65 protein-coding genes, 1 tRNA gene and 1 pseudogene (2 of these 67 only partly in view) are annotated in these 54358 nt (G+C 63.6%); 55 read left to right on the top strand and 12 right to left on the bottom strand.

Going from position 1 to position 54358, the window contains the following annotated elements:
- Together NP80_RS12660 and NP80_RS12665 are read left to right on the top strand one after the other, a co-directional pair.
- Positions 1 to 25: the 3' portion of a thioredoxin family protein gene (locus NP80_RS12660; protein WP_006407224.1), read on the top strand. Its footprint begins 356 nt before the window's first position; the window shows 25 of its 381 coding nt (coding positions 357-381); its start codon lies off the left edge, out of view; its stop codon occupies positions 23 to 25.
- A gap of 204 nt (positions 26 to 229) precedes the next feature.
- Positions 230 to 2827, top strand: a complete 2598-nt coding sequence (locus tag NP80_RS12665; RefSeq protein WP_006401840.1) for a DNA topoisomerase III — start codon at positions 230 to 232, stop codon at positions 2825 to 2827.
- Between the two features lie 144 nt (positions 2828 to 2971).
- On the opposite strand, the gene NP80_RS12670 is transcribed toward NP80_RS12665, so the two are convergent.
- On the bottom strand, positions 2972 to 4021 hold the full coding sequence (locus NP80_RS12670) for a LysR family transcriptional regulator (RefSeq protein ID WP_006401839.1): 1050 nt from the start codon (positions 4019 to 4021) through the stop codon (positions 2972 to 2974).
- A gap of 423 nt (positions 4022 to 4444) precedes the next feature.
- Here NP80_RS12670 and NP80_RS12675 point away from each other — a divergent pair, with 423 nt between their 5' ends.
- Positions 4445 to 5458, top strand: coding sequence for a D-2-hydroxyacid dehydrogenase family protein (locus NP80_RS12675; RefSeq protein ID WP_006401838.1), 1014 nt, complete (start codon positions 4445 to 4447; stop codon positions 5456 to 5458).
- Positions 5459 to 5477: 19 nt separating this feature from the next.
- Here the strand turns inward: NP80_RS12675 and NP80_RS12680 are convergent, their stop codons facing one another.
- A complete protein-coding gene (locus NP80_RS12680; protein WP_006407226.1) occupies positions 5478 to 6344 on the bottom strand; it encodes a patatin-like phospholipase family protein in 867 nt (288 codons plus the stop codon).
- A gap of 8 nt (positions 6345 to 6352) precedes the next feature.
- Positions 6353 to 6757: a PaaI family thioesterase gene (locus NP80_RS12685; RefSeq protein WP_012467421.1), complete on the bottom strand. Its 405-nt coding sequence runs from the start codon at positions 6755 to 6757 to the stop codon at positions 6353 to 6355.
- A 190-nt stretch (positions 6758 to 6947) separates the two neighbouring features.
- Between NP80_RS12685 and NP80_RS12690 the strand changes: the two genes are divergently transcribed.
- The 7 genes from NP80_RS12690 (at position 6948) to NP80_RS12715 (ending at position 12327) form a co-directional block, all read left to right on the top strand.
- Positions 6948 to 7023 (top strand) — tRNA-Lys (locus tag NP80_RS12690).
- Positions 7024 to 7206: 183 nt separating this feature from the next.
- Positions 7207 to 7731, top strand: coding sequence for a PAAR domain-containing protein (locus tag NP80_RS12695; RefSeq protein ID WP_035947409.1), 525 nt, complete (start codon positions 7207 to 7209; stop codon positions 7729 to 7731).
- Positions 7732 to 7738: 7 nt separating this feature from the next.
- Positions 7739 to 8446, top strand: coding sequence for a VRR-NUC domain-containing protein (locus NP80_RS12700; protein WP_170935258.1), 708 nt, complete (start codon positions 7739 to 7741; stop codon positions 8444 to 8446).
- A gap of 17 nt (positions 8447 to 8463) precedes the next feature.
- Positions 8464 to 9567 (top strand): type VI immunity family protein, encoded by a 1104-nt coding sequence (locus tag NP80_RS12705; RefSeq protein ID WP_035947412.1) that lies wholly within the window; start codon positions 8464 to 8466, stop codon positions 9565 to 9567.
- 15 nt (positions 9568 to 9582) lie between these two features.
- Positions 9583 to 10332, top strand: coding sequence for a hypothetical protein (locus NP80_RS29510; RefSeq protein WP_140401745.1), 750 nt, complete (start codon positions 9583 to 9585; stop codon positions 10330 to 10332).
- 115 nt (positions 10333 to 10447) lie between these two features.
- The gene (locus tag NP80_RS12710; RefSeq protein WP_006410817.1) at positions 10448 to 11089 is read left to right on the top strand and encodes a hypothetical protein; all 642 of its coding nucleotides are present in this window, start codon (positions 10448 to 10450) and stop codon (positions 11087 to 11089) included.
- Between the two features lie 494 nt (positions 11090 to 11583).
- Entirely contained in the window at positions 11584 to 12327 is a 744-nt protein-coding gene (locus NP80_RS12715) for a YoaK family protein (protein WP_006410815.1), read from the top strand.
- A gap of 470 nt (positions 12328 to 12797) precedes the next feature.
- On the opposite strand, the gene NP80_RS12720 is transcribed toward NP80_RS12715, so the two are convergent.
- From NP80_RS12720 to NP80_RS12735, 4 genes are all read right to left on the bottom strand, one after another.
- Positions 12798 to 13022 (bottom strand): hypothetical protein, encoded by a 225-nt coding sequence (locus NP80_RS12720; protein ID WP_106918417.1) that lies wholly within the window; start codon positions 13020 to 13022, stop codon positions 12798 to 12800.
- A gap of 243 nt (positions 13023 to 13265) precedes the next feature.
- Complete coding sequence (locus NP80_RS12725) at positions 13266 to 13511, bottom strand: hypothetical protein (RefSeq protein ID WP_035947247.1); 246 nt, start codon at positions 13509 to 13511, stop codon at positions 13266 to 13268.
- Positions 13512 to 13703: 192 nt separating this feature from the next.
- Positions 13704 to 14753 carry a phage portal protein gene (locus tag NP80_RS12730; protein WP_006401829.1) on the bottom strand — a complete coding sequence of 350 codons (1050 nt, stop codon included), beginning with the start codon at positions 14751 to 14753 and terminating at the stop codon, positions 13704 to 13706.
- The gene (locus tag NP80_RS12735) at positions 14753 to 16504 is read right to left on the bottom strand and encodes a terminase ATPase subunit family protein (RefSeq protein WP_006401828.1); all 1752 of its coding nucleotides are present in this window, start codon (positions 16502 to 16504) and stop codon (positions 14753 to 14755) included. Before NP80_RS12735 ends, NP80_RS12730 begins: the two co-directional genes overlap by 1 nt.
- A gap of 149 nt (positions 16505 to 16653) precedes the next feature.
- On the opposite strand from NP80_RS12735, the gene NP80_RS12740 reads away from it, so the two are divergent.
- From NP80_RS12740 to NP80_RS12825, 18 genes are all read left to right on the top strand, one after another.
- Positions 16654 to 17475, top strand: a complete 822-nt coding sequence (locus tag NP80_RS12740) for a GPO family capsid scaffolding protein (protein WP_006410532.1) — start codon at positions 16654 to 16656, stop codon at positions 17473 to 17475.
- Positions 17476 to 17512: 37 nt separating this feature from the next.
- Positions 17513 to 18532, top strand: coding sequence for a phage major capsid protein, P2 family (locus NP80_RS12745; RefSeq protein ID WP_006401826.1), 1020 nt, complete (start codon positions 17513 to 17515; stop codon positions 18530 to 18532).
- A complete protein-coding gene (locus NP80_RS12750; protein WP_006401825.1) occupies positions 18529 to 19215 on the top strand; it encodes a phage terminase small subunit in 687 nt (228 codons plus the stop codon). Before NP80_RS12745 ends, NP80_RS12750 begins: the two co-directional genes overlap by 4 nt.
- Positions 19216 to 19319: 104 nt before the next feature.
- Entirely contained in the window at positions 19320 to 19796 is a 477-nt protein-coding gene (locus tag NP80_RS12755) for a head completion/stabilization protein (RefSeq protein ID WP_006401824.1), read from the top strand.
- Positions 19796 to 20038, top strand: a complete 243-nt coding sequence (locus NP80_RS12760; RefSeq protein WP_006401823.1) for a hypothetical protein — start codon at positions 19796 to 19798, stop codon at positions 20036 to 20038. The genes NP80_RS12755 and NP80_RS12760 overlap by 1 nt, the downstream gene beginning before the upstream one ends.
- Complete coding sequence (locus NP80_RS12765; RefSeq protein WP_006401822.1) at positions 20038 to 20250, top strand: tail protein X; 213 nt, start codon at positions 20038 to 20040, stop codon at positions 20248 to 20250. Before NP80_RS12760 ends, NP80_RS12765 begins: the two co-directional genes overlap by 1 nt.
- 2 nt (positions 20251 to 20252) lie before the next feature.
- Positions 20253 to 20627, top strand: coding sequence for a putative holin (locus tag NP80_RS12770; protein ID WP_006401821.1), 375 nt, complete (start codon positions 20253 to 20255; stop codon positions 20625 to 20627).
- The gene (locus tag NP80_RS12775) at positions 20627 to 20947 is read left to right on the top strand and encodes a phage holin family protein (RefSeq protein ID WP_006401820.1); all 321 of its coding nucleotides are present in this window, start codon (positions 20627 to 20629) and stop codon (positions 20945 to 20947) included. Before NP80_RS12770 ends, NP80_RS12775 begins: the two co-directional genes overlap by 1 nt.
- A complete protein-coding gene (locus NP80_RS12780; RefSeq protein WP_006401819.1) occupies positions 20940 to 21740 on the top strand; it encodes an N-acetylmuramidase domain-containing protein in 801 nt (266 codons plus the stop codon). Before NP80_RS12775 ends, NP80_RS12780 begins: the two co-directional genes overlap by 8 nt.
- Entirely contained in the window at positions 21737 to 22228 is a 492-nt protein-coding gene (locus tag NP80_RS12785) for a hypothetical protein (protein WP_006401818.1), read from the top strand. Before NP80_RS12780 ends, NP80_RS12785 begins: the two co-directional genes overlap by 4 nt.
- Positions 22225 to 22635, top strand: coding sequence for a phage tail protein (locus NP80_RS12790; protein ID WP_006401817.1), 411 nt, complete (start codon positions 22225 to 22227; stop codon positions 22633 to 22635). Before NP80_RS12785 ends, NP80_RS12790 begins: the two co-directional genes overlap by 4 nt.
- Positions 22635 to 23084 carry a phage virion morphogenesis protein gene (locus NP80_RS12795; protein WP_006401816.1) on the top strand — a complete coding sequence of 150 codons (450 nt, stop codon included), beginning with the start codon at positions 22635 to 22637 and terminating at the stop codon, positions 23082 to 23084. The genes NP80_RS12790 and NP80_RS12795 overlap by 1 nt, the downstream gene beginning before the upstream one ends.
- Before the next feature lie 416 nt (positions 23085 to 23500).
- The gene (locus NP80_RS12800) at positions 23501 to 24205 is read left to right on the top strand and encodes a phage baseplate assembly protein V (protein WP_006401814.1); all 705 of its coding nucleotides are present in this window, start codon (positions 23501 to 23503) and stop codon (positions 24203 to 24205) included.
- Complete coding sequence (locus NP80_RS12805) at positions 24202 to 24579, top strand: GPW/gp25 family protein (RefSeq protein WP_006401813.1); 378 nt, start codon at positions 24202 to 24204, stop codon at positions 24577 to 24579. The genes NP80_RS12800 and NP80_RS12805 overlap by 4 nt, the downstream gene beginning before the upstream one ends.
- The gene (locus tag NP80_RS12810; protein ID WP_006401812.1) at positions 24576 to 25481 is read left to right on the top strand and encodes a baseplate J/gp47 family protein; all 906 of its coding nucleotides are present in this window, start codon (positions 24576 to 24578) and stop codon (positions 25479 to 25481) included. The genes NP80_RS12805 and NP80_RS12810 overlap by 4 nt, the downstream gene beginning before the upstream one ends.
- On the top strand, positions 25474 to 26028 hold the full coding sequence (locus tag NP80_RS12815; RefSeq protein WP_006401811.1) for a phage tail protein I: 555 nt from the start codon (positions 25474 to 25476) through the stop codon (positions 26026 to 26028). Before NP80_RS12810 ends, NP80_RS12815 begins: the two co-directional genes overlap by 8 nt.
- Positions 26029 to 26030: 2 nt before the next feature.
- Positions 26031 to 27641 (top strand): phage tail protein, encoded by a 1611-nt coding sequence (locus NP80_RS12820; RefSeq protein ID WP_006401810.1) that lies wholly within the window; start codon positions 26031 to 26033, stop codon positions 27639 to 27641.
- Positions 27642 to 27651: 10 nt separating this feature from the next.
- Entirely contained in the window at positions 27652 to 28488 is an 837-nt protein-coding gene (locus tag NP80_RS12825; RefSeq protein ID WP_006401809.1) for a tail fiber assembly protein, read from the top strand.
- A 43-nt stretch (positions 28489 to 28531) separates the two neighbouring features.
- Here the strand turns inward: NP80_RS12825 and NP80_RS31775 are convergent, their stop codons facing one another.
- Positions 28532 to 28837 (bottom strand): hypothetical protein, encoded by a 306-nt coding sequence (locus NP80_RS31775; protein ID WP_006401808.1) that lies wholly within the window; start codon positions 28835 to 28837, stop codon positions 28532 to 28534.
- 309 nt (positions 28838 to 29146) lie between these two features.
- Between NP80_RS31775 and NP80_RS30820 the strand changes: the two genes are divergently transcribed.
- The 10 genes and pseudogenes from NP80_RS30820 to NP80_RS12870 all read left to right on the top strand — a co-directional run bounded on the left by NP80_RS30820 (position 29147) and on the right by NP80_RS12870 (position 37079).
- A complete protein-coding gene (locus NP80_RS30820; RefSeq protein ID WP_106918433.1) occupies positions 29147 to 29239 on the top strand; it encodes a hypothetical protein in 93 nt (30 codons plus the stop codon).
- Positions 29217 to 29515 (top strand): annotated as a pseudogene (locus NP80_RS31910) (site-specific DNA-methyltransferase); the annotation flags it as partial. The gene NP80_RS30820 and the pseudogene NP80_RS31910, both read left to right, overlap by 23 nt.
- Positions 29516 to 29711: 196 nt before the next feature.
- Positions 29712 to 30884 carry a phage tail sheath protein gene (locus tag NP80_RS12830; protein WP_006401806.1) on the top strand — a complete coding sequence of 391 codons (1173 nt, stop codon included), beginning with the start codon at positions 29712 to 29714 and terminating at the stop codon, positions 30882 to 30884.
- Positions 30885 to 30913: 29 nt separating this feature from the next.
- On the top strand, positions 30914 to 31423 hold the full coding sequence (locus NP80_RS12835) for a phage major tail tube protein (RefSeq protein ID WP_006401805.1): 510 nt from the start codon (positions 30914 to 30916) through the stop codon (positions 31421 to 31423).
- A 33-nt stretch (positions 31424 to 31456) separates the two neighbouring features.
- A complete protein-coding gene (locus NP80_RS12840; RefSeq protein ID WP_006401804.1) occupies positions 31457 to 31768 on the top strand; it encodes a phage tail assembly protein in 312 nt (103 codons plus the stop codon).
- Positions 31768 to 31887 carry a GpE family phage tail protein gene (locus NP80_RS29530; protein WP_035947244.1) on the top strand — a complete coding sequence of 40 codons (120 nt, stop codon included), beginning with the start codon at positions 31768 to 31770 and terminating at the stop codon, positions 31885 to 31887. Before NP80_RS12840 ends, NP80_RS29530 begins: the two co-directional genes overlap by 1 nt.
- Entirely contained in the window at positions 31884 to 34646 is a 2763-nt protein-coding gene (locus NP80_RS12850) for a phage tail tape measure protein (protein ID WP_006401802.1), read from the top strand. The genes NP80_RS29530 and NP80_RS12850 overlap by 4 nt, the downstream gene beginning before the upstream one ends.
- Positions 34647 to 34658: 12 nt before the next feature.
- Entirely contained in the window at positions 34659 to 35087 is a 429-nt protein-coding gene (locus NP80_RS12855) for a phage tail protein (RefSeq protein WP_006401801.1), read from the top strand.
- Positions 35084 to 36232: a phage late control D family protein gene (locus NP80_RS12860; protein ID WP_006401800.1), complete on the top strand. Its 1149-nt coding sequence runs from the start codon at positions 35084 to 35086 to the stop codon at positions 36230 to 36232. The genes NP80_RS12855 and NP80_RS12860 overlap by 4 nt, the downstream gene beginning before the upstream one ends.
- A gap of 466 nt (positions 36233 to 36698) precedes the next feature.
- Positions 36699 to 37079 (top strand): helix-turn-helix domain-containing protein, encoded by a 381-nt coding sequence (locus tag NP80_RS12870; protein WP_035947236.1) that lies wholly within the window; start codon positions 36699 to 36701, stop codon positions 37077 to 37079.
- Between the two features lie 5 nt (positions 37080 to 37084).
- Here NP80_RS12870 and NP80_RS12875 read toward each other — a convergent pair whose 3' ends face one another.
- Positions 37085 to 37576, bottom strand: coding sequence for a helix-turn-helix domain-containing protein (locus NP80_RS12875; RefSeq protein ID WP_006401797.1), 492 nt, complete (start codon positions 37574 to 37576; stop codon positions 37085 to 37087).
- A 75-nt stretch (positions 37577 to 37651) separates the two neighbouring features.
- On the opposite strand from NP80_RS12875, the gene NP80_RS12880 reads away from it, so the two are divergent.
- The 12 genes from NP80_RS12880 to NP80_RS12930 all read left to right on the top strand — a co-directional run bounded on the left by NP80_RS12880 (position 37652) and on the right by NP80_RS12930 (position 44697).
- Positions 37652 to 37879 carry a hypothetical protein gene (locus NP80_RS12880; RefSeq protein WP_226823103.1) on the top strand — a complete coding sequence of 76 codons (228 nt, stop codon included), beginning with the start codon at positions 37652 to 37654 and terminating at the stop codon, positions 37877 to 37879.
- Between the two features lie 15 nt (positions 37880 to 37894).
- On the top strand, positions 37895 to 38089 hold the full coding sequence (locus NP80_RS12885; protein WP_006401795.1) for a hypothetical protein: 195 nt from the start codon (positions 37895 to 37897) through the stop codon (positions 38087 to 38089).
- A 25-nt stretch (positions 38090 to 38114) separates the two neighbouring features.
- A complete protein-coding gene (locus NP80_RS29535) occupies positions 38115 to 38306 on the top strand; it encodes a hypothetical protein (RefSeq protein WP_006401794.1) in 192 nt (63 codons plus the stop codon).
- Positions 38307 to 38333: 27 nt separating this feature from the next.
- A complete protein-coding gene (locus NP80_RS12895; RefSeq protein WP_006401793.1) occupies positions 38334 to 38582 on the top strand; it encodes an Ogr/Delta-like zinc finger protein in 249 nt (82 codons plus the stop codon).
- Between the two features lie 88 nt (positions 38583 to 38670).
- On the top strand, positions 38671 to 38865 hold the full coding sequence (locus NP80_RS12900; RefSeq protein WP_006401792.1) for a hypothetical protein: 195 nt from the start codon (positions 38671 to 38673) through the stop codon (positions 38863 to 38865).
- Between the two features lie 3 nt (positions 38866 to 38868).
- Positions 38869 to 39072, top strand: coding sequence for a hypothetical protein (locus NP80_RS12905; RefSeq protein ID WP_006401791.1), 204 nt, complete (start codon positions 38869 to 38871; stop codon positions 39070 to 39072).
- Positions 39073 to 39115: 43 nt separating this feature from the next.
- Positions 39116 to 39310, top strand: coding sequence for a hypothetical protein (locus tag NP80_RS12910; protein WP_006401790.1), 195 nt, complete (start codon positions 39116 to 39118; stop codon positions 39308 to 39310).
- Between the two features lie 4 nt (positions 39311 to 39314).
- Positions 39315 to 39674 (top strand): hypothetical protein, encoded by a 360-nt coding sequence (locus NP80_RS12915; RefSeq protein WP_006401789.1) that lies wholly within the window; start codon positions 39315 to 39317, stop codon positions 39672 to 39674.
- Positions 39671 to 39931, top strand: coding sequence for a hypothetical protein (locus tag NP80_RS12920; protein ID WP_006401788.1), 261 nt, complete (start codon positions 39671 to 39673; stop codon positions 39929 to 39931). Before NP80_RS12915 ends, NP80_RS12920 begins: the two co-directional genes overlap by 4 nt.
- Positions 39932 to 39933: 2 nt before the next feature.
- On the top strand, positions 39934 to 42729 hold the full coding sequence (locus NP80_RS12925; RefSeq protein ID WP_006410529.1) for a toprim domain-containing protein: 2796 nt from the start codon (positions 39934 to 39936) through the stop codon (positions 42727 to 42729).
- A 447-nt stretch (positions 42730 to 43176) separates the two neighbouring features.
- Complete coding sequence (locus tag NP80_RS31535) at positions 43177 to 43617, top strand: DUF4224 domain-containing protein (RefSeq protein ID WP_174328803.1); 441 nt, start codon at positions 43177 to 43179, stop codon at positions 43615 to 43617.
- Positions 43618 to 44697 (top strand): tyrosine-type recombinase/integrase, encoded by a 1080-nt coding sequence (locus NP80_RS12930; RefSeq protein ID WP_080596224.1) that lies wholly within the window; start codon positions 43618 to 43620, stop codon positions 44695 to 44697.
- A 314-nt stretch (positions 44698 to 45011) separates the two neighbouring features.
- Here the strand turns inward: NP80_RS12930 and NP80_RS12935 are convergent, their stop codons facing one another.
- Positions 45012 to 46124: a glycosyltransferase family 9 protein gene (locus NP80_RS12935; protein ID WP_226823105.1), complete on the bottom strand. Its 1113-nt coding sequence runs from the start codon at positions 46122 to 46124 to the stop codon at positions 45012 to 45014.
- A 217-nt stretch (positions 46125 to 46341) separates the two neighbouring features.
- On the opposite strand from NP80_RS12935, the gene NP80_RS12940 reads away from it, so the two are divergent.
- The 3 genes from NP80_RS12940 (at position 46342) to NP80_RS12950 (ending at position 49990) form a co-directional block, all read left to right on the top strand.
- Positions 46342 to 47856 (top strand): O-antigen ligase family protein, encoded by a 1515-nt coding sequence (locus tag NP80_RS12940; RefSeq protein ID WP_006410535.1) that lies wholly within the window; start codon positions 46342 to 46344, stop codon positions 47854 to 47856.
- Positions 47843 to 48667: a glycosyltransferase family 2 protein gene (locus NP80_RS12945; protein WP_006401782.1), complete on the top strand. Its 825-nt coding sequence runs from the start codon at positions 47843 to 47845 to the stop codon at positions 48665 to 48667. The genes NP80_RS12940 and NP80_RS12945 overlap by 14 nt, the downstream gene beginning before the upstream one ends.
- A 414-nt stretch (positions 48668 to 49081) precedes the next feature.
- A complete protein-coding gene (locus NP80_RS12950) occupies positions 49082 to 49990 on the top strand; it encodes a DUF3592 domain-containing protein (RefSeq protein WP_006407229.1) in 909 nt (302 codons plus the stop codon).
- Between the two features lie 66 nt (positions 49991 to 50056).
- On the opposite strand, the gene phnY is transcribed toward NP80_RS12950, so the two are convergent.
- Positions 50057 to 51511 carry a phosphonoacetaldehyde dehydrogenase gene (gene phnY, locus NP80_RS12955; RefSeq protein ID WP_045593739.1) on the bottom strand — a complete coding sequence of 485 codons (1455 nt, stop codon included), beginning with the start codon at positions 51509 to 51511 and terminating at the stop codon, positions 50057 to 50059.
- A 24-nt stretch (positions 51512 to 51535) separates the two neighbouring features.
- Positions 51536 to 52774 (bottom strand): phosphonoacetate hydrolase, encoded by a 1239-nt coding sequence (gene phnA, locus NP80_RS12960; RefSeq protein WP_035947067.1) that lies wholly within the window; start codon positions 52772 to 52774, stop codon positions 51536 to 51538.
- Between the two features lie 209 nt (positions 52775 to 52983).
- On the opposite strand from phnA, the gene NP80_RS12965 reads away from it, so the two are divergent.
- Together NP80_RS12965 and NP80_RS12970 are read left to right on the top strand one after the other, a co-directional pair.
- On the top strand, positions 52984 to 54039 hold the full coding sequence (locus tag NP80_RS12965; RefSeq protein WP_006407232.1) for a putative 2-aminoethylphosphonate ABC transporter substrate-binding protein: 1056 nt from the start codon (positions 52984 to 52986) through the stop codon (positions 54037 to 54039).
- Positions 54040 to 54130: 91 nt separating this feature from the next.
- Positions 54131 to 54358, top strand: the start of a protein-coding gene (locus tag NP80_RS12970) for a putative 2-aminoethylphosphonate ABC transporter ATP-binding protein (RefSeq protein ID WP_006407233.1). It continues 864 nt past the right edge of the window; 228 of the gene's 1092 nt are visible here — the first part of the coding sequence; it begins with the start codon at positions 54131 to 54133; its stop codon lies beyond the right edge, outside the window.

Below are 54358 nucleotides of genomic sequence, written 5' to 3' on the forward strand. Positions count from 1 at the left end.
CAACGTGCTGACGGTCGAGGCCTGAGCGCGCCCGGCCGCGCGCATTTTTTCACGAGTCGGCGTTCGCGCGTTTGGCCTCGCGCCGTACCGGGCGCTTGCCGCCGCTGCGCCCCCCCTCTATGATGGGCCGCTTTTTACACGTCCGGCCGCCGTCGCGGCGGCGTGTGCTATAAAGCCGTCGTAAAAGGGACCCACACCGGCGAACCCGGTCTACCAACACACATCTGTCATGTCCAAAGCACTGATCATTGCGGAAAAGCCTTCTGTCGCGAACGACATCGCGCGCGCTTTGGGCGGCTTTACCAAGCATGACGAATACTTCGAAAGCGACGAATACGTGCTTTCGTCCGCTGTCGGCCACCTGCTGGAAATCGCCGCTCCGGAAGAGTACGAGGTCAAGCGCGGGAAATGGAGCTTCGCGCATCTGCCCGTCATCCCCCCGCATTTCGACCTCAACCCGATCGCAAAAAGCGAGTCGCGCCTGAAAGTGCTGACGAAGCTGATGAAGCGCAAGGACGTCGATCGCCTGATCAACGCATGCGACGCGGGGCGCGAGGGCGAGCTGATTTTCCGCCTGATCGTGCAGCACGCGAAGGCGAAGCAGCCGGTCCAGCGCCTGTGGCTGCAGTCGATGACGCCGCAGGCGATCCGCGACGGTTTCGCGCACCTGCGCAGCGACGCCGACATGCAGCCGCTCGCCGACGCCGCGCGCTGCCGCTCCGAAGCCGACTGGCTCGTCGGCATCAACGGCACGCGGGCGATGACGGCCTTCAACAGCAAGGGCGGCGGCTTCTTCCTGACGACCGTCGGGCGCGTGCAGACGCCGACCTTGTCGATCGTCGTCGAACGCGAAGAGAAAATCCGCCGTTTCGTCCCGCGCGACTACTGGGAAGTGAAGGCGGAATTCGCGTGCGCGGCCGGCTTCTACGAAGGCAAGTGGTTCGACCCGAAATTCAAGCGCGACGAGTTCGATCCCGAGAAGCGCGATTCGCGGCTCTGGAGCCTGCCGGCTGCCGAGACGATCGTCGCCGCGTGTCGCGACCAGGTCGGCACGGTCAGCGAGGAATCGAAGCCGTCGACGCAGCTGTCGCCGCTGCTGTTCGACCTGACGAGCCTGCAGCGCGAAGCGAACAGCCGTTTCGGCTTCTCCGCGAAGAACACGCTGGGCCTCGCGCAGGCGCTGTATGAAAAGCACAAGGTGCTGACCTACCCGCGTACCGACGCGCGCGCCCTGCCGGAGGACTATATCGGCACGGTGAAGTCGACGCTCGAGATGCTCAAGGAGAGCCACAACTACCTGCCGCACGCGAAGCAGGTGCTCGACAAGGGCTGGGTCAAGCCGAACAAGCGGATCTTCGACAACTCGAAGATCAGCGATCACTTCGCGATCATCCCGACGCTGCAGGCGCCGAAATCGCTGTCCGAGCCCGAGCAGAAGCTGTACGACATGGTCGTGAAGCGCTTCCTCGCCGTGTTCTTCCCGGCCGCCGAATACCGCGTGACGACACGCATCACCGAAGTCGCCGGCCATCACTTCAAGACCGAAGGCAAGGTGCTCGTCGAGCCGGGCTGGCTGCAGGTCTACGGCCGCGACGCCGAAGGCGCCGACGCGAACCTCGTGCAGGTGCAGAAGGACGAGAAGGTGAAGACGGACGAGATCGCCGCCGTCGCGCTCGTCACGAAGCCGCCCGCACGCTACTCGGAAGCGACGCTGCTGTCGGCGATGGAAGGCGCCGGCAAGCTCGTCGAGGACGACGAACTGCGCGAGGCCATGGCCGCGAAGGGCCTCGGTACGCCGGCCACGCGGGCGGCGATCATCGAAGGCCTGCTCGGCGAGAAATATCTCGTGCGCGAAGGCCGCGAACTGATCCCGACCGCGAAGGCATTCCAGCTGATGACGCTGCTGCGCGGGCTCGGCGTGAAGGAACTGACCGCACCCGAGCTCACGGGCGAATGGGAATACAAGCTGTCGCAGATGGAGCGCGGCAACCTCGGACGCGACGCATTCATGCAGGAAATCGCGCGCATGACGCAGCAGATCGTCAAGCGCGCGAAGGAATACGATTCCGACACGATTCCCGGCGATTACGCGACGCTCGAAACGCCCTGCCCGAACTGCGGCGGCCAGGTGAAGGAGAACTACCGGCGCTTCGCGTGCACGAAGTGCGACTTCTCGATCTCGAAGATTCCGGGCAGCCGGCAGTTCGAGATCGCCGAAGTCGAGGAGCTGCTGCAGAAGAAGGAGATCGGTCCGCTGTCGGGCTTCCGCAGCAAGATGGGCCGTCCGTTCTCGGCGATCCTGAAGCTGACGTTCGACGACGAAATCAAGAACTACAAGCTCGAGTTCGATTTCGGGCAGGATCAGGGCGGCGACGAAGGCGAAGCGCCCGACTTCTCCGCGCAGGAGCCGGTCGGCACGTGCCCGAAGTGCAAGGGCCGCGTGTTCGAGCACGGGATGAGCTACGTCTGCGAGCACTCGGTCGCGAACCCGAAGACGTGCGACTTCCGCTCCGGCAAGGTGATCCTGCAGCAGGAAATCACGCGCGAGCAGATGGCCAAGCTGCTTGCGGACGGCCGCACCGATCTGCTGCCGAACTTCAAGTCGTCGCGCACGGGCCGCAACTTCAAGGCGTACCTCGTGAAGCAGCCGGACGGCAAGATCGGCTTCGAGTTCGAGAAGAAGGAGCCGAAGGCGGCCGCCGCGAAGAAGACGGCGAAATCGGCGACGAAGGACGCGGAGACCGTCACCGAAGGCGCCGACGAGAAGCCGGCGCCGGCACGCAAGACCGCCGCACGCAAGACGACGACGCGCAAGACGGGCTCGTAACGAGCGCCGCCGCGAGTCGCGCGCGTCGCGGCGGCTCGCCAGCCCGCCAGCCCGTCGGCCCGTCGGGCAAACAAAAAACGCGGATCGATCGCTCGATCCGCGTTTTCTTTTTGGCGCCTCCGTTCGGGCGCCCGCGCGTCGCCGTTACAGCGGCGACGGCGCCGAGACGCGCTGACGGCCTGCGCGCGGCAGCCGCGGCGACAGGTTCGGATCCGCCGGTTCCGGCTGCTCCGCACGCGTTTCGACGCCGATCGGCGGGAGCGTCGCGCCCTGCGCGGCCCACTGCTCGCCCATCGTCGCGTCGGTCGACTTGCTGAAGTACTCGACGAGGTGATCGATGAACGTGCGCACCTTCGCCGGCAGATGGCGCCGGCTCGGATAGGCGATGTTGATCTCGACCTGCGGCAGCTTGAAATCGGGCAGCAGCCGCACCAGCGCACCGCGCGCGATGTCGCCGCCGATCAGGTAGCTCGGCAGGATCGCGACGCCCATCCCGAGCAGCGCGAACTGCCGCAGCATCGCGGTGTTGTTCGCGACGATCACGTTGGTCGGACGCACGCGCACTTCGCCGTCCGGCCCCGTAAACACGCGCTCGTCGCCCCAGTATTCGGTCGGCAGACTCAGGCTCGGATGCTCGGCGAGCTGCTCCGGATGCGTCGGCACGCCGTGCTTTTCCAGATAGCTCGGCGTCGCGCATACCGTCATGCAGCCCGTGGTCAGACGCCGCGTGACGATGCTCGCGCTGCGCATCTGTCGCGTCACGACGATGCCGACGTCGAAGCCTTCCTCGACGAGGTCGACCTGCCGATCGACGAGCGTCAGATCCGGCACCACTTTCGGGAACTGCTCGGTGTACGACTGCAGCACCGGTGCGAGGTTATGCAGGCCGAACACGACGGGCGCGACGATGCGCAGCGTGCCGACCGGCTCGTGATTGCGCGCGACGACCATCTGCTCGACGTCCTCGAGTTCGTCCAGAATCTGGCGCGCACGCTCCAGATAGACCTGCCCCGATTCCGTCAGCGAAAGGCTGCGCGTCGTGCGATTCAGCAGCCGCGTGCCGAGCCGGCCTTCGAGATCGGCGACATGGCGCGTCGCGACCGCGTTCGAGATATCCATTGCACTCGCGGCCCGCGCGAAACTGCCGAGATCCGCAACCTTGACGAACACGCGCATCGACTGCAAATGATCCATAAACGACTCCTGCCGCTGTTACAACTTCAAAAAGTTGAAGCAAATGCGTAATTCTCCTACGACAGCGGAAAAGATGCAGAGTTGCCTATCGCGTCCGCGAATCGAGATAAAAACCATCAAACATCCTTGGTGTGCGCGGATAATTGATCCAATTATTCTGATTGGAGCAACAATTGGGTGAATCTCGTCCGCCAGGCGGCCGAATCAGGAAGGACGTATTTGATGCGACACAACATCGCACCCCGGCGGTCGACGTTGCGCGGCGCCGGGACGGCTGCGGCCGATTGCGGCGGAGCGTAACAACCTGTTAAAAAGGCCCCACGGGCGCGGCCGGCGTAGCATCATGTCGGCCCCGGCCGCGCGGGACAGGCGCGCTGTGCGCCGCCGCTGCCGGATTCAACGCGCAACACCACCCCGCTCACCATGAAAATTGCCATCCTCGACGACTACCAGGACGCCGTCCGCAAGCTGAACTGCTTCGAGATGCTCGCCGACCACGACGTGAAGGTCTTCAACAACACGGTGCGCGGGCTGGGGCAACTCGCGAGCCGCCTCGCGGAAGTCGAGGCGCTCGTGCTGATTCGCGAACGCACACCGATCTCGTCGCAACTGCTTGCCAAATTGCCGAATCTGCGCATGATCAGCCAGACCGGCCGTATTTCGAGCCATATCGATCTCGACGCGTGTACCGACCGCGGGATCGCGGTGCTCGAAGGCACCGGCTCGCCGATCGCGCCGGCCGAACTGACGTGGGCGCTCGTGATGGCTGCGCAGCGCCGCATTCCGCAATACGTCGCGAACCTGAAGCAGGGCGCGTGGCAGCAGTCGGGGCTGAAGACGTCGGCGCTGCCGCCGAACTTCGGTCTCGGCCAGGTGCTGCGCGGGCAGACGCTCGGCATCTGGGGTTACGGCAAGATCGGCCGGCTCGTTGCCGGCTACGGCAAGGCGTTCGGGATGAACGTGATGATCTGGGGCCGCGAACATTCGCTCGAGGCCGCGCGCGCGGACGGCTACACCGCCGCCGAGAGCCGCGAAGCGCTGTTCGAGCAGAGCGACGTGCTGTCGCTGCACCTGCGGCTGCATGACGACACGCGCGGGATCGTCAAGCAGGAAGACTTGATGCGGATGAAGCCGACGTCGCTGCTCGTCAACACGAGCCGCGCGGAACTGCTCGAGGAAAACGCGCTCGTCAACGCGCTGTCGCACAACCGGCCGGGGATGGTCGCGATCGACGTGTACGAAAGCGAGCCGATCCTGCAGGGCTACAGCTTGCTGCGGATGGAAAACGTGATCTGCACGCCGCACATCGGCTACGTCGAACGCGAAAGCTACGAGCTGTATTTCAGTGCCGCGTTCAAGAACATCCTCGCGTTCGACCAGGGCGACACGTCGAGCGTCGTCAACCCGGAAGCGCTGCTGCCGGTCCGCAAGCGCTGATCACACGCCGCGCGCCGCTTCACGCGGCGACGCGGCCGTCCGTCATCGCGCCGACGCGCGCGAGAAAATGTTCACCGTCGCGGCGCCCGAGATCGTATGCGTGCTGCATCTGCGACGGGCTCGTGTAATCCCAGCTGGAAATCGGCACCTTCGTCGACGGCTGCACGTACAGCCGACGCTGATCGCCGTGCGCGACCGTAAACATCTGCGGACGCGGATACCGCCGCGTGACGAGCACCAGCACGTCGCCCGGCGAGGCGTCGAGCGCGCCGACCGGCACGTTGTCCACCATCCCGCCGTCGAGCACCGGCCGGCCGCCGCGCCGCAGCACCGGCGTAAACGGCGGCGTACACGACGACTGCAGGATCAGGTCGGCCAGCTCGTCGACGTGCGCGCAATCCTGCGCGCGCACGAATTCGGGACGAAAGCCCAGTGTGCGGCCGAGCGTCGGATGCAGCGTCTTGCGCAGGTACTTTTCGATGTTGTACGCGACGAGGCCCGCGGCCACGGCGCTGCGCGCGCCGAGCCAGCGCGGCACGTGCGACACGCCGATACGGATCTCCGGCGCGCTCGCGAGCTGCGCGAACGGCTCGCCGTAGATGTCGAGCAGCGCCTGCCGGTAGATCCGGTAGTGCGGAAACATCGGCTCGCGGCCGAACAGATTGCGCCAGTACACGTTCTTCCGGTTCTCGCGCAGCGCCTCTTCGTAATAGCGCATCACCCACGCGGCATCGCGCGTGTACAGCATGCAGGCCGTCGCCGCGCCGGCCGAAATGCCGGCGATCACGCGCGGGCGCAGGCCGAGCGCCGGCTGCGCGACGTCCCAGAAACCGGCCTGCCACCAGCAGCGATTGCCGCCGCCCGCGAAAACGATCTGGTCGAACATTGCGCCGCTCAGCTCGTCAGCGCGTAGGTCGACGTCGCGTGGACGGCCATCTTGCCGTCCTCGTCGAACAGTTCGACTTCGCCGAACACGAGGTTGCGGCCCATTCGCAGCACGCGCGCGGTCACAAGCACGTCGCCCTTGCGCACCGGACGCATGAAGTTCGTGTTCAGCGAGACGGTCGTCATCGGCCGGAACTCGCCGAGCGCGGCCGAGATGGCGACGACCATCGCGGTGTCGGCGGCGGCCGTGAATACCTGACCGCAGATCACGCCGCCCGAATGGCGGAATTCGCCGGAAAACGGCAGGCGCAGCGTGACGCTGTCGTCGCCGATCGATACGGGGACCAGATCGAGCGAGCGGACCCACGGGGCCAGCAGGCGATCGAGCAATTCGCGGACTGCGTTCTCGTCCATCTTCGAATGTCCAGAAAACGTTGCGCGACCGCCGCGCAACAGGTTGGACGTCATCATACCGGGAGCGCGGAAACTGCGATGGCTCGTTATCCCGCCGTCAGGTCGCGTTGTCGTGACGAAATATTTTCGCGAAATATGCAGAAAGGGCTTGCCATGTCCCGAAAAGCCATGCATAATTTCGCTTCTGTCGGGGGCGTTAGCTCAGTTGGTAGAGCAGCGGACTCTTAATCCGTAGGTCGAGTGTTCGAGTCACTCACGCCCCACCAAAGAATTCAAGGGTTTAGCAGCGATGCTAAGCCCTTTTTTCTTTTCAGTGCCCGTTGATATTAGACAGTGTCTAATATCAAGTGCCATCTTCCCTCGCCTCAGCCTGTCAAGCCTGACAGGATCGTTTCCGTCCCGTACTGCGTGCTACATTCTTCAGCGGATTACTTTTCGCAAAGTTCAGCATGGGATTCGCATTCATTCGAGAAGGCGACACGACGTCTCACGGCGGCCGCGTGCTCGCATGTGATCCGACCAATACGGTCGACGGTAAAGCATTGGCCCTGCTCGGCGACATGGTGTCGTGTCCGCGTTGCGGCGGTGTCTTCCCGATCGTGAAGGTAAAGACCGAACTGCACATGACATTCAACGGCCGGCCGGTAGCGTCAGACGGCGACATGACGGCGTGCGGCGCGACGCTCATCGCGAGTCAGAGCAACGCTACGGCATCGCCTACGGAGGGCGCAGGACACCCAATTGGCGGCGGCCATAGCGTAGTGGCCCAACAGGCAAGCGCTGACCAGTCGGGCCCACACCGCGGGCGTTTTCAGGTCCTGGACGACGACACTGGGAAGCCCGTCGCTAATCACCCGTATACCGTGACCGGCAGCGATGGCAGCACCATTACGGGAACGACCGACGAAGACGGGTATACGGACTGGCTCGAGACTGCCCGCGCCGCGTCCCTTTCTTTCAAGCGCTCGACCTGAATTCGGTATGACAGACTACGCACAGGGGGGCGGATCCGGCTCGACGGCTCCGGGCAGCGGAAAAACAAACCCAGTACGCGTTCGACGAAATGCGCTCGACGCTAAGGACCGGCAAGCGCTCTGCGCCGTCATCTGCAGGTGCAATGCGATGCCGGCCATAGGCGTTGATGGACAGAAGCTAAAGCAGCAGTGTGTCAGCGGGAGGCTAAAGGCGGCGGACGCGATCGGGAGTCATCAGAGCCCATACAAGGCCGAAATCAACTACGACATGTCATGTGATCCGCCGGCTCCGATCATGGATTCGCGGATCGGCACTAAAGCGCACGATTATTTACCGGGCTGGATTCAGAAATACTGGCCGGGCGGTCTGGAAAGCTACACGCCAGGCGTGGGCAATATTCGCCGGCCCGATGTCGTGATCGTCAACGATCCGTCACTGCCGCCGACGCAGGACAACCTGAAATCTGTTGTGGAAATCAAGTTTCCGCCGGATCGCGTGGACCCGAAGCAGCAAGACGCATACGAACGCATCGCCGGCGACCCTTCAAAAGTCGCTACGATGGGGCCCAATGACTGCGGATGCTCCGACGATCAGCCGAACGAGACCGAATCCTCGCAATCCGCCCTGTCGCAACTCGGGAAATTGATCGGGCAAGGTCTGAAGGGAAGCCTCGGTGGCCCGATGCCGCCACCTATGCCTTTGCCCATCCCCTAAATCGCAACCACACGATGATGAGCAACGATAACGAACGACGGATTCAGGAGCTGGCCCAGGCCGGCATGATGCCGTTCGCGATTCTCGAACCGCGTTACCCTCACGATGGTATCGGCGCCGCTCTGGTTGTGCGCGCGTCCCTGTACTTCAAAGGTGGGTACACCCGTGACAAACGCGACGCGCTTGCATGGGTCTTCGATCGGTATGTCGAGATCGCCCGTCAGGCGAGCGCCCCCAACACTGACCATCCATTGAGGTGGCTCTGGTTCAATGGTAAGAAGGCGCTTCCCCTTGCGAAAGCACCCGCGCTGTCAGCACTCGCATCCAGTGTCGGCGCAAACGAAGGTTTCGATGCAACTTTCGTCGGCGGCGAGACAGCGCGTGATGCATCTTTCTACGAATTCACAACTTTCTGCCTGGAACAGTTCCAGGCTGAACTCGGCACTCGGGGTCTCGACGTTCTAGTTTTCACGTTCCCGGCCCCTTTCGTCCGGACGAACCCGACTCCCTTCATACGACTCTTCCGCGATGCGGCCGCCGCTGTGGACGCGATCCACGGCCATGCCGGACTCGCGGTAAATCTGTCACCGACGAGCCGAACTGAAAACGAAAGCAGCGAATATCTTATGGCGCAGCAGCTCGGGCCCGGTGTCGACGTAGGTAGTCCAATTGCTATGAAAGTGCGTGACCTTACGGACAGAATCAAGACTGTCGACTGGCTCACCCTGATCGATAAGCCAATGCTGGCAAAGGTTGGCGGCATCGCCACGCTGCAATCCGCACTACCGACAGACTGGTACGACTTAACGCCGTGCGCGCAAGGACTGTTGATCCGCGCGGGCACAATCCCCGAAGCCGGCGTGCAGGGAGCGACCGGCGCCCTGGCGCCACCACCGGCTTATGTCGTAGTCAACGCTGCTTTGCGCGCGATCGTTGCAGATACGGTTTCGATTCTTCAACGTGGCACGGCAAATGGAGACGCACCGGTCTACAACACGCAGACCAGCAGTAACGCATGGCTCCGGCGATTCGACGTCTCTGAGAACGAATTGCTGAACGCCAAAGCGGCCGTGCTCGATACGCCGAAACTCCCCCCCCAGAGTCTAGTCACAAAGCAATAAGCTGCGAGGCACAACATGGACCTTACTGCGCTTACCGGTTCCCTAGGAGCAATCCACGCTGCACTTGCGACCATAACGGCAATTGTGGGAATTGCAATGTCACGCAATACTTTCCGGTCCGGCAATCAACTTTTCTCCCAAACTCGCACGAAGCGCCTATATGAAATCATGAAGCTGAAGGACCAGGGTTGGCGCGCGATCTCGTCCGGCGCGTTGCAGCTTGCGGTCAAGGAGGCATTCGGCATGCGACTGAGCGGGGACGAAATTCGATTCATATTTGAACGGGATGACGCACTCTCGCTGTTCCGATCACGAGAATATGCCGGCAGTTTTGTAAAGTTCTGTCCTATTGAAGCACGTTACAAAGACAATCGGTATAAATGGCTTCAGCGATGGACGTTCAGAGGAAATTTTCAAGTTTTACTAGCATCATCGGTCACTGTCTATTTCCTTACATTTGTCCCCGCCCACAAGTTGGGGACGGTCAGCACTCCGGCAGCAGTGGTCCTGATGATCGTCGGAACAATACTCACGTTTACACTGATGTTTTTTGCGCGTGAAGCAAAGGCAGCAGGGACTCTGATAAACGTCGATAGTGAATATCCGCGGCCTTCGTATGGCCACAAGCTAGCGATTACGAAACGCGCCAACAAACTCTCGGACAGCACTCAAAAGACTGATGTAGCGCAGGATCGGAAAGCGTCGCCCAGCTTTCGACGAATCAATCCTGCAGCGAAACGAGATGAGCCTGCCGCGATCGCATAGGAAACCCGCGCGCCGCACCCTACCATGCAGCTCGCCCCGCGCTACATCGCAAAGAAGGCAGGCGATCCATCTGCCGCCTTTCGCGACTTCGATGACATCCTGATGAACCTGCCGCATGCTGCTTCTGCAAATTGACGATGCAACTCGCGACGCCCATCCCTTCCTGCGGCGTGATGATCACTGTTGGTACTGCGGCGATTACACCGCGCGCGGAGGACTCGCGTGCAGCCCGATCGACGAGCTGGTTGCCGACTTCCAGAAATCGGTCTCGCGGCAAGGACGTCCCGAGTATCGGGACAAGACGCGTGCGATTCAGACGGTCGGACGGACGTTTCGCAATGCATTCGTTCCGAACGCGTTTCGACAATGCACCTTCGTGCCTGTCCCGCCATCCAAGCCCCGAACGGCCCCGGAATACGACGACCGAATGGTGCTCGCGCTCGGCCACATGGCGGCGCTTGTTCAAGACGAATTGCTTATTCTCGCCGACGTACGCGAGTTGGTGCTGCACCGTGAAAGTTACGTCGCGTCGCACCTGACTCCGGCGCAACGCATGCGCCCGGAGGACTTGATTCCGCTCTACGAGATCAATGAAACGATTGCGGTGCCCCAGCCGAAGCACATTATCGTTGTCGACGACATCCTGACCACGGGTAGCCACTTCGTCGCGATGAAAACCATTCTCCAGGCGCGCTATCCGAATGCATGGATAGGCGGTTTGTTCATAGGGAGACGCCCAGAAGCGCCCGATTTTTGATAGTGGCGCACCGGGCCCGCATAATCACGGCGCGTAAAATTGCACAGGGAAATCGGCCGCCTCACTCCTCTGCTCGCCCGCTACGGGCGGGCCGCAACGGTCAATGCACACGTGCATAAAAACCGCTCGATTTTGCGGGCGGGTGGGGCGGGGTCACAACTGCGCGCGTGCGTCGCGATCGGCTTCCTGCGGTGAGTGCGCGCTCCGGCGACCTTTTGCCGATTCACCAAAGATTTTCCGGGAAGCAATGGGAAGAATGCTGGTGTTCGATCACGAAGAAACAGCGAGATTGCAAGGAGCGAGGTCAGCGGCGGAACCCAGGCAGGGTAAGCCGGATCACGGTTCCCACAAGCATGCAGCCACCGGCTAAGGCAGGTTTAAGGCGCTTCACTATCGAAACCACCCCGTTCCCCATATGGGGAGACCGTGTTACGATCTTGCCAATCACTGGGACGCTCTGAAAGCTCAGTCGCCGCCGATTTCTCGGGGTGGTCATGCCGATCAATTACCTCCGCGAATTTACAACGCCCGAGCGCAACGACGCGACGAATCGCCGCCTCGGAAGATCGCTTGCGTTCGTCGCGGGTGCGACCAACGCCGGTGGATTTTTCGCTGTTGGCCAGTACACATCGCATATGTCTGGCATCGTGTCATCGCTGACCGATAGCGTCGTGCTGGGCGACATTAAGGTCGTCGTGGCAGGGTGCTGCTCTTTGCTCTCTTTCCTCGTTGGCGCCGCCACGTCCGCTATCTTGATCAATTGGGGCCGCCGTAAGCGTTTGAGCAGCCAATACGCGATGCCGCTGATGCTTGAAGCTACACTGCTGCTCTTCTTCGGCCTTCTTGGCTCAAGACTTGAAACGCGCCATGTGCTCTTTGTACCTGCAACCGTCTGCCTCCTCTGCTATGTGATGGGGCTGCAGAACGCCATGATTACAAAGATCTCGAAGGCGGAGATACGTACGACACACGTCACTGGTCTTGTGACAGATATCGGGATTGAGCTTGGTAAGCTATGTTATTGGAACACTCGAGCAAGCTGCCGGGATCTCGTTCGCGCGGACCGACAAAAACTAAATCTTCTCGGATCTCTATTGCTGGCATTCGTAACGGGTGGACTAGCAGGAGCATTCGGTTTCCGCAACGTCGGCTTCGCCTCAATTGTTCCTCTTGCAATTGTCCTCATTGCGCTTGCTGTTGTGCCAGTTCTCGATGACATGCGCGCCTTGCGAAGTTAGCCGAGATGCTGGGTGATATGGATCGGATGCGCCCCTTGGTCTTGCCGAGGGACATTGGTATGGGTCTCGTCGTCCTCTGCGTTGAGTCAGCTCACCACGGCGACGAGGTCTACTAAGAACGGTTTTCTCAGTGACGGTCGTGCACTCGTGCGTCAGCCCTTCCCTATCTTGAGGATCCGAAGCGCATGCTCGCGATGTGGCGCAAGCATAAACGAGATGTGCACCACAATTCCGAGACATGCCAGTGTCGCAAGAGGCGCGTGGCTTCGGCTGCGATAAATGTGCCGCCTATCGCCATTGTCGCAACACGGTTCCCATGGCCGTGAACGCAGTTGGCGCGCAAGCCGAAATCCGGACAAGCGCCCGCTCTCCGTCGTGAAGGGGCGCGATCCATGTCGGGCTTCGCCATCCCGCTTTCGCGGCGTAGTGCGCGATTTGATATGCAAGCATCTGTCGGGCGACGCCGATGTTCAGTGCGTCTGTTGGTGCATATGTCGCTCAATCGCGGCCATGGCGAGTTCGAGGACGTGACTGGCGGCTAGCTCAACGGCCGTGCCGGCACGCAGGTATTGGCGAATCGGAACCACTTGTAGCTGATGACTGCCATCATTGTTGTCCACGATGAAAATATTGGCCATCCCCGTGTCCGGCACCGCCACAATCTGAATTGTCGTGCGAGATACGGTCACTTGCATACTTACTGTTGACATGCTAGTCGTCCGGTTTAGGCCGACGATAGTATGCCCCTTGGTAGCCCATTGAATTTTCGTGTAAACCACTTTTCCAGCTGCGCGGTGACAAAATTGTGGGGCCTATGAGCGCTTTTTATGTCTGAAGCAACTGGCGAGAGTCATCGTGGCGAGCCGAACGTCAAAAAATGACGTATTGCAGCGCAAGATTCATACTGCGCACTGCAGCGCGTACACTGGTTGCGGCCGCTATAATCCATCCTTGCGCAGGCGGTCCAGCTCCCCAAGTGCTGTGGTGATGACTTCAAGGATATGTCGTACAACCTGTTCGCTGGACATCCCGGCGTCGAGGTACTCCCGCACACTCATCGCTCTCGGCTGCTGCGAACTACCATCGCTGTTGACCATGTAAATCTTGGCGGTGGCTTGTTCCGCCAGTAGGACGACCTGAACAGTTTTACCGCTGACAACTGTCTGCATGCACACGGTTGTCATCGCTCCCTCCTGGTGAAACCGACTTTACGCTCGGAACAGCATGCTGTTATAACTATGACAAAAGGCCCGGCGTATTATCAATCTTTTGGAGTACCACCTCGAGACCGGCGCGACCTAAGATTATTTTTCTGCCCCTGTCTCTTCAGTAGGAGTGGGGCAAGCGCCCCACTCCTAATATCGGCCACGCAAAAGCTATAGGACCGGCGTGTGCCGGCGAAAGCGGACGACCTCGACGCCGAGCCAGTCGTTCACCTCCTGCAGCCGCGCTTTTAGCGGCTCGATCTCGAGTTCGTTGAACACCTCCGCCGCCTTACGAACGTCACCGAACCCTCCAGCGTTCGACGGGATGATGCCCATCAGCTGCGGCGGCACCCGGTGCGCCGCGAGCTGATCTTCTACCGTCACCTTCTTGATGTTCCAGAATTCGTCCTTCGCCGCAACCTCGCCGATCGGCAGCAACTGAATGCCGTCCTTCTTACCCTTAGGCGCGTACATAAACAGGTTCCGGAAGTTGCCCGGCCCCTTCGCGTTCTTCAGCGCCGCGCGCAGATTGTCGACGTCCTCCTGCTTCTCGGCCGCGTCGGTCATGTACAGGATGAAGCCGGCGTGGCTGCCGTTCTTGTAGTAGCGCCGCCGAAAGAGGGTCGCGCTCTCATTTAGCCACGTCGAATTCAGCGCCGAGAGGTATTCGGGCAGCCCGTAAATCTCCTGATTCAGGTCGGGCTCGTACAGGTGATAGACGGCGCCTGCCGGAAACGCGTGCGGCTCGCGCACGTTCGTCACGAACCAATACTGGCCCGGCTCGACCCCGACCCGCGTGTATTTCGCGAGCGAGCATTTCAACGCCATCGGCTGCCCCAGCCGATTTGTGCGCAGTTCGAGGTAGCTGTTCGCGAAGACCAGATACTCGAGTACGAACCGGCTGAAGTCTGCGCGCGACAGCAGCGGATGCTCGACGTACGACTGCACGAGGATGTTGCGCTTCACGTAGATAGCCGAGCTGTGATGCGGCGCGGCGCGGAACGAGCGCGCGAGACCGTCCAGCGGAAGCGGCGGCTCATACCAGTTCCCCATCTGCATGCACTCGGCGTAGTCGAGCAGCTCGCGTCGGTCGAGCACGGCAACCGGGTCGCCGAACGAGAACACTTCCGCGTGCGTAGCCGGCGCTGACTGCGTGTCGACCGTCAGCTCGCTGCGGTCGTGTGCGCGGCGCGCGGCGCCGCGTCGATACTTGCGTGACATCAGAAAATCTCCATGAATCCGGTGTTGGTACCTGTCGCCCCCTCGAGCGGCTCGTTCGCGAGCGCGTGCATGCACGCCCAGGCGAGGTCGCCGTGGCTCGCCTCTTCTGAGCGGCTCGCCTTGTACGTGACCTGCAGGCCGCTGGGCGTGAGCGTCTTCTTGATTGCCATGAATGACGCAGCGAGATCCTTCCAGCCCGAGTCAAATTCGAACCGGCCCTTGCGGATCACGTTCTGCGCCTTCATTACGAGCGCGGTCTTGATCTCCACCGAGTAGTGGAACGGCGTCGCGGCCGGGAAGAACTTCGTGACGAGCTGGTAGACGCCCTGCCCGATCCCGGTCGTATCGATGCCGATGTAGGTGACCCGGTAGCGCCGGGTCAGCGCCTCGATCTGACCGGCCTGCGCCTCAAAGTCGAGGCCGTGCCACTGGAACCGCTCGAGCACGCGGAACTTTCCGCCCGGATACTTCGGCGGCGCCACGACGACACAGCCAGCGCTGTCGCCCGTGTGCGAGGGGTCATAGCCGATCCAGACGTCCTCGTCGCCGAATGGGCGCAGATACAGCGGCTTGAAGTCGTCCCACACTTCCCACGTATCGACCATGCAGGGCTGCAGCGCCGACAGCGGAAACACCGACAGCGAGTCGTCGATGAACTGACACAGCAGCAGGTTCGCGTATTCGTCGGCGCTGTATTCGAGTTTCAGGCGCTCGAGGTCGAACAGGTTGCAGCCACCGCGCACGGCGTCCTCGACGGTCACGATCTGCCGCCATTGGCCGTCGCCGCACGCGCGCCCCGCCGCGAGAGAGGCATTCGAGATGTCGACCGACACGCGCTGATCCTTCGGGCGGCCGCGGTTGAACAGCGCGCCGGACCAGAACGGATATGCGTCGTGTGCGAGGCTCGACGGCGTCGAAAAATACGTCTGGCGCCACTGCGAGTGGATCGCCATGCCCGACGCGACCTTGCGCAGGTCCTGAAAGCGCGGCACCCAGAAGTACTCGTCGAAATACAGGTTGCCGTGGTAGCTCTGCGCGGTGCGCGCGTTCGTGCCGAGGAAGTACAGCGTTGCGCCATTCGGTAGCACGATTGGGTCGCCCTTCAGCTCAACGCCCACCGTATCTTTCGCGAACTGGACGATGTACTGACGGAACACGTGCGCCTGCGCCTTGCTGGCCGACAGGAAGATCTGATTGCGGCCGGTGTTCAGCGCGTCGAGCAATGCCTCACGCGCGAAGTACCAGGTCGCGCCGATCTGCCGGCTCTTCAGGATGTTGCGGATTCGTTCCTTGAATCCCGCGCGATACCACGTGCGCTGATAGTCGAAGATCGATTCGAGGAATGCATCGTTCAGCTTCTCGATCTGCTCGTCGGTGAACGCGTTGCGCTCGTCCGCGCTGCGCGACCGTCTCGTCCCGCCCGCGCTCCCGCATTGGCTCACCTTCGCGTCGTTCGCCGGGCGCGTGCGCAGCCGGTCGAGCTGACGCGTCAGCAGGTCAATCTCTTTGAAGTCGCGCCCTTCTTTCTTCTCCTTCACGACGAGCCGAATCAGCTGCGCCTCCATCGACAGCGCGACGCGATCGACCGGCTCGGTCTCGTCCCATCTATCGCGCCGCTTCCAGCTGTACAGCGTGGCCGGCTTCTCACCGAGCATGTCGGCGATGCGCGCGATGCGATAGCCCTGCCAGTAGAGATCACGTGCGCGTCGGCGTGGATCAACGTCAGATGAATCAGTGAGAAGTGCAGTCATGCGGCAAGGCTACCGACGCGCGCGCGCGAGCCCTACTGTCAGCGGTTGTACTAGTTGCGCACACAACCGCTGTTCATTGCGACGCCATCGCGAACTGCCGACACTGGAATCCCTGAATACAGCACCCTGCCCTCTTAGAGGTTTCGCACATGGCACAGGACACGAAGAAGACGAAGTTTTTCCGGATCGCGACCGAAGGCGCGACCACGGACGGTCGCACGATCGATCGCGCGATGCTCGAACAAATGGCCCGCTCGTACGATCCCGCGGTGTACGGCGCGCGCATCAACATGGAACACATTCGCGGGCTTTATCCCGATGGCGCGTTTCGCTCGTATGGCGACGTGATTGCGCTGAAGGCCGAAGAGCAGGACGGCAAGATGCGTCTGCTCGCGCAGCTCTCGCCGACCAAGGATCTGATCGCGATGACCACCGAGCAGCGGCAGAAGGTCTACACGTCGATGGAGGTCGACCCCGACTTCGCGGGCACCGGCGAGGCATATCTGGTTGGTCTGGCCGTCACGGACAACCCGGCGAGCCTCGGCACCGAGATGCTCGCTTTCAGCGCGAAGAACCGTGCGTTCGACACGCGCAAGCTGCGCCCGGAAAACCTCTTCAGCGCCGCGGTGGAAGCCGACATCGAGCTTGAGGACGACGCCCCGACGCGCGCAGGCGACGCCGCGCGTTCGCTGTTCTCCAAGGTCCGCAGCCTGCTCAATCGCAAGGAAGCGTCCGACGATCAGCGCTTCTCCGATCTCTCGCAGTCGGTCGTGGCGGTCGCCGAAAGCCAGAGCCAGGTGCTCGATCAGGTCGAGCGGTTCAGCAACGAGCTGGCCGATGTGAAGCGCGCGCTGAAAGACGCTGAAGCGCGCCATTCCGATCTGGTGCAGAAGCTCTCGCGCACCGATAGCGATCGGCAGCAACGGCCGACGTCGACGGGCGGCGACAACGCCGTGCTGACCGACTGCTGATCGACCTCACCACCCATTTTCGTAAAACGGAGAATCCATGCGGAACGACACCCGCGCGCTATATAACCGCTACGTCGAGCGTATTGAACAACTGAACGGCATCAGCGATGCGACGAAGAAGTTTTCCGTCGTGCCCAGCGTGCAGCAAACGCTCGAAACGAAAATTCAGGAATCGAGCGCATTCCTCTCTCGGATCAACATCCACGGCGTCGAGGAAATGGAAGGCGACAAGATCGGCCTCGGTGTGTCCGGCCCGATCGCGAGCCGCACCGATACGACCAAGCGCGCGCGTGAGACACGCGACGTCTCGGCGCTCGACAACCAGAAGTACCGCTGCGAGAAGACGAACTACGACACCCATATTCGCTACCAACAGCTCGACGCGTGGGCGAAGTTTCCGGACTTCCAGGCGCGTGTGCGCGATTCGATCATTGTGCGCCAGGCGCTCGACCGCATCATGATCGGCTGGAACGGCGAGCGCGTCGCAGCCGACACCGATCTCGTGGCGAATCCGCTGCTGCAGGACGTGAACATCGGCTGGCTGCAGCAGTATCGGAACAACGCGAAGGAACGCGTGTTCTCCGGTGCCAAGGTCGGCAAGGGCGAGGAATTCAAGAACCTCGACGCCGTCGTCACGCTCGCGCGCAACGAGTTCCTCGACCCGTGGTACGCGGAAGACCCGAATCTCGTCGTGATCTGTGGGCGCGAGCTGCTGCAGGACAAGTATTTCCCGCTCATCAACCAGGCGCAGCCGTCGACCGAAACGCTCGCGACCGACATCGTCGTGTCGCAGAAGCGACTCGGCAACCTGCCGGCCGTCACCGTCCCGTACTTTCCGGCTCACGCGCTGATGGTCACGCGACTGGACAACCTGTCGATTTACTGGCAAATCAGCGCGCGCCGGCGCTCGCTGAAGGAAGTTCCCGAGCGCGATCGCGTCGAAAACTACGAAAGCTCGAACGATGCGTACGTGATCGAGCAGTACGGCGCCGGCTGCGTGGTCGAAAACATCCAGCTCGTCGACGACGCACCGGCTGCTGCGCAGGGTGGTGCATGACGAACCCGTTCCGCCAACACTTCCAGCGCACTGTCGCGGCGAAGGCCGCGCGCGGCACGCCGGCGGGCGTCGGCGGGCTGCGCGACGACTCGGCGTACACGCTGATGCTGGCGCAGCTCGACGAGCATCGCCGCGCGCTGAAGGCCGTCGAGTCGCTCGAGCGCAAGGCCGATCTGAAGCGGCAATTCCTGCCGACGTACGACGCCTGGGTCGCGGGCGTGCTGGAGGGTGCCGCCGGCGCGCAGGACGACGTGCTAATGACGATCATGGTCTGGCGCGTCGACGTCGGTGACTTCCGCGGTGCGCTGGAGATCGGCGCGTACGCGCTGCGGCACGGCCTGCCTCTGCCGGACCAGTACAAGCGCAGCACACCGTGCCTGCTCGTCGAGGAATTCGCCGAGGCCGCGCTGCGCGCGCATCGCGCAGGCGCGCCGATCCAGGTCGAGCCGCTGCTCGAAATCGAGCAGCTGACGACGGGCGCCGACATGCCCGATGAAGTGCGCGCGAAGCTGCACAAAGCGATCGGCTACGGGCTCACCGCCGCCGAGCCGGCGCGTGCCCTGGACCACCTGCGCCGCGCGCTGCAGCTCTTCGCGAACGTCGGCGTGAAGAAGGACATCGAGCGGCTCGAGCGCGAACTGAAGAACTCTGCCAGCGGGGGCCAGCGCGGCCCCGACGGCTGATACCAAGCGTACCCCGCGCACCAGGCGGCACGGGGCCGTAGCCGGCACTGTCCGCGCGAAAGCCCCGTCCACCGCCTCACCTTTTCAACATGACGAGCCCGACCATGTCCTTTGTCTCGACCCCGCCGCTGGCGCAGCCGCCGCGAACCTCTGCGCCGCCGATTGCGAACGACGCGTTCTACCCGGACGTGTCGCTCGAACACGCACGCGACACCATGCGCCTCGACGGATCCGTGACCGATACCCGTTTGCGGCACGAGCTGCTCGCGGCAATCGCCAGCGTCAATGACGAATTGCGCGCGGCGCGCGCGGCGTGGCGCGATGCCGGCTTCGCGCGGCTCGCCGATGTACCGGCCCACCAGCTCGACGGCGAAAGCGTGCTGCTGCAGCACTACCGGCGCGCCGTGTACTGCCTAGCAAAGGCGACGCTCATCGAGCGGTACCGCGATTACGACACGACCGGCGACGGTGCACGCCGCGCCGACGAGCTGGAGCCTCAGAGCGACGAACTACGCCGCGATGCGCGCTGGGCGATCAGCGACATCGTCGGCCGGCCGCGCGTGACCGTGGAGCTCATCTGATGCGAGCAACGTACCGAATCCGTCGCCTGCCGCAGGACCGCGTCATTGATGACCGACACGTCGCGGCACCGTTTCAAGTTCAACGCCGCATCGCGGGACTCTTCTGGCGCGAAATCGCTCTGTGCTCCGACCTCGACACTGCGTCGTTGATGCTGCAGGCCGCAGTACGCGCGCGTCGGCTGGCGTCATTGAAACCGCGGCTCGTCGCCCATTACGGTGCGGATGGTCAGGAGCTGTCCTGATGTGGGTGCGCGCGCTCCAGGGCGAAACCGTCGACGCACTGTGCTGGCGCGTGCTCGGCCGCACGCGCGGTGTCGTCGAGGCGGTGCTCGAGCTGAACCGGGATCTCGCGCAGTACGGCCCGATCCTGCCTCACGGGCTGCTCGTCGAGCTACCCGACGAACCACCGCAAGCGGCGCAATCCGGCGCCGAGCGGCTCCAGTTATGGGACTGAGAATGGCTGAACCTATTTCCACGTCGTCCGCGACGACCGCGGCGCTCGGTGTCGCGACGCTGTCGCTGTTTCCCGGCGTCGACGCCAATGTCGTCATGGGTGCCTTCGCCGGCTCGCTGCTATTCGTGATGACCGCGGCCGACCCGTCGATCCCGAAACGCGTCGCGTTCTTCGTGATCTCGTTCGTGGCGGGGTGCCTGACCGCGGACCTGTTCGCAGCCGGGCTCGACGCCGTGCTTCCCGCGCGAATCGAAGTTCACGCCGGCATCGGCGCACTGATCGCCTCGGCACTCGTCGTGAAGCTGCTGCTGTGGCTGATCGCGCAGGCCGACGCGCCCGATCGGTTGCTGAACGTGTTCAAGGGGAGGGAAAAGTGATGCTCACGGCCGTCTACGTGCTGCTGTGCGCCGCGCTCGCGCTGCGTCTCGTGATTTTTCGCCGCGGCACGAGCGCCCACCGACCTCTCGCGTCGTGTCTCGCCTACGCACTCGCGGTTGCCGCCGGCGCCGCGCCCATTCGCGCCGCGTTCGGCATGCTGCCGCCGGCGAATGTGGCTGACACCGTCCTCGTCGGCGTCTTGTGCCTGGCCGTGTACGGCGTGCGCGGCAACGTCGTCGAGCTGTTCCACCGCGGCAATCCGCGCGACTCGCTGATCGCGCGTGTGCTGCAGTTCAAACCGTGGGGGCGCCATGTATAAAACCCTGCGCCTGGGCGACCGCGGCGCCGACGTCGCCTACCTGCAGCGCCAGCTCATCGCGGCCGGCGCGCGCATCGACGCCGACGCACTCTACGGCAGCGCGACGCGCGGCGCCGTGGTGGCGTTCCAGGCGTCGCACGGCCTGGTCGCCGACGGCATCGCGGGCCCGAAGACGTGGGCGGCACTGGCAGCCGGCCGGCGCGATCCGCGGCACCTGACTGATGCGGATCTGCAGCGCGCGGCCGATCGGCTGAAGGTCGATCTCGCGGCCGTGCGCGCAGTCAACGAAGTCGAGTCGCGCGGCGCCGGCTTTTTGCCGGACGGCCGTCCTGTGATCCTGTTCGAGCGGCACATCATGTATCGGCAGCTCGCGGCCGCGGGCCTGGACGCCGACGCGCTCGCGGCGAAGTATCCGGGCGTCGTCAACCCGAAGCCCGGCGGCTACGCCGGCGGCACGGCGGAATACGCGCGCCTGGCGACCGCGTCGCAGATTTCCGCAGCGTGCGCACTCGAAGCGGCGAGCTGGGGCGGGTTCCAAATCATGGGCTTTCACTGGAACCTGCTCGGCTATCCGGACGTGTTCTCGTTCGTCGAGGCGATGAAGGTCAGCGAAGCCGAGCACCTCGAGGCGTTCGTGCGCTTCATCCTCGCCGACAAAGCGCTGCTCGCCGCGTTGCGCAGCCGGAAATGGGCCAAGTTCGCCGAGCTGTACAACGGCCGCGATTACGCCGATCACCTGTACGACGTGAAGCTCGAACGGGCCTTCGAGCGCTACAGCCGGGCAGTCGCATGACGGGCGGCGCTCGCACTCTCGTCGCCGGCGCGATCGCGCTCGCCGCGGCGGGTGTCGTCATCGCGGTCCAGCATGCGCTCCTGGTCAGCGCCGGCCAGCACGCCGACGATCTCGCGCGCGACTTGCGCGAGCGAACAGCCGAGCGCGACGCGGCGCGTCGCGACGTGAAGATCGTCACGCGGTACGTCGGCCGTGTCCGGATCGTCCGCGAAAAGGGCGACACCATCGTCAAGGAGGTACCCGTTTATGTGGATCGCGAAGCTGATCGCGCCTGTGTTGTTCCTCTCGGGTTTGTGCGCGTGCACGACGCAGCCGCCGCCAATGTGCCGGTGGGACATCCCGGAAGCACTGATGCGGCCGCCGCGGGCGTTGCACTCTCTACCGTCGCCGCGACCGTCGCCGATAACTACACCACCTGCCACGAAAACGCCGAACAGCTGATCGCTCTGCAGGCGCGAGTGCGTGACGCCGAGAAGGAGGCGCCGTGAACAAACCGAACAGCCTGCGCGCAGCGCTGACGGCCGCCCTGCCCGAGTTCGCGCGCGATCCGGACCGGCTGCACATCTTCATCGAACACGGGTCGATTGCCGTCACCGCAGCGAATTCACTGTCGTTCGAGTATGCGTACACGCTCGACATCGTCGTGACGGATTACGCCGGACACTCGGATCACCTGATGGTGCCGATCATCGCGTGGCTGAAGGTTCACCAGCCGGAGCTGCTGCTGAACCGCGACCTCTGCCGCGATGGGTTCAAGTTCCAGGCCGAGTTGCTGGACAATGGGAAGTCCGATGTCGAAATCCTGCTGAAGCTTACGGAGCGCGTCGGTGTCACCGAGCGGCCGGACGGATTCGAGATCCGCCACTTTGGCGAGCCGCCGATCGCGGGAACGTGATGGCGGATCGTCTCTCGCGCGCTGAGGAATGGGCGTCCGGCCTGCTGGGCCAGCTCACGAGTGCGCAGCGTGCGCGCCTAGCGAAGGAACTCGCGGCCGAACTGCGCCGGCGCCAGTCGCGACGCATCGCAGAAGCCCGCAACCCGGACGGCAGCAGATACGCGCCGCGCAAGCCGCAGGCGCGGCGCAAGAAGGGCCGCATCCGGCGCGCGATGTTCCAGAAGTTGCGCACCGCCCGCTTCCTGAAAACTGCTTCGAGCGCTGACGCGTCGGTGCTGCATTTCACGCGCGACGTCGAGCGCATCGCACGCGTGCATCAGGAGGGCCTGCGCGATCAGGTGCAGCGCGACGGCCCAATCGCTCAGTATCCGGCACGCGAGCTGCTGGGTCTCGCGGACGCCGACATCATGCGAATCGCCGACGTCGTCCTCGATTTTTTGTCGCGGTAGATTTCGCTCGGTCGTGCAGCGTCGGACCTGATTGCGATCTGCCAAAAAACATGTTTCATTCGGTCAGCTTCGCGACCGTGATCGCATACTTTCAGACTACTCCTATGTGCCTGCACGATTCGATAAAGAGGGACTTACTGCATATCAGAAATGCAATTCAGATTCTTCGCGCGTCACGAAACCAGTTTGCGTCAGAAACCCGGATTGCTGAACCAAAGTACTGGCGCGAGAGGCTTTACGCCATTCGTGACTTGGCCGAACGCCACAATTTTCGAACACTGCAGCTCGAAGCAGACGAACTGATACTTGAGACTGAAGAGCTCGAACATTAGGCTGACAAATGTCAATGGTTGTCACAGGCTCCCACACAACATGTTGTGCATGCCCCCTGGGCGCGCGCGCGGCATCCTTGCCGCATGGATGATTTTGCTGACCTGAATCGCCGCCTCGAAAGCCTGTTGCGCGAGGGCACCGTGATCGACGTCGACCACGGTGCCCGCCGCGTGCGCGTTGAATCGGGCGGGCTACAAACCGACTGGATTCGTTGGCTGGTGCAGCGAACCGGCAACAGTATCGTGTGGGACCCACCGTCGATCGGCGAACCCGGACTGCTGCTGTGTCCGTCGGGTGAGCCGACCACCGGTCTGTTCCTGCCTGGCGTGTACTGCGACGGTCACGACGCACCCAGCTCGAATCCGCACGAACACGTGCGCATGTACGGCGACGGCGCACGTATCGCATACGACTTCGCGGCTCACGCGCTCACCGCCACGCTGCCCGCCGGCGCGACTGTGCATGTCGTCGCGCCGGGCAGCGTCACGGTCGAAACCAACAGCGCAACCGTCAAGGCAAAGACTGTCACCCTCGACGCCGACGATACGACCGTGACGGGCGCGTTGCTTGTGAAGGGACCACTCACATTCGAATCCGGCGCGACAGGCAAGAATGGAGGCGGCACGGGCTCGCGCGCCGTGATCGAGATCGAGGGCAGCGCCCACTTCACCGGCGTCGTATCAGCAGACGTCGACGTGCAGTCGCAAAATGTGAGCCTCGTGAAGCACCCGCACCAGGCGCAAGGCGAATTCGCGCAGACCTCGAAACCGCTCGCGGGTGGCGCATGATGGGCATGAACGCACGCACTGGCCGCGCGATCGCCGGCCAGGCCCACATTGAGCAATCCGCCGCGGACATCCTGTTCACGCCGCTCGGCACACGCGTCATGCGGCGCGACTACGGTTCGCTCCTGCCCGCGCTGATCGACGGGCCGGTCAATCCGCTGATGCGCATGCGGGTGATGGCGGCGTCGGTCATGGCGCTGGCACGCTGGGAGCCGCGAATTCAGGTCAATCAGGTGGATTTCGCCGCCACCGGCGGCGACGGCGGTGCCGTGCTCGAGTTGCATGGCGAGCGCACCGACGGCCCGCGCGCCGGCACGCCGTTCTCCATGCGCCTGCCGACGACGAGTGGCCGCATTGCAAGTCGAGGTGTGGCATGAGAACGACGCCGATCGACCTGTCACAGCTCCCGGCGCCGGACATCGTCGAAGAGCTGGACTACGAGACTATCTTCGCCGAGAAGAAGGCCCGGCTCATTTCCCTGTACCCGAAGGAACAGCAGGACGAGATCGCGGCCGCGCTCGAGCTCGAATCCGAGCCGATGGTCAAGCTGCTGCAGGAAGGTGCCTACGAAAAGATGCTGCTGCTCGCGCTGGTGAACGAGAAGGCGCGTGGCTTGCTGCTCGCGTACGCGAAGGGCACGACGCTGGAGCATCTCGGCGCCCTGTTCGATGTCGAGCGTCTGCTGATCTCGGCCGGCGACCCGGACAACGGCATCGATCCGGTCTACGAGGACGATGACAGCCTGCGCGAGCGCATCCAGCTCGCGCCGCGCGGCTTTTCGGTGGCCGGCCCCGACGATGCGTACGTGTTCCACGCACGCGCGGCGGATGGGCGTGTGAAGGCGGCGACCGCGTACAGCCCATCGCCGTGCGTGATGGTCGTCACGATCCTATCGCGCGAAGGCGACGGCACCGCCAGCGAGGAACTGCTCGACATCGTCCGGAAGAACCTCGAAAAGAAGCGCCCGCAGGCCGACGAGGTCATTGTCCAGAGCGCGAAGATCGTGCCGTACGCGATCCGCGCGACGCTGCGCTTCTTCAACGGACCGGACCGCGCCGTTGCGATCGCTGCGTCGCGGAAGAACGCCCAGCAGTTCGCCGATGCAATGCACCGTCCTGGTTCCGAGATCACGGTGGACGGTCTGTATGCATCAATGCGTGTGGCCGGCGTCCAAAAGGTGCTGCTCGACACACCGGCCAACGGCGTGCCGATCGCGATCGACGAGGCGCCGTACTGCACCGGTATCGAGCTGGTCGACGGCGGGGTAGCTGATGAATAAACCGACCCGTTCACTGTTGCCGCCGAATGCGACGGCGCTCGAGCGACGCCTCGCCGAAGCTAATGCGGACCTGCTCGACATCCCGGTCGAGCTCGACACGCTAATGGACCCGGACCGGATCCCGCTGCGCTTTCTGCCGTGGCTCGCGTGGCACATGGGCGTAGACACGTGGCGCGACGAATGGCCCGAGCAGGTGAAGCGCGCGCGCGTGAAATCTGCAATCCGCATCGCCCGCAAAAAGGGTACGGCCGATGCCGTGCGCGACGTCTGCGCGTCGTTCGGCGCGAACGTCGTGATGCGCGAATGGTTCGAGATGACGCCGCGCGGCGTGCCGGGCACGTTCGAGGTCGTGATGACGGTAGGCAGTCGTGAAGGCGTGCCGGCCACCGCGCAGTACGTCGCCGACATTCGCGCCGAAGTCGATCGGGCGAAGCGGGGAACCGCGCACTACATCTTCAAGCAAGGCTACAGCGCGATCGGCACGCAGCAGGTCGGCGCGGGCGCACGCGCCGCGGTCTATCGCCGGCTGTCCCTCTCGGAAACCTGAACATGGCTGGAAACCTCATCAACATTACCGACGCCGGACGCGCGGCGCTCGTCGCAGCTAGCAATACCGGCACGGTTGCCCGCCGCGTGACCGAAGTCGGTCTCGGCACCGCGGCATTCACCTTCGACAAGGGCATGAAAACCATGCCGACCGAGCGCAAACGCGTGACCACGTTCGGCGGCGAAAACGTCGCGCCCGATACAGTGCACGTCGTCATCCAGGACGACACCGACGATCAGTATTCGCTGTTCGCGTACGGTCTGTACCTCGACAATGGTGTGCTCTTCGGTGTCTACGTTCAGGACACGCCCATTCTGGAAAAGTCGCCGGCGGCGATGATGCTGCTTGCGAGCGACATCGTGTTCAAGTCGATCGACGCGTCGCAGCTCCAGTTCGGCCCCGCCACGTTCCTGAACCCGCCGGCGACGACGGACCGCAAGGGCGTCGTCGAGCTTGCGACGACGGAAGAGGTTGCCGCTGGCACCGACGCGACGCGCGCCGTGACGCCGGCTACGCTCAAGCCACGGCTCGACGCGAAGGCCAATCTTTCCGGCGCTGACTTCACGGGCCGCATCAGCACGCGGGACGTCCTGCATCTCGCGTCGGCGCCGGGCGGCACCGGCGCGATTCTCAGCGCCGGCAACGGCGATGGTGCATCCGCCTCGACGACCAACGTCGCGTTGCGTTCGTGGTATGGCATCGGGTTCGCGCCAACGATCGACGGCATGCCCGTACCGCGAACAGAGTTTTCTCACTGGTTCGATACGCGCACCGGCAATACCGGCTTTCGCGGCACGCTCGACGTCGGCGGCCTCATCACGGCTCAAACGCCTCCATCGGGCGACGCATCGAAGCGCGTGCCAACGACCGAATGGGTTGTCGCAGCGATCGCGTCGGCCGGCATCGGCACGATCGTGTTCGAGCCGCGCACCAGCGTGCGCGCCGGCTTTCTGAAATTGAACGGCGCGCTCGTCAACCGCAGCGACTATCCCGCGCTGTGGGCGTACGCACAGGCGAGCGGCGCGCTCGTCGCCGAGTCGGCGTGGGGGCAGAACAATTGGGGATGTTTCTCGACGGGCGACGGCGCGACGACGTTCCGTCTGCCCGAGCTGCGCGGCGAATTCTTGCGCTGCTGGGACGACGGCCGCGGCGCGGATTCTGCGCGCGGGATTGGCACTTTCCAGAGCTTCCAGAACGCATGGCATGCGCACGGGGCATCGTCGGCAGCCGTCGGCGACCATACGCACGGCGCCTGGACGGACGCGCAAGGCTGGCATGGTCACCACGGCTGGACCGGCGGCGGCGGCGGACACAATCACAACAACGGGATTTTCAGCCGCTTACTGCGGCCGCCTTACGGTGGGTCGCTAACCGGTTCCGACCAGGCCGGTAGCGGCTCCGAGCAGGCGGTCGGTGCCGGCGATTCGGCCGACATCGCATGGTCCGGCGATCACGCACACGAGTTCAATACCGAAGGGTCCGGAACGCACAGCCATAACGTCGGAATCGGCGGCGCCGGCGCACACGCGCATGCCATTACCGTGAACGGGGACGGCGGTAACGAGGCCCGTCCCCGGAACATCGCCATGCTCGCCATGATTCGCGCTTACTGAAACGACACCTATGCTCATCCATCAATACGACGCCGAAACCGGACAGTACATTTCCAGCCATCTCGCCGACGTGGATCCGAAGAACCCGAATCGCTGGCTCGTGCCAGCGTTCAGTACGCTCGATCCACTGCCGGAGCGCACGCCGCGCACCTGGCCGTTTTACCGTAACGGTGCATGGACGCTCCTGCCTGATCACCGCGGACAGGTTCTGTATCGACAGGACACAGGCGAGCCGGCCGAAATTCTCGCGGCCGGCACGACGCCCGAAGCACAGGGGCTCACCGAAATTCCACGTCCGTCGCCGGAGCACGTGTGGCGCGACAGCGGCTGGGTCATCGATCCCGCGCTCGTGGCTCAACGAGCACGGGAAGCAGCGATGGTCGAGTTCGAATCACGTATGGCGCGCGCGCGTCAGATGAACGCTGGCAAGGCGGACGCGTATGCGGCAGGGCTGTTGTCGATGGAGGAGGTGTATTACTTCCGCGCATGGTCCGCCTATCAGCTCGATCTGGTCCGCGCGATTCAGTCGGACGGCTTCCCCGACACCGTGCATTGGCCCGACGATCCGGTCCCCTTCGAAGTCGCGTGCGAACCGGCGCTTGCGGAATTCGAGGCGCGAATGGCGAAGGCAAAGAGCTTTATCGACGGGAAAGCCGACGCGTATGCGGCAGGCGAGCTGTCGGACGAAGAGCAGTACAACTATCGCGCATGGTCTGCGTATGCCGATCGGCTCACGCATACGCTGAATCGGGAAACGTTCCCGAATGTGGTGTGGCCGAAGGAGCCGGCGCCGTATGTTGCGCCGTCGGTGCCGAGTGCGACTGCTGATGATGAAGGCGTGGCGTAAGCGCTCTGGAAGAGAGGCGGTCGGCGAGTGACGCCCCAAGTCGTTATTTGCCGTTCTTCTCCCACAAGCTTGCCCAGGCACGCATCTCTTCGAGGTTTACGCAAACATCGCGCAGCACGCCGTCGGCTCCCCCGGGATGCAACTGATGCTTGCGCACACTGTAGAAGTCTTTGGCGAGGGAAATAATTTTTGTCGTTCGTTCAAAGCAGTAGCCGCAGTGCAGACGCATGCGGCTATGCAGTACCTCGAGCTGAGCCAAAGCGAAAGGATTGGGCTCTGCCGACTCATTGTTGCGAAAAACATTTTCTATTTCGTTTGCGATTTCACGGATAACTTTCGATGTTTTCATTTCCCCTTCCGTTTATTGCGGAACGCTAAGTTTGTGGCCAAATAGCAGGCAATGTCACGGCACGTCGAGCCGACAGTGATTGTACGTTTCGTTAAGGCTCAGCGCATATGTGTCTTAATTCGCAATCGTTTTACGGACACGTTTTTTTAACTTTCGATCCCTTTATCTAACGACGACGTCACCACGCAGTAACAACCGCCGCTGGGAGCACATCCAGGCTTGCCAGATGGTCAATCGAAGCGCGTGCCCCATACAGGACATCCATTGCGGTACATCCGGCTCACCATCAAATGCCCGCGCTGTCGGGCTATGAACGTGTTGAGGGCCGAGCGCCGCTTACCCGCAGGCCGCCGAGTCTCCGCTACGAGGGGTTCGCTCCATGCAACTACTCATTTCCGCTGACCTGATCAACCGTATTCACCAAGCCGACGCACCGAACGTGCTCGCGCGCTACCTGATAGTTGTGTCGATCTGACCTCCACGGATCCGCCCTACTCGTCCGGCGGCACGACCGGCGCCTCGCGCGGCCAGTCGCCGTCGAGCAAGTACATCGGCGGGGACGTGAAGACCGTCTACCCCGAGTTCCAGCACGATAGCAAGGATCAACGGTCATGGTCGTTCTGGTGCATGACCTGGCCCGCCGAGGTCTATCGCGTCAGTCGCAATGAAACAGAACTGGATCGGATGTGAGCTGGAGCCCACCTACCACCAGGTCGCGACGCCACGCCTTGCCGGGCTCAACAAACCCACCGTCGCTGCATAACGCCATCCTGCAGCGGTTTCGGTTGTGGCCGACCGCTGCACAACCACGCGGGCGTGATCTGCGCGCGCGCGAACGGCAATCTTTTCGGGAGCCTCACTTCCGGGAGATTGCATGCCCTCTGATTACCACCACGGCGTACGCGTCATTGAGATCAATGACGGTACGCGCCCCATCCGCACGGTCAGCACGGCCGTGATCGGTATGGTCTGCACCGGCGACGACGCCGATCCGACCACCTTCCCCGAAAACCGTCCCGCCCTCATCACGGACGTGCAGGCCGCGATCGGCAAGGCCGGCACCAAGGGCACGCTCGCGCGCGCGCTCGATGCGATCGCCGCGCAAACCTCGCCGATGATCGTCGCCGTGCGGGTGCCGACCGGCAAGGATGCAGACGCGACGACCAGCAACGTGATCGGCACCACGACGACCGACGGCCAGTACACCGGCATGAAGGCGCTGCTCGCCGCGAAGAGCCGCCTCGGGGTAAAGCCGCGCGTGCTCGGCTGTCCCGGCCTCGACACGCTGCCGGTTGCCGCCGAGCTCGCCACGATCGCACAGAAGCTGCGCGGCTTCGCATACGTCAGCGCGTTCGGCGCGCAGACCAAGGAAGAGGCGGTCGCCCACCGGGCTAATTTCGGTCAGCGCGAGTTGATGACGATCTGGCCGGACTTCGTGAACTGGAACACCGCAACCAACGCCGAGGACATCACGTGGGCGACGGCGCGCGCGCTCGGCATGCGCGCGAAGATCGACGAGGAGATGGGCTGGCACAAGACGATCTCGAACGTCGTCGTGAACGGCGTCACCGGCATCAGCCGCGACGTGTTCTGGGATCTGCAGGATCCGAATACCGATGCCGGCTACTTGAACAGCCACGACGTCACCACGCTCGTGAACTCGGACGGTTACCGTCTATGGGGATCGCGTACCTGTTCCCAGGACAAGCTATGGGCCTTCGAGAACTACGTGCGCACCGCGCAGGTGATCGCCGACACGATGGCCGAGGCGCATATGTGGGCGGTCGACCAGCCGATGAGCCGCACGCTGATCAAAGAGATCGTGGACGGTGTGAACGCGAAGTTCCGCGCATGGAAGACGGCGGGCTACCTCATCGATGGCGAGTGCTGGTTTGATCCCGCCGCCAACGAGAAGGATTCGCTGAAGGCAGGCCAGGGCTTCCTCGACTACGACTTCTGCCCGACCCCTCCGCTCGAAGACCTGACGTTCCGCCAGCGCATCACGGACCGCTACCTGCTCAAGTTCGCGCAAAGCATCGCGGTCTGACGTCACGGCACTCACCATAGGGAAATGCAATGGCTCTGCCATCCAAACTGAAGAATTTCAACGTGTTCGAAGACGGTGTCTCGTTCGTCGGCGAAGTGCCCGAAATCCAGCTGCCGAAGCTGTCTCGCAAGATGGAAGCGTATCGCGGCGGCGGCATGAACGCCGAAGTCGACGTCGACCTCGGCATGGAGAAGATGGAGCTCGGCCTCACGATGGGCGGCTTCATGAAGGAGATGTTCAAGACGTGGGGCACGTCGAAGATCGACGGCGTCACCGTGCGCTTCGCCGGTTCCTACCAGCGTGACGACACCGAAGAAACGGACGCGGTCGAAGTGTACGTGCGCGGCCGCTACAAGGAAATCGACCCCGGTAAGGCCAAGGCCGGCGACAACGCCGACCAGACCGGCACGATGTCGCTGTCGTACTACCGCCTCGTCTGCAACGGCGAGACGCTGATCGAGATCGACATCCCGAACTTCGTCGAGATCGTCGGCGGTGTCGATCGACTCGCGCAGCAGCGCCGCGACATCGGCCTGTAATCCCAATCCATTCCCTCTCTCAGGAAACACACCATGCAATCCAAGCAATCCGCCGTCATTACGCTCGATACGCCGATCAAACGCGGCGAGCAGGAAATCGCTGCCGTCACGCTGATGAAGCCGCTCGCCGGCGCGCTGCGCGGCGTCGCGCTCACCGACGTGCTGCAGCTGGATGTGATCGCGTTGTCGAAAGTGTTGCCGCGCATCAGCGATCCTGTTTTGACCACGCAGGATGTGCTACGCCTGGACCCGGCCGATCTGGTGCAGCTCGGCACGGAGGTGGCTGGTTTTTTGGTGCCCAACTCGTCGAAGGCGGACGTCTCCCTCGAACCGTCGACGACGTGATGGCTGACATCGCGCTCGTGTTCCACTGGTCGCCCGACGTGATGGCCGCCATGCCGTTGTCGGAGCTGATGGACTGGCGCGAGCGCGCACGTGAACGCTACGAGCAGGGTAACGAATGAGCGATCGTTCGCTGCGCCTCGAGGTCGTGCTCAAGGCGCTCGACCAGGCGAGCCGCCCAATTCGCGAGATCACCGGGCGCAACCGCGCGCTGGTGAAAGACCTGCGCGACACGCGCACGCGGCTCAAGGAACTCGGCGACACCCAGAAGCGTATCGGCGAGTTCCGCGAGTTGCGTCGCGGCATGCAGGAAACTGAGACGAAGGCGCGCGCTGCCCAGGAGCGCGTGCGCCAGCTTGCGCAGCAGATGAAAGCGGCCGAGTCGCCAACGCGCGCGCTCACGCGTGAACACCAGCAGGCCGTACGCGCGGCGAAGGCGCTTGCCGGCCTGCTCGATCAGGAACGCCAGCGGCTCGACGGCGTGCGCTCAAGTCTCGCCGCAAGCGGCGTCAGTACACGCAATCTCGTCGAACACCAGCGGGCGCTACGCTTGAGCATCGCCGAAACGAACGCGACACTGACGGAGCACGAGCGGCGCCTGGACGCCATGAACAACCGCCAGCAGCGCGTCGCGGCCGCGCGCACAAGGATGGGCGCCCTGCGTGGCGCCGCCGCTGAGATGGCGATAGGCGGGTATGCCGCGCGCGCGACGGGCCAGCACATTCTTGCCGACCTGCGTGAGCCGCTGGCCGAGGCGAAGAAAATCCAGAACGAGCGCGGCCGCATCCTCGGGCTCGGCCTCGGCGAACGCGCGACGCAGGATGCGGAGCGCTACGTGCGCGCGATGAAAACGCCGGGTGTAGCAATCACGGACAACATGACGCTGATGCGCGACGCGATGTCGATCTTCGCGGACGAGCATCACGCGCAGATGGTCATGCCGACGCTCGCGAAGATGAAGTTCGCGAACGAAGCGATGTTCGGCGCCGACCAGGGGCATGAGAACGAAGAGAAATTCATGAACATGCTGAAGGTGATCGAGCTGCGCGGCGGCACGAAATCCGACGCTGCGTTCATTAAAGAAGCGAACATGGTCCAGCAGGTGCTGACCGCGACGGGTGGGCGTGTCGGCGGCGACGAATGGCGCAACTTCATTCAGACCGGCAAGGTCGCCGCGAAGCAGATGCGCCAGGACGCGTTCTATTACCAGATGGAGCCGCTCATCCAGGAAATGGGCGGTCACGCGGCCGGCACCGGCGTGCAGGCGGCGTACAGCAACCTGATGCAAGGCAAGACGACCGTGCGGGCGGCCAAGCGCCTGGTCGAGCTCGGGCTCGTCGACAAGAAGTCGGTCGAGTACAACACGATCGGCAATGTGAAGCGGATCAAGCCCGGCGCGCTGATTGGCGGCGATCTCTTCAACGCCTCGCCATTCGAGTGGATGGAGAAGGTGCTGCTGCCGAAGCTGAAGGCCAAGGGCATCACGTCGGACGCCAAGATTCTGGAGGAATTCTCCACGATCATGACGAACGGCAACGGCGCGAACCTGTTCGCCACGATGTACATGCAGCGCGAGCAGATTCACAAGAATGAGCGGCTGAACCGCGGCGCGTACGGGATCGACAAGCTGCATGCACTCGGGCAGCAGCAAACCGAAGGGAAAGAGCTGATCGCGCTGGAGAAGGTCCGCAATCTGCGCACCGTGATCGGCGAGCAGGTCCTGCCCGTGTACAACCGCGCGCTCGAGCTGACCACCAGTGTGCTCGAGCGGCTGCTCGGCTTCGCGAAGGAATATCCGACGTTCACGCGCGCGGTGGCGATCGGCGCGGCCGGCCTCGGCGTGCTGCTCGCCGTGCTCGGCACGCTGACGATCACGCTCGCGGCCGTGCTCGGGCCGCTCGCGATCGTGCGCTTCAGCATGTCGATGCTCGGCATCCAGGGCAGTGTCCTGGTGCGCGCGCTCGGCGCCATCGCGCGGACGTTGCTGTTCGTCGGCCGCGTCGCGCTGACGAGTCCCATCGGCATCGTGATCGCCGGCATCGCGCTTGCCGCGCTGCTCATCGTCAGGTACTGGGAGCCGATCAAGGCGTTTTTCTCGGGCTTCTGGCAAGGGCTGGCCGATGGCCTGAAGCCGCTCGCGCCGCTCGTCAGCCGAGCCTTCGGGATACTCGGCGCCGCGTTCGCACCGCTCAAACCGCTGTTCGTCTGGCTGATGGGCGCTGCGAAGGGTGTGTGGGACTGGCTCACACGACTACTGCCGCCCGTCGACGCAAGCAAGGAAAGCCTCGACGCCGCAACGGGCGCCGGCCGAGCCTTCGGCGCCTGGCTGGCCGACATCATCCGCGGCCTCGCTGATGCGTCGACGCGCTTCGCTGAGTTCGGATCGAACCTTATGTCCGGGCTCGTCGACGGGATCACTAACGGCCTGGGCGCCGTGAAGACCGCGATCCAGCGCGCTGGCGACAGCGTTGTCAGCTGGTTCAAGGAGCGGCTCGGCATCCACTCGCCGAGCCGCGTGTTCGCCGCACTCGGCGGCTTCACGATGGCCGGCCTCGAGCAGGGGCTGCGCAACGCCCAGGACGGACCGCTCGCGACGGTGCGCGAACTCGGCAAGCGCATCGTCGCCGCCGGCGCAGGCATCGGCCTCACGGGAGCGGCAATCGCGGGCAGCGCACCGCTTTCCGTCGACAACCGGCCGCCGCTGATCGCCGCAACGGCCGCGCGCGCGCCGGCATCGGCGCCCGCGCCGATCACGATCAACGTGTACGCGTCGCCAGGCATGGACGCGAATGCGCTCGCGCAGAAGGTGCTGCAGGTGATGCGACAGGAGCAAGCCGCGCAGGCCGCGCGTGAGCGCTCGCGCCTGCGCGATCGGGATTGAAGGGGGATTGTCATGATGATGGCGCTCGGGCTGTTCGTGTTCAGCCTGTCGACGCTGCCCTACCAGGAGTTGAAGCGCCGGCGCGGCTGGCGCTACGCGAGCAACAACCGTGTCGGCCGGAAGCCGGCGCGGCAGTACGTCGGCGAAGTTGACGAAACGATCGTCCTCTCCGGCGTGCTGCTGCCCGAACTGACCGGCGGCGATCTGTCGCTGTCGGTGCTCGAGGCGATGGCCGAGCAACACACCGCGTGGCCGCTGATCGAGGGCACCGGCCACATCTACGGCATGTTCACGATCGACGACATCGATACGGCGCGCACGCTGTTCTTCCCGGATGGCGCGGCGCGCCGCATCGACTTCACGGTGGCGCTCACGCGCAACGACGACATCAACATGCTGGGAATTGTCACCGATGCGATCAAGGAGGCGATCTCGCTATGAACCTGGCCGACTTGCCGGGCGCCGAGTTGATGCAGAAAACCGCGCTGGCCGACGATCGCGTGCCGCGCGCGATCTACTCGATCACGCTGGCCGGCAAGGACATTACGCACAAGTTCGACGGTCGGCTGATCTCGATGACGCTGCAGGACAACCGCGGCTTCGAGGCCGACCAACTCGACATCAGCCTGGACGACTCGGACGGCGCGCTGGAGATCCCGAGCCGCGGCGTGAGACTGAAGGTGGCGATCGGCTGGGCCGGCGCTGCGAACGGGCTCGTCGATAAAGGCGAGTTCGTTGTCGACGAGGTGCGGCACACCGGCACACCAGATGTGCTCACCATTCGCGCGCGCAGCGTCGATCTGCGCGCGGGCCTCTCTATCAAGAAGGAGCGGTCCTGGCACCGGCAAACGGTCGGCGCGATCGTGCGCGCGATCGCGAGCCAGAACAAGGTAGAGGCGCGTGTCAGCCGTGCGCTCGACGGCCAGCTCGTCGACCATATCGACCAGACTGCCGAATCGGACGCCAATTTGCTCACGCGCTTGGCCAAAATGTTCGACGCAATCGCAACCGTGAAGAACGGGAAGCTACTGTTCATCAAGGCTGGCGAAGCGACCACGGCGAGCGGCAAGCCGTTGCCGCCCGTCACAATCACCCGCGACGTCGGCGACCGCCACGAGTTCGGTGTCGCCGATCGCGACGCGTATTCCGGCGTGCAGGCGTTCTACCTGAACACGCGCACCGCAAAGAAGCAGTCGACCACCGTCAAGCGGCGCCGGCGGCGCACCACGAAGAAGAAGCCAATCGACAAGAGCGGCGACGTGCTGTTCGGCACGGCCGAGAACGTGAAGGTGTTGCGGCACACATACGCGAACAAGAGCAACGCGACGCGCGCGGCGAAGGCGGAATGGGAGAAACTGCAGCGCGGCGTTGCGGAATTCAGCATCGTGCTCGCGCTTGGGCGACCCGAGCTGATGACCGAGCTGCCTGTAACCGTGCGCGGTTACAAACGGGTCATCGACGACTGCAAGTGGATCGTCGCGCGTGTTACACATACGCTCGACGGTAACGGCGGATTTACATCGGACCTCGATCTGGAGGTCAAGGCGACCGAGGTGCCGGAATTCGACACCTCGGATGGAGCGTGAACTACTGCATCAGCATGCGGTGGATAGCGGACAGGCTCGCGAGTGAGCTTGTGACGAGCTGCACGAGATCAGCATGCTCGGCAGGGGACAGCGTTCGCAGTCGGCGCCCCGCGCGCTTCTTCCTTGGCGGATCAGCGGAACGCGTCCTTTGTGTGGTCGGGTTCGCTTCCGCGCAGCGATCGATGACCCCGTCGATCGTTGTTTCAATGGCATCGAGTTGGTCTTGCTTCGTGTTACGCACTACGGATACCTCTTCGGATATTGTGAACCACGTTACCGCGTGAAACGACATTCACGCGTCAAGTAACGCGGCCCTATTTTCGTGCGTTACGAATGAAAATGAAACGTAGGAAAAAGGCTTTCGAAAGTTAGGTAAAAACCTACGTCCGCCTCGGTCCCGGCGGCCGGATTGAGCGGTGTTCGCGACACGCTGCTAGATTGCGTCATGCCCACATTGCGCAATCGTATGAATCCATCCACGAGGCCGACACAATTCAACTGGAACCTTCTCAGGGCCTTCGCGGAGATCGCCCGTTACCGCAGCATCACAGAGGCCGCGCACGCGCTTGGCGTGCAACGGCCGACGGTCAGCCAGAAGATCACCGAGCTCGAAAAGATATTGGGCCTCTCGTTGATGGAGCGGCGTTCCGGTAGCGATGGATTCCGCCTCACTCCGTACGGGAGACGGCTGCGCATGATCGTGTCCCGCTTCAATCAGGAGTTAGCGGCGCTGCGCGGGCAGCCGGACCGCTCGCCGTCCATGTTGGATGCGGCAGACATTCTGGGGCACGTGGAAGATGCGATGGCGGCGCTCAAGCGCGCCGCGGATACCCTGCGCCGGTCCTAAGTAAGTCAGTCTTGACTGATCTGACCGCGTTTACGAGATACGCGTTGTCGCTTGGTCTGCTCCACATTGGCTTGTGCCGCCTTCACTTCCTCCTCAACGAACGCGTCCAGCTTCGCCATGCGATTCGCCGCGATCCGTGGAATCCGCTTTGAAGGTTGGCCAGACACGGTCATCTCGCCAATGTGCAAGTAACCGTTGATCGCGCCTTGCACTGCGGCGCGTCCGATGTCGTTCAGTTGCAAAAAGCTGTCTACCAGGTCAGCTACGTCAGGCGGCAATTTCGATTGCGTCGCACGCTCGCCAGTAATCACGTACAGCACGTCAACGCCGATCTTGGCGAGCGCCGCCAGATAGTTCGCGTCTGGTGATCGCGTACCGGATTCGTAGTTCAGTTGCGCCTGCTTTCCCAGCCCACCCAGCGCAGCGAACTCTGCCTGGCTTAGTCCGATGCGCATCCGTTCCTCCTTCAAACGGTCGCCAATCATTTTCTCTACCATCTTGAAGTTTCGTTTTGAGTACCTTAAACTTCACTCATCCCTAGTGAAGCACTGTCCAAACTGAGTATAACCGCCATGACTACCCCCCAAGGTCCCCGGCGCGCACCGGCCGGCGTCATGTCCAGCAAGCCGGTTTCCCTGCGCCTTCTGCCCGCCGAGCGCAGCCAGCTCGAACAGCTCGCCCGACGTGAGCCTCGCTCTCTTGCGAGCCTCACGCGCCTGATCTATCTCGAAGGGCTGCCGCACTACCTCGCCAAGGTGTCCTCGTTCGAGGACACGTCCGCCAAAGTTTCCGCCAGCTGACCGGAGGTGATCATCATGTATCCCGATCCCAAGCGCGTCCGCGACAACCGCCTGATGCTGCGGTTCGACGACTACGAATACGCGCTCATCACCGCGCTTGCTAACTATCAGGGCGAGCAAACCGCCACGCTGATTCGCCAGATGGTTCTGCGAGAAGCCGCCGAAGCCCTGTTGCCATCGAGCAATGTAGCTCGCGACCAGGCCCGATAGCAGCAGCCTTGGAGCAGCCGATTCAATGCCCGAACTCGAAATCACCTTCACCGAGCAGGACGCCGAAATACTCGAGCGCGTACGGCAACAGCAAGGCCTCGCGTCGATTCAGCAAGCGGCGGAATGGCTCGTGAAGCGACGGCTGCGCCTCGGCGCACGTCGCCTCACCGGACGAGACCGGGCGCTCTACGTCGTCCATAACAACAGCCGTAATTGACGCGGCCATTTCCGACAGGAAGTCACGATGAAATTGAAGTGCCATCACTGCGGCAGCCGCGCCGTCATTCGGACCAGCCGTCCGCTGTCCGTCCTCGTCCGGGAGGCGTACTGCCAATGCACCAACATCGAGTGCGCGACGACGTACAAGATCCATATTGCCGCCGTCCACACGATCGCGCCGAGCCTCAATCCGAACCCGATGGTCTACCTGCCCGTCGGCAAGGTTGACCGGCTACCGCAGGACCCGCGTCAGCTCTCGCTGATCGACGCCTAACCAGTAACCGCAATTCTTGTTTCAACCCATCGCACCCGCCTCGCGCGGGCGCGGGGGACTCCTTTTGCCTGAAATTCTGGAGAGACTCATGCAAACGCCGACTCCCGCCCACGTCACCACCCTCACCTCGTCGCTCGACTTCAACCAGCGCGTCGCCTACCTGCAGAAGCTCTGCGCGGCTGACGTCCGCGCCGACGTATTCGTCGCATCCGCACGCGCACTCGGTTTCGCCGTGTCGTGGGATCTCGCGCGCGGCACGCCGCTGCTCGCCTGGATGCACTGACCGATGCGCGCGCCGCTCACCGACGTCGACCTGCGCGCGGCATGGCATCGCCTGCGCATGGTCGGTGATTTCGACACGTCGATCCGCCATCGCGCCGTACGCCTGGTCGTGGAATCTGCGGCGCGTGCGATGCAGGACCGAGAACAAGCCCGGTCGCGGCGCAGCTCCGACGCGAAGCGATGCGCTGCGAACGACTTCGACGAATGACGAATCCGCGCCGACTGCCGGCGCACTCACCTGGAGCCAAACCATGAAACCCTACGTTTTCGGCATCAGTGTGCTGCTGATGCTCTCGCTCTCCCTCACCGGCGCCTACTACCTCACCGCCGACGTCCTGCGCCTGTTCGACGTCCGATACGCACGCCCGCTCGCGTTCGTCGGCGGCGTCGCGGTGATCGTTGCGCTCGTCGTCGCGCTCGGATGGTCCGTTCCGCCTCGGGGTTGATTTGATGACGATCGAATCCGCCATCCGCTATGAGCTGCTAACGTCGGCCGGTCTGCGCACCGTCACCGGCGAGCATGTCGTCATTCCGAACGACGTCGGCGCGACTTTCGGCATTCACGCCGAGCCCTATCTGGCCGACGGCCATCCGGAAAAGTGGGTCGTCACGCACCTGGCCTCGGGCATGCAAGCCGGGACGGGCACATCCCGCACCGCAGCCATCACAAATGCGACGACGAACGTCGAACGCAATCGGCGCCGGCTGCGCACGATGCTCGACGAGGCGACTGCGGCCCGCACCGATCTGCAGTTCGCCACCTATCAGCTCGAGCGCAATCGGCGCGCGATCCTGGGGGAAGCCGCATGAGCCGTCTCGATGCTTCGTCGCACGATGCGACGCTGCGGGCTGCGATCGTCGCGGCCGCAAATCCTCTGCACTTCAACAACCGCCCCGGCAGCGTCGCTCGCCAGTGTGCGCTCGGCCTGTTCGTCGCGGCATTGAGCGATCGCCTCGCGCTCGACTTCCCGGAGTCCGCCGACGCGCTGCGCGCGCTCGTCTTCTCTCCCGCGACGCCGGACAACCCGGCTGTCAATGCCCCGCAGCAACCTGAACAACAGCAATAACGATGGCCTCGATCGACGAACTGAAACAACGCATCGACCTGCACGACCTCGCCGATCGCCTCGGTCTCAAGCGCGGCCGCGGCGGCAACAAGGCGCTCTACCACTCGCCGCAGCACGAGGACAAAAACCCGTCCCTGTCGATCTACGTGAATCACCCGAAGCATGGCACGGGCTGGCGCGATCACAGCGCCGGCGTCGGCGGCTCGTGCATCGATCTGGTCATATATGTGCGCGGCGGCACCGTCGCGGACGCTGTCCGCTACCTGCACGATGCGTACGGCATTCCGCTCGACCGGTCGGCGCCGACCGAGCGCCGTGAGAAAACGACCGTCGAATACATCGCCGATCGGTGCTTCGCGGAGCGCGACCAGGTCCGCGAATACCTCGGCGGCCGCGGCATTTCGGCCGCGGCGATCGACGCCGCGATCGCCGCACGCACGCTCGGCTTCAACACGTGGACGAGCTCGAAAGTTGCCGCCGGCGAAGTCGGGCACGGCGGGCCGGCCGCCGCGTTCATCGTGCGGGCTCCGACCGACGGCCGCGTCGTCGCCGTCGACATGCGCTACGTGGATCCCGCACTGAACGGCGGCGTCAAAACGCAGACGCAGGGCGACAAGGCGGGCTACGGCTGGACCGCGGATCCCCGGCGACTGGAGAAGGCGAAGCGCGTATTCATCGTCGAAAGCGCGATCAACGCGCTGTCGATCGACACGTGTGCTCTGCCCGGCGCGGCCGCGCTCGCGCTGCGCGGCCTCGGCAACGTTGACGCGCTGGACTTCACTCTGCTGCGAGGCAAGCAGGTTGTGGTCTGCATGGACAACGACGAGCCATTCGCTGACGGCCATCCGCGCGCCGGCCACCGTCCCGGCCCCGAAGCAGCGTGGGCGCTCTACGAACGGCTCACCGCCTTGAACATCAGCGCCGTGCTCGTCGACCAGGCTGACTGGCTCGCCGACCTCGCGGACGGGGAGAAGCAGCAGAAGCCCATCAACGACGTCAACGACTACCTGCAGCTGCGCGGCCCGCTCGAACTCGCGCGTGCGCTCGAGCAGCTGGAGCCGTGGCTGATCGCCGGCCTCGCCGGCGACGCCACACGCCGCGGCCGGCCGCGCATCTCTCTGCCGCCGCACGACTTCGCACAGTACTGGCGCTTCCGCGTGCGACCCGACTTCACCAGCTACATCACGAAGATGGACCGCAACGAGGAATCGGGCGTCGAGACACCGGTGATGACGGATCTGTGCGGTTTCCGCATCGCCGGCATGAGCCGCGTGTCGGTCGCGAGTGCGACATCGACGATGACGGGCGACGCCGACCAGGCGCCGACTGTGTACTTCGCCGTGTCGGTGCAGGCGCCGCGCCACGGCGCGCAGCTCATTCGCCGCGTGATGCTCGACGACCAACTGCACAACGTCGACCAGTGGGGCAAGTTCGGCCCGATCTGGGCGCCGGCGCCGTTCAAGCGCATGGTCAATATCCTGGAGCGCGGCGCCGACCTCGGTGCGCGGCAGGCCGCGAATTTCGTGGGGCTCGCGTGGCGCGAGGGCCGGCTCATCGTCAACGAAGGCCCGGATTGCTACTTCACCGAAGCGGACAAGCAGTGTCCGTATCACAACCTCACGTTCCCGAGCGGCCCGATCAGTGACGCGCGCCGCGTCATCAGCGCCTACCAGACAACGTTCAAACAGAACGCCGCGACGATCCCGCTCGTCTGGGCGCTCGGCGGTCATCTGAAGGCACTGCTCGGCTTCTGGCCGCATATCACGATCCAGGCGAACAAGGGCGCTGGCAAATCGACGCTCATCAAGCGTCTGGAACGGTCGCTCGCGTTCACGATGTTCTCGGGCCAGTCGCTGCAGACCGAATTCCGCCTGCTGACCAGCATCAGCCATACGAGCCATCCGGTCGGCTGGGAAGAACTGTCGGCACGCCGGCAGGACGTGATCGACAAGGCGGTCGGCCTGCTGCAGGAAAACTATCAGTACACCGTCACGCGCCGCGGCGCGGACATGACCGAATACCTGCTGTGCGCGCCGGTGATGCTCGCCGGCGAGGACGTGCCCGTGCGCAGCCTGCTCGGCAAGCTCGTACGCACGACGCTCACCGGCAAGCGCGGCCCGCTGCTGCCCGACGACCTGCCGCGCTTTCCGGTACGGCAGTGGCTCGAATTTCTCGCCGGGCTCGACAAGCGCGCCGTGCTCGACCAGTACGCGATGCTGCGCGACAAGGCGTTGGCCAACTGCCGCGCGAGCGGTGAGGACGACGGCGCGAAACGCATGGCCGGCAACTATGCGGCCGTCGCGCTCGCCTGGCGCTACCTGTGCGAGTTCGCCGGCATGGATCCGACGGAAGGCGACTTCCCGCGCGATCTGCTCGCTGAAATGAACGGCCACATCGCCGAGACGAGCGCCGACCGGGAACCTTGGGTCTGGATCATGGAAACCGTGCTGTCGGAAATCGACGGCGGCAACTACAAGCACCCGTACACGTTCGACATGGTCGACGGCGAGTTCTGCCTACTGCTGCGCACCGGGCACGTGATGGACCACATCGCGCACACGAGCGCGCTGCGCGACAAATGGAACGCCCTGCCGGTGAAGTCGGACCGCGTGTTCAAGGCGCAACTCAAGCACGCCGGCGTCGTGGTTGGCGAGAAGGAAGTCGAGCGGCGCATCTATACCCGTCGCGTGCCGTACCTCACGCCGATCTCGCTCGAGCGCCTGGCCGGCTTCGGGCTGCACGTGTCGGTTCGCGAAGATCTGGCGACCGACGCGGCCGAGCAACGAGGCAGCGCATGATGCCCTGCCAGCCAATGCGGCCGCCGTGCTGCACGCTGCCCCCGTCTCCCTCGCAAGTCGAACCTGCCGGGTGAAAGCGCGGGCCTCAATGAAAGCGGGCCGCGCGAGCCGTTTTTTCCACCGGGAAGGGGCAGGCAGCGCACGCGAACCGTGGTTTTCGGGGGCGTCCGCTCGTAAGTCTTTGATTGTTGAGAAGAGTACCGCCGTGTGTCGCCCTCCATTCGCCACTAGTCGGGGCGTTTTTGCCACTAGTCCGATTTTCGCGCCGACGCCCCCCGTGCCTTCATCTCTTCTCTCTAATTCATTGAAAAAGAAGAGAAAAGAAAGCAGGGAAGAAGCAATAAAAGGCCTGAATCGAGCGCCACGAGTCTTGGGCTTTTTGCCACGGGTTTCCGCCTGTGCCTATTTTTTGAGCCACGAGTTTTCAGGCCCATCCACGGGTAACTCATGGCAATTGATGGCAAAAAATCTATTTATAAATCAGTGCGTTACACCAAAAACCAGCGCAAACCACGAATCCACGAGTTGCGCTGCGTGTGGTTCCTTTTTGTGACAGTGATTGCGATGCAGAATCTTGACCAGGCACCGTCGAGCTTTCGCTACGACGCAGCAAACGTGTTGCCACCTTTTCTCACTGATGCCGAGCTACGTCGAATCGCCGAGCCGCTGCGCCAACCGGCCGCGATTATGCGGTGGTTCAAGCGAGCGGGTTTTGAGGTGAAAAAGAAACCGAACGGAATGCCGCTCGTGTCGCGCGCGCATTTCGAGCAAGTCATGTGCGGACGAGCAGTCGCAAGCGATATCGATCGCGGCACGGGTGATTGCTCGCCGGATACCGCTGCATTGCTACAACGGTTCGCACGCAGCAACAAGAAGAAGGCAAATTAAATGGGGCGCAAACGAAAAAGTAACGAATTGGGACTGCCAGACCGGGTCTACCCGAAACATGGCGCGTTTTACTACGTGCATCGCGACGGGCGCTGGGAACGCCTTGGAACTGATCTGGCTGAGGCGAAACGAAAAGGCAATCTGTACAACGACCCTGATTCGACCTACGGCACAATGTCTTACTTCCTTGACGAATTCGTCGTGCATTGCGAGAAGCGGGTACAGCTCGGCTACCTCAAGCCCCGAACGTACGAGGACTATAAGCGGGACGTCGAACCGCTGAAGGTCTACTTCGGCCGCATGACGCCGGCCAGCGTCGAACCGAAACATGTCGGTGCCTATCTCGACCTGTGCGCGGAAAACGGTCGTCCGGTCCGCGGCAATCGCGAGAAAGCTTGCTTGTCGTCATGCTTCACCTGGCTTATTCGAACCGGCAAGGGGAGCGTTAAGCTGAACCCGTGCCTTGGCGTCAAACGGAACAAGGAAACGAAGCGAGAAAGGTATGTCGAACACGACGAGTATCGAGCCGTGTGGGCGGTCGCGGCACCTCAAGTACGCGGCCTGCTTGATCTGACATATCGAACGCTGCAGCGCCCAGAGGACATTATCGCGTGGGGACCGGCGAACATCGTTCAGAAGCGCGAGCCGGACGGGTCAGTACGCCGCGTAATCCGCAACGACCAGGGTAAAACCGGCGCCATCGTCGACATCGCCGTAACACCCGAAATCGACGCAATTCTGAACTATCTGAAGGCTACCGGTCCCACCCCCGGGCCTGGGACAACGTGGATTCGCAAGCGCAACGGCGAACCTTACAGTTACTCCGGGCTCACATCAATGCTGCACCGTTACATCGCGAAGGTGAACCGCGCTCGCGAAACGAAGGGGCTTACTCCGTTTCAGTCGTTCGGACCTTACGACATGAAAGCAAAGGGGGCAACAGATATGTGGCTCTCTGGCGTGCCGCTCGAGCGCATCCAGGTATTGTGTGGGCACGACTCCGTGACGACGACTGAAATTTACGTCAAGTGCCGATGGCGAGGCACGGTCGAGCCCAACCGGCAGCACGCGGCCGTCTAATAACGCACGACAAGCCGCGTCAGAGCAGGCCCCAATTTGCTCCGACGCGGAGTGCTTATTAGACACCCTACGAACGTAAGCTACTGAAAACAAATCAATTTGTCACGAAATGCAAGCGGGACTCTTAATCCGTAGGTCGAGTGTTCGAGTCACTCACGCCCCACCAGGAATTTCAAAGGCCGGTCAGCGCAAGCTGACCGGCCTTTTTCGTCTGTGTAGCACCGCACACCGCGATGGCCGCGTCGGGCAAGTTCGAATCGCGGCGCAGCCTCAGCGCTCGACACTTCCCCGAATCCCTTGCTTCCGCAACGATGTCACACGACGTAGTCCGCCACCGTTCCCAGCTTCGTCCGCAACGCTGACACAACGGTGCCGACATCGATATCGCTGACCGCACCGCTGCTCTGGATACCGATCGACTTGCAGCGCGGCGTAAGTCGCAAGTGCATGGGCTCCGCGTGCGCAAACAGCGTGACCGAGCCGGCGTCGGTAGTGTGCGCGACATGCATCAGCCCGCCATCGCACCCCACGAATCCTGCGCTGCGCGCGATGACCGCGCGCGATTGCAGCAGGCTCAGCTTCCCCACCAGAGAGCGCACGGTAAAGCGCGCATAGGTGTGTCGACCGATCGCGTCGGCGGCATCGCGCCCGTTGTCCGAGCCGAGCAGCAAGACGGACGGCGGGACCGCGAGATCGTCCGCCGCATCCAGTGCAGACAACAACTCGGGCCAGCGGTCATAGGTGCGCCTTGGCTCGATGCCGCCGACCGCGATGCACAGATACGGCGTTTCGGGCACGAGCGCGTCGACGCTACGCTCGGTCGGATCGCTGCAACCGAGGTAGGGCTGCGCGAGCGCGTGCAGCCGCGCAGGCGTCAGACCGAGTCCGAATACGTGATTGATCGCAGCAAAGCTGAACTGCGTCTGATTGCGATCCGGACCGTAGAAGTAGCCGAACAGGCACGCGAACGGCAGGTGCCTGAAATGCTTGCGCTTCAATCGGATCGACGGCAGATTGAATTCGTTCAGCAGCACCGCATCGTAGTCGCGCGCCAGCACGTCTTCCACGCGGTCGAACACATTCGCGAAAACATCGTCTTCCTCGAACAGCGGGCGCAGTTTCGGCAGCGTCAGCAGATCCGCCTTCACGCCCGTGCCGCGCAGCAGGCTTCGGCCGGCCATGTCCATGGTCGCGTCGCCGAAATTCGCCTTGCCGGTGTACAGCCACAAAATCCGCGCATCGTTCGGCAACGTGTCGCGATAAAGCGCCGTCTGCCCACCCAGCGCGAGCGACCATCGGCGGTGAAGATATTTTTTCGCGACGGTCAACTTCGAGGCCTGCGCGAGATAGCGCGCCGGATCATGAGGCACCGATTCGTAAGGAATCGACGTAGAGCGTGCGACACAATGGTCGATCAATCGAAACATGGTTGGTATCGTTGTCATTTTCGTCGGCCGTGCCCGCGCCGTTGCCGACATATCGCGCCGTTTCTCGTGACGGAACGGCATCGACGGCCTTTCCCCGGGACGAATGTCGATGCACGTGCACCATGGCGCCCGCCGCGAACGCTCCATTATAGGGGCTCGCGACACCGAACCCGCATTCTTGACCGGCGGCAGCTTCTAAAGTAACGTCTCGCACGCCATGTCGCCGGATGGCGCAGTCAATCCAATCGACCATTTGCCGTATCCGCGCCGCATCGCGCCCGCCATCGCCTGCGATAGGCAACGCCATCGAGGTGGCGCATGCAGCCAACGGCGCGGTTCGCCGCTTGCCGGCAAGGATCGCGCTTGCCTACGTCGACGGGGCGGTCACCAAGCCAATCTCAATTTCAGATTTCTTCCGGAGCCCGTGTTGAGGCGTGATTGCTTGTCGTCCCCCGCCCGGCTACCCAGTCGTGATGAACGCCCGCCGCTCGCAGCCGTCGCAGCCTACATCGTGATTGCAGCCGCCCCGCTGTTCCTCGTCACCATTCGTGGCTGGAGCAGCGCGGTCCTGTTTGTCGCGGCGCTCTGTGCCGCCGTTGCCTTGGCGCAGCGACGCGCATCGCCCTTCGTCGCAGTCGCGGAACGGCCGGCCACGATGCGCATGGCGATCGTGCTGCTGCTTCCGGTCGCATCGATCCTGATCAGCTCGGCTTTCCGCGGCAAATTCGCCGCACCGATGTTCGACAGCCCGTCCCGCTTCGCCGCCGCGATCCCGATTCTGCTGCTGGTCGTGCACTATCGGTTCAGCGTCGGCCGGTGGCTGCAGTACACGATTCCGCTCGGGCTGGTCGTCACGTTCGTGCAGCTCCACTTCTTCGAAGGCCCCCATTTCTGGGACGGCGACCGGATGGCGACGTACTTCGCGGATCCGCTGACGTTCGGTCAATACATGATGACGCTCGGACTGATGAGCCTCGCGTCGATCAATCTGTTCGGCAAGGACCGCCCGCCGCTGATCGCGTTCAAGTGCGCGGCTGCCGCGCTCGGGTTCTATCTGTCGATTCGCTCGGGCAGCCGCACCGGCTGGCTGGCGATGCCGATCGTGATCGCCTATCTCGCGCTGCCGCGGCATCGCCAATTGCGCGCACGCAACGTCGCGTTGGCACTCGGCGTCGTGGCCGTGCTACTGGTTTCCAGCTACGAGTTCTCGCAGACGGTCCGCGACCGCATCGACGCCGCGCAGCAAGACTACGCGAGCTACCACTTTTCGGGCATTGCGCCCGACACGTCCGCGGGGCTGCGCATCACCTTCCTGCGCATTGGCACCTATCTCGCGGCGACGCATCCGCTCGGCGGACTCGGAGACACGGGTTTCGAGTCGGCGCTGAAGGCGCCCGAACTCGCGGCATTCGCTTCTCCGTATGCGCGCAGCTTCGCCCTGCATGCGGGCTTTCACAACGAGCTGATGACGAATGCGGTACGCTCCGGCATCTGGGGGATCCTGTCGACGCTCGCCTTGTTCATCGTACCGATGGTCATTTTCGTGCGGGCCATCCGCTCGCCCGACCGCGATCGCGTCGCCAATGGCACGATGGGCCTCGTGTTCATGATCTGCCAGATTGTGAGCGGCATGACGACCGAGGTGTTCAACCTCAAATTTACGGCCAGCTTCAGTGCGATTTTCATCGCAGCGTTGTGCGGTGCCTCGATCATTCGCTATGGAAAAGAATAAATACTCGATTACGTTCGCCTGCTACAACCAGGTCGAATATACGAAGAAGTGCATCGACAGCATGCTGAAACATGGCACGCCGCTCGATCGCGTCGTCGCCGTCGATAACGCGTCGAGCGACGATACGCTCGAGTATCTGAAGAGCCTGCCGCTCGGCGGCGTCATCCACAATGCCGAGAATCTCGGGTGCGGGATCGCATGGAACCAGGGCGCACTGCATCAACAGGCCGAGTGGACCGTCGTCATGAACAATGACGTGCTGGTATCCGCGGAGTGGATCGAACGACTGATCCATGCGGCGGAGAAACACAACCTGAAGGTCGCGTCGCCGGCCTTGGTCGAGGGGCCGCTCGACTACGATTTCGACGACCAGTCGCTCGTGTGGAGCGACCGCATGCGCGACACCCTTCGCGTCGGCACTCGCCATGCCGTCTGTCTCGCCGTGCATCGAAGCGTATGGCATGAGGTCGGCTACTTCCAGCCCGTACCGAAGCTGCTCGGCTATGAGGACACGCTGTTTTTCAGCGAGCTCGACAAGGTCGGCATTCGCACTGCGATCACCGGTGCGGCGTGGCTGCACCACTACGGCTCGATCACGCAGACCGCGATGAAGCAGGAGCGCGGGCTGTCGAGCAAGCAAGGTCTCGCCAACCGAAAGAACTATCGGCTGTTGAATCAGAGCTGGCTGACGCGCAAGATGAACAAGCTCAAGCGCAACCGGATGCTGAACGCGTGGCGCGAGGCGGAACTGGCGCGCTACGGCATGACCTTGCACGGCAAGCGCGAGGGCGGCGACTATCACTGGCTTTGACGCCGCTCGCTGTCCCTCCGAAGGCGTGTTGCTGCGGCTGACCCGCGGCTCGTCCGCTCCGCCGCAGCACGCCCTCCCACCTCCTGTACCGCGCAGCACGCCGACGATCGGCATCCCTCCGTTGGCCCCCTTTTTTTGCATCGCCGCCTCGATAGGGCACGTCGGTAAGCCACCGAACGCATTTCCCGCGCCGTTTCCGCTAGAATCCTCCGACAAATAATCACACGATCGGCGCGGGCCTTGCCGTTCCCGCGTCGGCACTGAGAGAACATGGGACGTCAGACATGGGAACATGTGAGCGGGACGCGACCATTCGGGCGGTACGGTGGCGCCGAGATCGGGCTGTCCGTCGGCGCGCGCGACTCGGTCGCCCGCACCGCCCTCCGCCCTGCATTGCGCGAACCGGATCCGGTCATGCCGCTTAACGCGCGGATCGCGCTCGCACTCGGCATCGCGCTGCTCGTCGCGGCAGCCATCCTTGCCGTCACGGCCGGCCACGCGACCGGCCATCTGATCCGCATGCCGGGCACGGTCGTGCGCATCGTCCAGGACAGCGACGCGATGCGCGCGTATCGGCCGATCGTCGCGTACGTCGCGGACAACGGCGAGCGTCGCGAGATCGCCGGCAGCACCGCATCGATCGTCCCCGCCTACGATATCGGCGAGCACGTCGACGTGCTGCTCGATCCGGCCCATCCGAACCGTCCCGCCACGATCGACGACTTCGCGCAGCGCTGGTTTCCGGCCTGCGCCGCGGCGCTGCTCGCGGTCGCGTCGTTTGCGATCGGCAGCCTGCTGTACGTCAACGCGCGCCGCCACGCGGCACGCGACACGATGCCGGGCGCCGCTGCGCGCCAACGCGCGCTGCAGCGCTGGGACGTCGCGGTCGTCCTGATTCCGATCGCGATCGGCACCGGCTTCCTCGCCGGCGCGGGCGCGACCGGCCTGCGTCAGTGGCAGACCGTGCGCCATTACGCGTATGCGACGGGGCGCGTCATCGCGTTTGCGGACAACACGCACGCAGCGCACGGCGCATCAGCCTCGTCGCGCTGTGCGGCGCTCGTCGCGTTCACGGCCGACGGCGGCCGGCGGATCACGTTCCGGCAGCGCACGCCCGTCGCACATTCGCGTCTGCAGGCGGGCGAAGCCGTCACCGTGCTGTACGACCCCGTGATGCCGGAACGCGCGATCGTCGACCGCTTCTGGGATCGCTGGGGCATCACCGCGATCCTGTTCGCGATCGGCGCGCCGTTCCTCGCGGCCGGCCTGTTCGTCGCCGCGACGCTATGGCCCGGTCAGCCGCCGTACGAGCGCGCGCACTGACTTCTTCGTGCGATCGCGCGCGCCGTCGCCCGATATGCGGCGACGGCCCGCGCGCATCGCGCCTGCCTACCACGGCAGCGAATACGTCTTCGTATTCGTGAAGCTCTTCATCGCCTCCTGCACACCTTCCTTGTAGCCGAGCCCCGAATCCTTCACGCCGCCGAACGGCGTCAGTTCGAGCCGGTAGCCCGGCACCTCGCGCACGTTCACGCTGCCCACCTCGAGTTCGGTGATGAAACGCGTGATGTAGTCGAAGCGGTTCGTGCAGATCGACGACGACAACGCATAGTCGGTGCTGTTCGACATCCGGATCGCTTCGTCGATGTCGCGAAAGCGCATGATCGGCGAGACCGGTCCGAACGTCTCGTACTTCACGAGCGGCATGTCGGGCGTTACGCGGTCGACGACCGTCGGCGAATAGAGCGCGCCGTCGCGTACATTGCCGACCAGCAGCCGCGCGCCGCGCGCGATCGCATCGTTTACGCGCGACTCGCAGAACATCGCGGCCGCCTCGTCGATCACCGTGCCCATGTCGTTCGACGGATCGGCCGGATTGCCGTACGACCACGCGCGCGTCTTCTCGACGACGAGCTCCGTGAAGCGATCGGCCACCGCCTCGTGCACGAGCATCCGCTTGATCGCGGTGCAGCGCTGCCCCGAGTTCTTGTACGAGCCCGACACCGCGAGCGTGCTCGCTTCGTCGAGGTCGGCATCTTCCATCACGATGATCGGATCGTTGCCGCCGAGCTCGAGCACGGCGCGCCGATAGCCCATGCGCGATGCGATCGACTTGCCGATCGACACGCCGCCCGTGAACGTGATCAGATCGATCGCCGGATTCGTCACGAGCTCGTCCGCGATCTCGTTCGGGTCGCCGGTGATCACCTGCAGCATCTGCGGCGGCAGGCCCGCTTCATAGAGGATGTCCGCAAACAGGTAGCACGACAGCGGCACCTTCTCCGACGGCTTCACGACGATCCGGTTGTTCGTCGCGATCGACGGCACGACCTTGTGCGCGACCTGGTTCATCGGATGGTTGAACGGCGTGATCGCCGAGATCGCGCCGAGCAGCGGCTCGCGCTGCGTGTACACGCGGCGCTTCTTGCCGTGCGGCGTCAGATCGCAGGAGAAGATCTGCCCGTCGTCCTTCAGCACTTCGCCGGCGCCGAACGTCAGCACGTCGGCCACGCGCCCCGCTTCGTAGGTCGAATCCTTGATGCACAAGCCCGCTTCCGCGGTGATCAGCGCGGCGATCTCTGCCGTGCGCGCACGCACGATGTCGGCCGCGCGACGCAGGATCGCCGCGCGTTCGTGGCGCGTGAGCGTCGGCCGATACGCGCGCGCCACCGCGAACGCGCGCCGCACGTCGTCGAGCGTCGCCTTCGGCACCGTGCCGACGAGCGTGCCGTCGTAGGGGTTGCGCACGTCGATCGTCGCGTCGCGACGAATGCGCTCGCCATCGATCCGGAGCGCTTCATGACGAACGTCGCAGGCTGCCGTCGATTCTGCAATGGCATTCATGGGTGTCTCCTTCCCGATGCGGGCTTAGCGCAGATGGTTGAGCGCGATGTCGATGATGTCGAAGTTGCGCAGCCGCGCGCGGCCCGCGACGTCGGCACTCACCGGCCGGCTGAAGATCAGCGGCACGATCTGCTCGGAGAGCCCGCCGTGCGAGCGCAACGGCACGTCGAGGCCCGACAGGTCGTGCCTGATGCGGCGCGTGCCGAGCACGACGTCCTGTTCCGAGATCACGATCAGGTCGCCCATCCGGTCGGGCGGCAGCTCGAAACGCGCGCAGCCTTCGGCGCCGCTCAGCACCAGCTCGATACCGTCGACGGCAGCGAGCCGCGCGCGCAGCGCGTCGACGTCGGCCGACGCGGGCACGTAGACGGTCGCGAACGAGCCGAGCGCGCCGTGGTGCACGACGTACGGATCGGTAATCGGCAGAATCACGCGCGCCGCATCGTGGCCGAGCCATTCGTCGAACAGCTCCTGCAGATAGATCACGTTCGGCTCGCCCGTCTCGCCGTCGTGCTTCGCGTTCATGCCGTGATCGGCGGTGATCGCGACGATCGCGCCGAGCTCGTCGAGCCGCTTCAGATACGCATCCATCATCTGATAGAACGCATTCGCGCCGGGCGTGCCGGGCGCGCACTTGTGCTGCACGTAGTCGGTCGTCGACAGATACATCAGGTCGATCGGCCGCGTCTCGAGCAGCCGCACGCCGGCCGCGAACACGAACTCCGACAGCTCCGCGCTATACACGCTCGGCACCGGCCGCCCGACGAGTTCGAGCACGTTGTCGATGCCGTTTTCGTCGAGGTTCGCCTCGTCTGCCTTCTCCGACGAAAAGCAGATGCCCTTCAGCCCCTTGCCGAGCAGCCTGCGCAGCTTGTCCTTCGCCGTGACGACCGCGACGCGCGCGCCCTGCTCCGCGAACGTCGCGAGCACGGTCGGCGCGACCAGGTACTTCGGGTCGTTCATCAGCACCTCGGCGCCGGTGTCGCGATCGTAGAAATAGTTGCCGCTTATCCCATGCACGGCGGGCGGCACGCCTGTCACGATCGACAGATTGTTCGGGTTCGTGAAGCTCGGCACCACGCATTCGCCCTTCAGCGCCGTGCCGGGCTTCAGCAGCGTGCGCAGATACGGCGCGACACCGGCCTCGGCGGCCCGCTCCAGATACTCGTACGCGCAGCCGTCGACGCACACGACCACGACCGGACGATTCATCCACTTGTAGCGGCGGCCGTTCACTTCCACGGAAACAGGCGTTTCAGTCATGACATTGAGTCCTTTCGGTTCGAACAACGATTGAGCTGCCGGCGCCCGCGCCGCGCCGAGGAGGTGTTTTCCATGCTTGACATTAAAATCGACGATTTGTAGATTGTCAACAACATGCAAAGAACAGCAGGCAGAGTAACGACAACAAAGAGAGGGCAGGTCTTCACTTAACCGCCGCGTGCCGCGGCGTCATAGTCAAGGGGTCTGAGATGAACGAAGTGCCGGTATGCAAGCGTGTGAAGGCATGGGCGGCGGGCGCGGCCCGCTGCGCCCTGGTCGCGGCGATCGCGCTCGGCGCGGCTCAGGCGGCGCACGCGAAAACGTCGCTGCTCGTCTATACCGCGCTCGAAGACGAGGCGATGAAGCCGTACAAGGATGCGTTCGAGAAAGCGAACCCCGACATCGAGATCCGCTGGGTGCGCGACTCGACCGGCTCGGTCACCGCGAAGCTGCTCGCCGAAAAGAACAATCCGCGCGCGGACGTCGTGCTCGGGCTCGCCGCGTCGAGCCTCACGCTGCTGGATCTGCAAGGCATGCTGATGCCGTATGCGCCGAAGGGCTTCGAGCAGCTCACGCGCAAATACAGCGACGCGAACAATCCGCCGCACTGGGTCGGGATGGACGTCTGGGGCGCGACGATCTGCTACAACCGCGTGGTCGGGCAGGCGAAGGGCATTCCGAAACCGACGTCGTGGGAAGACCTGACGAAGCCCGTCTACAAGGGCGCGATCGTGATGCCGAGCCCCGTGTCGTCGGGCACCGGGTATCTCGACGTGACGGCGTGGCTGCAGACGTTCGGCGAAGACCGCGGCTGGAAATTCATGGACGCGCTCGACAAGAACGTCGCGCAGTACGTGCACTCAGGCTCGAAGCCCTGCACGCTCGCGGGCACCGGCGAATTCCCGGTCGGCATCTCGTTCGAGTTTCGCGGCCACGAACTGCAGGCGCAGGGCGCGCCGATCGATCTCGTGTTCCCGAAAGAAGGGCTCGGCTGGGACATGGAAGGCACCGCGATCATGAAGACGACGAAGCAGCCCGACGCCGCGAAAAAGCTCGCCGATTTCATGGCGAGCAAGCAGGCGAACGAAATCACCGCGCGCTGGTGGGCGATCGTCGCGTATCCGGGCGTCGCGCGCAAGCTTGCCGGCATTCCGGACAACTATGCGGATCTGCTCGTGAAGAACGACTTCGTCTGGTCCGCGAAGAACCGCACGTCGATTCTCGACACGTGGCAGAAGCGCTACGGAGCAAAAGCGCAGCAGTAACGCCGCGACCCGCAGCGGGGCCGCGCCGCGCGCCGCCCCGCGTCCCTTTCCTCGTCGAACGCGGCCTGCAGGCCGCAGCGTGGAGGCGCGCATGGCACCTTATCTGAGCGTAGAACGCATCGAGAAGCGGTACAACGACACGCAGGTCCTGTCCGACATCAACCTCAGCGTGATGAAGGGCGAAATGATCTGCTTCCTCGGGCCGTCCGGCTGCGGAAAGACGACGCTGCTGCGCATCATCGCGGGCCTCGAGACGCAGAACGGCGGCCACATCATGCAGGACGGCCGCGACATCTCGCGGCTGCCGCCGCAGCTGCGC

It is taken from the genome of Burkholderia multivorans ATCC BAA-247, from assembly GCF_000959525.1.
GTDB lineage: Bacteria > Pseudomonadota > Gammaproteobacteria > Burkholderiales > Burkholderiaceae > Burkholderia > Burkholderia multivorans.

Coding starts and splice junctions, on each gene's coding strand:
- NP80_RS31535 (WP_174328803.1), top strand. CDS start 43,177: ATGGCAATTGATGGCAAAAAATCTATTTATAAATCAGTGCGTTACACC.
- NP80_RS12745 (WP_006401826.1), top strand. CDS start 17,513: ATGCGGAACGACACCCGCGCGCTATATAACCGCTACGTCGAGCGTATT.
- NP80_RS12840 (WP_006401804.1), top strand. CDS start 31,457: ATGCAATCCAAGCAATCCGCCGTCATTACGCTCGATACGCCGATCAAA.
- NP80_RS12895 (WP_006401793.1), top strand. CDS start 38,334: ATGAAATTGAAGTGCCATCACTGCGGCAGCCGCGCCGTCATTCGGACC.
- NP80_RS12685 (WP_012467421.1), bottom strand. CDS start 6,757: ATGGACGAGAACGCAGTCCGCGAATTGCTCGATCGCCTGCTGGCCCCG.
- NP80_RS12820 (WP_006401810.1), top strand. CDS start 26,031: ATGGCTGGAAACCTCATCAACATTACCGACGCCGGACGCGCGGCGCTC.
- NP80_RS12750 (WP_006401825.1), top strand. CDS start 18,529: ATGACGAACCCGTTCCGCCAACACTTCCAGCGCACTGTCGCGGCGAAG.
- NP80_RS12785 (WP_006401818.1), top strand. CDS start 21,737: ATGACGGGCGGCGCTCGCACTCTCGTCGCCGGCGCGATCGCGCTCGCC.
- NP80_RS12965 (WP_006407232.1), top strand. CDS start 52,984: ATGAACGAAGTGCCGGTATGCAAGCGTGTGAAGGCATGGGCGGCGGGC.
- NP80_RS12710 (WP_006410817.1), top strand. CDS start 10,448: ATGCTGCTTCTGCAAATTGACGATGCAACTCGCGACGCCCATCCCTTC.
- NP80_RS12695 (WP_035947409.1), top strand. CDS start 7,207: ATGGGATTCGCATTCATTCGAGAAGGCGACACGACGTCTCACGGCGGC.
- NP80_RS12900 (WP_006401792.1), top strand. CDS start 38,671: ATGCAAACGCCGACTCCCGCCCACGTCACCACCCTCACCTCGTCGCTC.
- NP80_RS12735 (WP_006401828.1), bottom strand. CDS start 16,504: ATGACTGCACTTCTCACTGATTCATCTGACGTTGATCCACGCCGACGC.
- NP80_RS12875 (WP_006401797.1), bottom strand. CDS start 37,576: ATGGTAGAGAAAATGATTGGCGACCGTTTGAAGGAGGAACGGATGCGC.
- NP80_RS12715 (WP_006410815.1), top strand. CDS start 11,584: ATGCCGATCAATTACCTCCGCGAATTTACAACGCCCGAGCGCAACGAC.
- NP80_RS12805 (WP_006401813.1), top strand. CDS start 24,202: ATGATGGGCATGAACGCACGCACTGGCCGCGCGATCGCCGGCCAGGCC.
- NP80_RS12930 (WP_080596224.1), top strand. CDS start 43,618: ATGGGGCGCAAACGAAAAAGTAACGAATTGGGACTGCCAGACCGGGTC.
- NP80_RS12775 (WP_006401820.1), top strand. CDS start 20,627: ATGCTCACGGCCGTCTACGTGCTGCTGTGCGCCGCGCTCGCGCTGCGT.
- NP80_RS12810 (WP_006401812.1), top strand. CDS start 24,576: ATGAGAACGACGCCGATCGACCTGTCACAGCTCCCGGCGCCGGACATC.
- NP80_RS12765 (WP_006401822.1), top strand. CDS start 20,038: ATGTGGGTGCGCGCGCTCCAGGGCGAAACCGTCGACGCACTGTGCTGG.
- NP80_RS12945 (WP_006401782.1), top strand. CDS start 47,843: ATGGAAAAGAATAAATACTCGATTACGTTCGCCTGCTACAACCAGGTC.
- NP80_RS12925 (WP_006410529.1), top strand. CDS start 39,934: ATGGCCTCGATCGACGAACTGAAACAACGCATCGACCTGCACGACCTC.
- NP80_RS29530 (WP_035947244.1), top strand. CDS start 31,768: ATGGCTGACATCGCGCTCGTGTTCCACTGGTCGCCCGACGTGATGGCC.
- NP80_RS12675 (WP_006401838.1), top strand. CDS start 4,445: ATGAAAATTGCCATCCTCGACGACTACCAGGACGCCGTCCGCAAGCTG.
- NP80_RS12950 (WP_006407229.1), top strand. CDS start 49,082: ATGCCGCTTAACGCGCGGATCGCGCTCGCACTCGGCATCGCGCTGCTC.
- NP80_RS12670 (WP_006401839.1), bottom strand. CDS start 4,021: ATGGATCATTTGCAGTCGATGCGCGTGTTCGTCAAGGTTGCGGATCTC.
- NP80_RS29535 (WP_006401794.1), top strand. CDS start 38,115: ATGCCCGAACTCGAAATCACCTTCACCGAGCAGGACGCCGAAATACTC.
- NP80_RS12920 (WP_006401788.1), top strand. CDS start 39,671: ATGAGCCGTCTCGATGCTTCGTCGCACGATGCGACGCTGCGGGCTGCG.
- NP80_RS12725 (WP_035947247.1), bottom strand. CDS start 13,511: ATGACAACCGTGTGCATGCAGACAGTTGTCAGCGGTAAAACTGTTCAG.
- NP80_RS12815 (WP_006401811.1), top strand. CDS start 25,474: ATGAATAAACCGACCCGTTCACTGTTGCCGCCGAATGCGACGGCGCTC.
- NP80_RS29510 (WP_140401745.1), top strand. CDS start 9,583: ATGGACCTTACTGCGCTTACCGGTTCCCTAGGAGCAATCCACGCTGCA.
- NP80_RS12830 (WP_006401806.1), top strand. CDS start 29,712: ATGCCCTCTGATTACCACCACGGCGTACGCGTCATTGAGATCAATGAC.
- NP80_RS30820 (WP_106918433.1), top strand. CDS start 29,147: ATGAACGTGTTGAGGGCCGAGCGCCGCTTACCCGCAGGCCGCCGAGTC.
- NP80_RS12940 (WP_006410535.1), top strand. CDS start 46,342: ATGTCGCCGGATGGCGCAGTCAATCCAATCGACCATTTGCCGTATCCG.
- NP80_RS12915 (WP_006401789.1), top strand. CDS start 39,315: ATGACGATCGAATCCGCCATCCGCTATGAGCTGCTAACGTCGGCCGGT.
- NP80_RS12905 (WP_006401791.1), top strand. CDS start 38,869: ATGCGCGCGCCGCTCACCGACGTCGACCTGCGCGCGGCATGGCATCGC.
- phnA (WP_035947067.1), bottom strand. CDS start 52,774: ATGACTGAAACGCCTGTTTCCGTGGAAGTGAACGGCCGCCGCTACAAG.
- NP80_RS12800 (WP_006401814.1), top strand. CDS start 23,501: ATGGATGATTTTGCTGACCTGAATCGCCGCCTCGAAAGCCTGTTGCGC.
- NP80_RS12700 (WP_170935258.1), top strand. CDS start 7,739: ATGACAGACTACGCACAGGGGGGCGGATCCGGCTCGACGGCTCCGGGC.
- NP80_RS12860 (WP_006401800.1), top strand. CDS start 35,084: ATGAACCTGGCCGACTTGCCGGGCGCCGAGTTGATGCAGAAAACCGCG.
- NP80_RS12740 (WP_006410532.1), top strand. CDS start 16,654: ATGGCACAGGACACGAAGAAGACGAAGTTTTTCCGGATCGCGACCGAA.
- NP80_RS12755 (WP_006401824.1), top strand. CDS start 19,320: ATGTCCTTTGTCTCGACCCCGCCGCTGGCGCAGCCGCCGCGAACCTCT.
- NP80_RS12795 (WP_006401816.1), top strand. CDS start 22,635: ATGGCGGATCGTCTCTCGCGCGCTGAGGAATGGGCGTCCGGCCTGCTG.
- NP80_RS12720 (WP_106918417.1), bottom strand. CDS start 13,022: ATGCAAGTGACCGTATCTCGCACGACAATTCAGATTGTGGCGGTGCCG.
- NP80_RS12760 (WP_006401823.1), top strand. CDS start 19,796: ATGCGAGCAACGTACCGAATCCGTCGCCTGCCGCAGGACCGCGTCATT.
- NP80_RS12680 (WP_006407226.1), bottom strand. CDS start 6,344: ATGTTCGACCAGATCGTTTTCGCGGGCGGCGGCAATCGCTGCTGGTGG.
- NP80_RS12730 (WP_006401829.1), bottom strand. CDS start 14,753: ATGTCACGCAAGTATCGACGCGGCGCCGCGCGCCGCGCACACGACCGC.
- NP80_RS12885 (WP_006401795.1), top strand. CDS start 37,895: ATGTATCCCGATCCCAAGCGCGTCCGCGACAACCGCCTGATGCTGCGG.
- NP80_RS31775 (WP_006401808.1), bottom strand. CDS start 28,837: ATGAAAACATCGAAAGTTATCCGTGAAATCGCAAACGAAATAGAAAAT.
- NP80_RS12910 (WP_006401790.1), top strand. CDS start 39,116: ATGAAACCCTACGTTTTCGGCATCAGTGTGCTGCTGATGCTCTCGCTC.
- NP80_RS12835 (WP_006401805.1), top strand. CDS start 30,914: ATGGCTCTGCCATCCAAACTGAAGAATTTCAACGTGTTCGAAGACGGT.
- NP80_RS12870 (WP_035947236.1), top strand. CDS start 36,699: ATGAATCCATCCACGAGGCCGACACAATTCAACTGGAACCTTCTCAGG.
- NP80_RS12935 (WP_226823105.1), bottom strand. CDS start 46,124: ATGTTTCGATTGATCGACCATTGTGTCGCACGCTCTACGTCGATTCCT.
- NP80_RS12825 (WP_006401809.1), top strand. CDS start 27,652: ATGCTCATCCATCAATACGACGCCGAAACCGGACAGTACATTTCCAGC.
- NP80_RS12880 (WP_226823103.1), top strand. CDS start 37,652: ATGACTACCCCCCAAGGTCCCCGGCGCGCACCGGCCGGCGTCATGTCC.
- phnY (WP_045593739.1), bottom strand. CDS start 51,511: ATGAATGCCATTGCAGAATCGACGGCAGCCTGCGACGTTCGTCATGAA.
- NP80_RS12705 (WP_035947412.1), top strand. CDS start 8,464: ATGAGCAACGATAACGAACGACGGATTCAGGAGCTGGCCCAGGCCGGC.
- NP80_RS12850 (WP_006401802.1), top strand. CDS start 31,884: ATGAGCGATCGTTCGCTGCGCCTCGAGGTCGTGCTCAAGGCGCTCGAC.
- NP80_RS12770 (WP_006401821.1), top strand. CDS start 20,253: ATGGCTGAACCTATTTCCACGTCGTCCGCGACGACCGCGGCGCTCGGT.
- NP80_RS12855 (WP_006401801.1), top strand. CDS start 34,659: ATGATGATGGCGCTCGGGCTGTTCGTGTTCAGCCTGTCGACGCTGCCC.
- NP80_RS12780 (WP_006401819.1), top strand. CDS start 20,940: ATGTATAAAACCCTGCGCCTGGGCGACCGCGGCGCCGACGTCGCCTAC.
- NP80_RS12665 (WP_006401840.1), top strand. CDS start 230: ATGTCCAAAGCACTGATCATTGCGGAAAAGCCTTCTGTCGCGAACGAC.